Annotated in this window: 50 protein-coding genes and 1 pseudogene (1 of these 51 only partly in view); 25 read left to right on the top strand and 26 right to left on the bottom strand. The window is 32.9% G+C overall.

Annotated elements, in window-relative coordinates; translation table 11 throughout:
* The 9 genes from EJ01_RS13565 to EJ01_RS13525 all read right to left on the bottom strand — a co-directional run.
* On the bottom strand, positions 1-373 hold the 5' portion of the coding sequence (locus tag EJ01_RS13565; RefSeq protein ID WP_084689225.1) for a GNAT family N-acetyltransferase. 632 nt of this gene lie to the left of the window's left edge; 373 of the gene's 1,005 nt are visible here — the first part of the coding sequence; its start codon is at positions 371-373; its stop codon lies off the left edge, out of view.
* A 134-nt stretch (positions 374-507) separates the two neighbouring features.
* On the bottom strand, positions 508-1,440 hold the full coding sequence (locus EJ01_RS13560) for a GNAT family N-acetyltransferase (protein WP_052376200.1): 933 nt from the start codon (positions 1,438-1,440) through the stop codon (positions 508-510).
* A gap of 70 nt (positions 1,441-1,510) precedes the next feature.
* Positions 1,511-1,945 (bottom strand): sugar 3,4-ketoisomerase, encoded by a 435-nt coding sequence (locus EJ01_RS13555; RefSeq protein ID WP_048080652.1) that lies wholly within the window; start codon positions 1,943-1,945, stop codon positions 1,511-1,513.
* A gap of 115 nt (positions 1,946-2,060) precedes the next feature.
* Positions 2,061-3,191 (bottom strand): glycosyltransferase family 4 protein, encoded by a 1,131-nt coding sequence (locus EJ01_RS13550; RefSeq protein ID WP_048080653.1) that lies wholly within the window; start codon positions 3,189-3,191, stop codon positions 2,061-2,063.
* Positions 3,192-3,215: 24 nt separating this feature from the next.
* The gene (locus tag EJ01_RS13545) at positions 3,216-5,510 is read right to left on the bottom strand and encodes a DUF2206 domain-containing protein (protein WP_048080654.1); all 2,295 of its coding nucleotides are present in this window, start codon (positions 5,508-5,510) and stop codon (positions 3,216-3,218) included.
* A 1-nt stretch (position 5,511) separates the two neighbouring features.
* Positions 5,512-6,651: a glycosyltransferase family 4 protein gene (locus EJ01_RS13540; RefSeq protein WP_048080655.1), complete on the bottom strand. Its 1,140-nt coding sequence runs from the start codon at positions 6,649-6,651 to the stop codon at positions 5,512-5,514.
* Between the two features lie 82 nt (positions 6,652-6,733).
* A complete protein-coding gene (locus tag EJ01_RS13535; RefSeq protein WP_048080656.1) occupies positions 6,734-7,720 on the bottom strand; it encodes a class I SAM-dependent methyltransferase in 987 nt (328 codons plus the stop codon).
* Entirely contained in the window at positions 7,698-8,888 is a 1,191-nt protein-coding gene (locus tag EJ01_RS13530) for a DUF1972 domain-containing protein (RefSeq protein ID WP_048080657.1), read from the bottom strand. Before EJ01_RS13530 ends, EJ01_RS13535 begins: the two co-directional genes overlap by 23 nt.
* Positions 8,885-9,709, bottom strand: a complete 825-nt coding sequence (locus EJ01_RS13525; protein ID WP_245611215.1) for a glycosyltransferase family 2 protein — start codon at positions 9,707-9,709, stop codon at positions 8,885-8,887. Before EJ01_RS13525 ends, EJ01_RS13530 begins: the two co-directional genes overlap by 4 nt.
* A 682-nt stretch (positions 9,710-10,391) precedes the next feature.
* On the opposite strand from EJ01_RS13525, the gene EJ01_RS13520 reads away from it, so the two are divergent.
* Positions 10,392-11,972, top strand: coding sequence for a histidine kinase dimerization/phosphoacceptor domain -containing protein (locus tag EJ01_RS13520; protein ID WP_048080658.1), 1,581 nt, complete (start codon positions 10,392-10,394; stop codon positions 11,970-11,972).
* A gap of 33 nt (positions 11,973-12,005) precedes the next feature.
* On the opposite strand, the gene EJ01_RS13515 is transcribed toward EJ01_RS13520, so the two are convergent.
* Positions 12,006-12,578 carry a hypothetical protein gene (locus EJ01_RS13515; protein WP_048080659.1) on the bottom strand — a complete coding sequence of 191 codons (573 nt, stop codon included), beginning with the start codon at positions 12,576-12,578 and terminating at the stop codon, positions 12,006-12,008.
* A 626-nt stretch (positions 12,579-13,204) separates the two neighbouring features.
* Between EJ01_RS13515 and EJ01_RS13510 the strand changes: the two genes are divergently transcribed.
* Positions 13,205-13,771, top strand: coding sequence for a GNAT family N-acetyltransferase (locus EJ01_RS13510; protein WP_084689224.1), 567 nt, complete (start codon positions 13,205-13,207; stop codon positions 13,769-13,771).
* An 8-nt stretch (positions 13,772-13,779) separates the two neighbouring features.
* Positions 13,780-14,226, top strand: coding sequence for a GNAT family N-acetyltransferase (locus EJ01_RS13505; RefSeq protein ID WP_048081039.1), 447 nt, complete (start codon positions 13,780-13,782; stop codon positions 14,224-14,226).
* Positions 14,227-14,408: 182 nt separating this feature from the next.
* On the opposite strand, the gene EJ01_RS13500 is transcribed toward EJ01_RS13505, so the two are convergent.
* Positions 14,409-14,765 (bottom strand): hypothetical protein, encoded by a 357-nt coding sequence (locus EJ01_RS13500; protein ID WP_048080660.1) that lies wholly within the window; start codon positions 14,763-14,765, stop codon positions 14,409-14,411.
* Positions 14,766-15,197: 432 nt separating this feature from the next.
* On the opposite strand from EJ01_RS13500, the gene EJ01_RS13495 reads away from it, so the two are divergent.
* Both EJ01_RS13495 and aroC read left to right on the top strand, forming a co-directional pair.
* Positions 15,198-15,767 (top strand): DJ-1/PfpI family protein, encoded by a 570-nt coding sequence (locus EJ01_RS13495; RefSeq protein ID WP_048080661.1) that lies wholly within the window; start codon positions 15,198-15,200, stop codon positions 15,765-15,767.
* A gap of 193 nt (positions 15,768-15,960) precedes the next feature.
* Positions 15,961-17,052, top strand: a complete 1,092-nt coding sequence (aroC, locus tag EJ01_RS13490) for a chorismate synthase (RefSeq protein ID WP_048080662.1) — start codon at positions 15,961-15,963, stop codon at positions 17,050-17,052.
* Between the two features lie 107 nt (positions 17,053-17,159).
* On the opposite strand, the gene EJ01_RS13485 is transcribed toward aroC, so the two are convergent.
* The gene (locus EJ01_RS13485; protein WP_048080663.1) at positions 17,160-17,672 is read right to left on the bottom strand and encodes a hypothetical protein; all 513 of its coding nucleotides are present in this window, start codon (positions 17,670-17,672) and stop codon (positions 17,160-17,162) included.
* 223 nt (positions 17,673-17,895) lie between these two features.
* On the opposite strand from EJ01_RS13485, the gene EJ01_RS13480 reads away from it, so the two are divergent.
* From EJ01_RS13480 to EJ01_RS13450, 8 genes are all read left to right on the top strand, one after another.
* The gene (locus EJ01_RS13480; protein ID WP_048080664.1) at positions 17,896-19,431 is read left to right on the top strand and encodes an MFS transporter; all 1,536 of its coding nucleotides are present in this window, start codon (positions 17,896-17,898) and stop codon (positions 19,429-19,431) included.
* A 576-nt stretch (positions 19,432-20,007) separates the two neighbouring features.
* Complete coding sequence (locus EJ01_RS16725; protein ID WP_052376197.1) at positions 20,008-22,860, top strand: PAS domain S-box protein; 2,853 nt, start codon at positions 20,008-20,010, stop codon at positions 22,858-22,860.
* A gap of 745 nt (positions 22,861-23,605) precedes the next feature.
* Positions 23,606-24,061 carry a response regulator gene (locus EJ01_RS13465; RefSeq protein WP_048080666.1) on the top strand — a complete coding sequence of 152 codons (456 nt, stop codon included), beginning with the start codon at positions 23,606-23,608 and terminating at the stop codon, positions 24,059-24,061.
* 168 nt (positions 24,062-24,229) lie between these two features.
* Positions 24,230-24,460, top strand: coding sequence for a TSUP family transporter (locus EJ01_RS18000; protein ID WP_331275709.1), 231 nt, complete (start codon positions 24,230-24,232; stop codon positions 24,458-24,460).
* A gap of 1 nt (position 24,461) precedes the next feature.
* Positions 24,462-24,824, top strand: coding sequence for a sulfite exporter TauE/SafE family protein (locus tag EJ01_RS18035; protein WP_331275701.1), 363 nt, complete (start codon positions 24,462-24,464; stop codon positions 24,822-24,824).
* A gap of 50 nt (positions 24,825-24,874) precedes the next feature.
* The gene (locus tag EJ01_RS17870) at positions 24,875-25,060 is read left to right on the top strand and encodes a hypothetical protein (RefSeq protein WP_245611214.1); all 186 of its coding nucleotides are present in this window, start codon (positions 24,875-24,877) and stop codon (positions 25,058-25,060) included.
* 313 nt (positions 25,061-25,373) lie between these two features.
* A complete protein-coding gene (locus EJ01_RS13455) occupies positions 25,374-26,849 on the top strand; it encodes a pyridoxal-dependent decarboxylase (RefSeq protein ID WP_052376193.1) in 1,476 nt (491 codons plus the stop codon).
* Positions 26,850-27,205: 356 nt separating this feature from the next.
* Positions 27,206-28,117, top strand: coding sequence for a YrhK family protein (locus EJ01_RS13450; protein WP_052376191.1), 912 nt, complete (start codon positions 27,206-27,208; stop codon positions 28,115-28,117).
* 51 nt (positions 28,118-28,168) lie between these two features.
* Here EJ01_RS13450 and EJ01_RS13445 read toward each other — a convergent pair whose 3' ends face one another.
* Complete coding sequence (locus EJ01_RS13445; protein WP_048080667.1) at positions 28,169-29,575, bottom strand: glutamate decarboxylase; 1,407 nt, start codon at positions 29,573-29,575, stop codon at positions 28,169-28,171.
* A 272-nt stretch (positions 29,576-29,847) separates the two neighbouring features.
* Here EJ01_RS13445 and EJ01_RS13440 point away from each other — a divergent pair, with 272 nt between their 5' ends.
* Together EJ01_RS13440 and EJ01_RS13435 are read left to right on the top strand one after the other, a co-directional pair.
* Complete coding sequence (locus EJ01_RS13440) at positions 29,848-30,237, top strand: hypothetical protein (RefSeq protein WP_048080668.1); 390 nt, start codon at positions 29,848-29,850, stop codon at positions 30,235-30,237.
* A 146-nt stretch (positions 30,238-30,383) separates the two neighbouring features.
* Positions 30,384-31,151: an ion channel gene (locus EJ01_RS13435; RefSeq protein WP_048080669.1), complete on the top strand. Its 768-nt coding sequence runs from the start codon at positions 30,384-30,386 to the stop codon at positions 31,149-31,151.
* Between the two features lie 42 nt (positions 31,152-31,193).
* Here the strand turns inward: EJ01_RS13435 and EJ01_RS13430 are convergent, their stop codons facing one another.
* Entirely contained in the window at positions 31,194-31,667 is a 474-nt protein-coding gene (locus EJ01_RS13430; RefSeq protein WP_048080670.1) for a DUF308 domain-containing protein, read from the bottom strand.
* Between the two features lie 592 nt (positions 31,668-32,259).
* Here EJ01_RS13430 and EJ01_RS13425 point away from each other — a divergent pair.
* From EJ01_RS13425 to EJ01_RS13415, 3 genes are all read left to right on the top strand, one after another.
* The gene (locus EJ01_RS13425; protein WP_169740465.1) at positions 32,260-32,871 is read left to right on the top strand and encodes an ABC transporter permease; all 612 of its coding nucleotides are present in this window, start codon (positions 32,260-32,262) and stop codon (positions 32,869-32,871) included.
* Positions 32,864-33,523, top strand: a complete 660-nt coding sequence (locus tag EJ01_RS13420) for an ATP-binding cassette domain-containing protein (protein ID WP_048080672.1) — start codon at positions 32,864-32,866, stop codon at positions 33,521-33,523. Before EJ01_RS13425 ends, EJ01_RS13420 begins: the two co-directional genes overlap by 8 nt.
* A gap of 205 nt (positions 33,524-33,728) precedes the next feature.
* A complete protein-coding gene (locus tag EJ01_RS13415; RefSeq protein ID WP_048080673.1) occupies positions 33,729-34,259 on the top strand; it encodes a DUF308 domain-containing protein in 531 nt (176 codons plus the stop codon).
* A gap of 50 nt (positions 34,260-34,309) precedes the next feature.
* On the opposite strand, the gene EJ01_RS13410 is transcribed toward EJ01_RS13415, so the two are convergent.
* Positions 34,310-35,089, bottom strand: coding sequence for an MBL fold metallo-hydrolase (locus EJ01_RS13410; RefSeq protein ID WP_048080674.1), 780 nt, complete (start codon positions 35,087-35,089; stop codon positions 34,310-34,312).
* A gap of 104 nt (positions 35,090-35,193) precedes the next feature.
* Positions 35,194-36,117, bottom strand: coding sequence for a DUF2121 family protein (locus EJ01_RS13405; RefSeq protein WP_048080675.1), 924 nt, complete (start codon positions 36,115-36,117; stop codon positions 35,194-35,196).
* 485 nt (positions 36,118-36,602) lie between these two features.
* Between EJ01_RS13405 and EJ01_RS13400 the strand changes: the two genes are divergently transcribed.
* From EJ01_RS13400 to EJ01_RS13375, 6 genes are all read left to right on the top strand, one after another.
* Positions 36,603-38,699 carry a thioredoxin domain-containing protein gene (locus tag EJ01_RS13400; protein WP_048080676.1) on the top strand — a complete coding sequence of 699 codons (2,097 nt, stop codon included), beginning with the start codon at positions 36,603-36,605 and terminating at the stop codon, positions 38,697-38,699.
* A 19-nt stretch (positions 38,700-38,718) separates the two neighbouring features.
* Complete coding sequence (locus tag EJ01_RS13395) at positions 38,719-39,411, top strand: sulfite oxidase-like oxidoreductase (protein WP_245611213.1); 693 nt, start codon at positions 38,719-38,721, stop codon at positions 39,409-39,411.
* Between the two features lie 463 nt (positions 39,412-39,874).
* Positions 39,875-40,105 carry an LSM domain-containing protein gene (locus tag EJ01_RS13390; RefSeq protein ID WP_048080677.1) on the top strand — a complete coding sequence of 77 codons (231 nt, stop codon included), beginning with the start codon at positions 39,875-39,877 and terminating at the stop codon, positions 40,103-40,105.
* A gap of 242 nt (positions 40,106-40,347) precedes the next feature.
* Positions 40,348-41,388 carry a hydroxymethylglutaryl-CoA synthase gene (locus EJ01_RS13385; RefSeq protein ID WP_048080678.1) on the top strand — a complete coding sequence of 347 codons (1,041 nt, stop codon included), beginning with the start codon at positions 40,348-40,350 and terminating at the stop codon, positions 41,386-41,388.
* 193 nt (positions 41,389-41,581) lie between these two features.
* The gene (locus EJ01_RS13380; protein WP_048080679.1) at positions 41,582-42,733 is read left to right on the top strand and encodes a thiolase domain-containing protein; all 1,152 of its coding nucleotides are present in this window, start codon (positions 41,582-41,584) and stop codon (positions 42,731-42,733) included.
* A 488-nt stretch (positions 42,734-43,221) separates the two neighbouring features.
* The gene (locus tag EJ01_RS13375; protein WP_048080680.1) at positions 43,222-43,584 is read left to right on the top strand and encodes a hypothetical protein; all 363 of its coding nucleotides are present in this window, start codon (positions 43,222-43,224) and stop codon (positions 43,582-43,584) included.
* A gap of 103 nt (positions 43,585-43,687) precedes the next feature.
* On the opposite strand, the gene EJ01_RS13370 is transcribed toward EJ01_RS13375, so the two are convergent.
* The 3 genes from EJ01_RS13370 to EJ01_RS13360 form a co-directional block, all read right to left on the bottom strand.
* Entirely contained in the window at positions 43,688-44,035 is a 348-nt protein-coding gene (locus EJ01_RS13370; protein WP_052376189.1) for a rhodanese-like domain-containing protein, read from the bottom strand.
* Positions 44,036-44,060: 25 nt separating this feature from the next.
* Positions 44,061-45,542, bottom strand: a complete 1,482-nt coding sequence (locus EJ01_RS13365) for an oligosaccharide flippase family protein (RefSeq protein ID WP_048080682.1) — start codon at positions 45,540-45,542, stop codon at positions 44,061-44,063.
* Between the two features lie 379 nt (positions 45,543-45,921).
* Positions 45,922-46,206 carry an acylphosphatase gene (locus tag EJ01_RS13360; protein ID WP_245611212.1) on the bottom strand — a complete coding sequence of 95 codons (285 nt, stop codon included), beginning with the start codon at positions 46,204-46,206 and terminating at the stop codon, positions 45,922-45,924.
* A 205-nt stretch (positions 46,207-46,411) separates the two neighbouring features.
* Between EJ01_RS13360 and EJ01_RS13355 the strand changes: the two genes are divergently transcribed.
* On the top strand, positions 46,412-47,455 hold the full coding sequence (locus EJ01_RS13355; RefSeq protein WP_048080684.1) for a PQQ-dependent sugar dehydrogenase: 1,044 nt from the start codon (positions 46,412-46,414) through the stop codon (positions 47,453-47,455).
* Between the two features lie 33 nt (positions 47,456-47,488).
* On the opposite strand, the gene EJ01_RS13350 is transcribed toward EJ01_RS13355, so the two are convergent.
* From EJ01_RS13350 to EJ01_RS13325, 7 genes and pseudogenes are all read right to left on the bottom strand, one after another.
* The gene (locus EJ01_RS13350; protein WP_048080685.1) at positions 47,489-49,117 is read right to left on the bottom strand and encodes an Ig-like domain-containing protein; all 1,629 of its coding nucleotides are present in this window, start codon (positions 49,115-49,117) and stop codon (positions 47,489-47,491) included.
* 390 nt (positions 49,118-49,507) lie between these two features.
* A pseudogene (locus tag EJ01_RS18105) lies at positions 49,508-49,924 on the bottom strand (right-handed parallel beta-helix repeat-containing protein); the annotation flags it as partial.
* A gap of 454 nt (positions 49,925-50,378) precedes the next feature.
* Positions 50,379-52,121 carry an Ig-like domain-containing protein gene (locus tag EJ01_RS13345; protein ID WP_048080686.1) on the bottom strand — a complete coding sequence of 581 codons (1,743 nt, stop codon included), beginning with the start codon at positions 52,119-52,121 and terminating at the stop codon, positions 50,379-50,381.
* Positions 52,122-52,472: 351 nt separating this feature from the next.
* Positions 52,473-54,107, bottom strand: a complete 1,635-nt coding sequence (thsA, locus tag EJ01_RS13340; RefSeq protein WP_048080687.1) for a thermosome subunit alpha — start codon at positions 54,105-54,107, stop codon at positions 52,473-52,475.
* Between the two features lie 451 nt (positions 54,108-54,558).
* Positions 54,559-55,590: a transglutaminase-like domain-containing protein gene (locus EJ01_RS16715; RefSeq protein WP_052376187.1), complete on the bottom strand. Its 1,032-nt coding sequence runs from the start codon at positions 55,588-55,590 to the stop codon at positions 54,559-54,561.
* Positions 55,591-56,211: 621 nt separating this feature from the next.
* Positions 56,212-56,727, bottom strand: coding sequence for a hypothetical protein (locus tag EJ01_RS13330; protein ID WP_048080688.1), 516 nt, complete (start codon positions 56,725-56,727; stop codon positions 56,212-56,214).
* A gap of 57 nt (positions 56,728-56,784) precedes the next feature.
* Positions 56,785-57,366: a phosphatase PAP2 family protein gene (locus EJ01_RS13325; RefSeq protein ID WP_048080689.1), complete on the bottom strand. Its 582-nt coding sequence runs from the start codon at positions 57,364-57,366 to the stop codon at positions 56,785-56,787.
* Between the last annotated feature and the right edge of the window lie 305 nt (positions 57,367-57,671).

The following is a 57,671-nucleotide window of genomic DNA, read 5'->3' as shown; positions in this document are numbered from 1 at the left end:
CTTCATCAGATAAATATGAATGGTAAATATGGGGTATTGCTTTATAAAAGAGTTTTTTAAATCCCCTACCTTTTAAATACTCTTTTAATGAGTCAAATATCTGCAGCATTAAATTAATGTCCATTTTTTGATCGGTTATAATACCTCCAAAGGTCAATCCAGCATGACTAAACAGCGTATCACCACTACGATTTGCAGGCAATAAAGCAACAAGTTCCCCGTCTTTAAAGAAAATTAAAGAATGATCTTCAAATCTATCAGAATGGTATTCCATGTAGTCCCTCAAAAAAAAGAACACTCCATTTTTAGAACCCTTCACAAAATTATCCCAGAGTTCTTTTTTTTCAGGTTTATATCTCTTTATTTTAACCATTTAATCACCATTAAAGCCTCTAAATTAATATGTATGTACATTTAGTTATAAAGCAATTAAAATCCCAAAATTCAGGTTATTTAATCCTTTAAGAATTAAAATTTAAGCAATCCAGTGACAAAATCTATTTTAAATTATAAATTCAGCTCATACGAATCATATACAGTAGATCTCGCCCCAAATCTCTCTTTAAAATCAATTAAGCCTTCATTTAAATAAAAACCGTTATTTTCTGTGGATATACCAAAATCAAAGTACTTTTTTTCTGAGTACTGATTAATAAGCTTATCAAAAAGTAAACTTGGAACGTGTAGATCCATTCCCAGTTCATTAGCTTCCTGGTACTGCGCATGGATTACATTTTTATTTTCATATATTACCACCCCTCCAATCATAGTCTCATTCTGCTCAGCTGCAAAGAGTTTTATATTATCCGGAAACTTACCTGCCAGATATTCCATTTCAAGGGCAGTATGTGTAGGCATTAATCCATATTTTTTAAACAACTGTTCCTCTTTTAAAAGCATAAAAGTACTAAAATCATAGCTTCGCTTTACATTCAATCTATTGTCCTGAATTTTTTTAATATTCCGCCTTATATTCCTACTATAGGGCATCTTATGGTCCATTTCAATAGTTGATGATACTTCTCTCTTTATTAAAGTGGCTTTGTTAATAAAGAGAGCATATAAATCCTCTTCAGAAGGGTATGAGTGGCAAATATGAGGTATTGCTTTATAAAGGAGTTTTTTAAATCCCCCTTCTTTTAAATACTCTTTTAATGAGTCAAATATCTGCAGCATTAAAGAAGTTTTCATCTTTCGATTGGTTATAATGCCTCCAAAGGTCAGTCCTGCATGGCTGAACAGTGTATCACCACTACGATTTGCAGGCAATAAAGCTACAGGTTTATCATTCTTTAGGAAAATTAAAGAATGGTCTTCAAATCTATCAGAATGGTATTCCATATAATCTCGCAAAAAAAAGAATACCCCATTTTTAGAACCTTTCACGAAATTATCCCAGAGTTCTTTTTCTTTTGCTTCGTATCTTTTAACTTCAATCATTTGACCACCATTAGCAGACTGTAAGTTTAGAGTAGCTGGAAAATATTTATTTTAGTTAGCCTCTTTTTATTTATTTGGCTTCTAAATCCTCCAGTGCAGCTTCTTTAAAATTTGAGTAACTTCTAATATAATCATCCTCATTAAATGATTCAGATGCTAAAACTAAGCATACAGATCCTGAAGAAAAGTTATCCAGCTCACGCCATACCATCTTAGGTATGTAAAGACCATAATAAGATCTATTCAAATGGAAACGTTCTTTATTCTGGCCATCATCCAGTATAACATCAAAACTACCATTTGCTGCAATAATAAACTGCTCTAATCCCTTATGTGCGTGGCCCCCTCTACTTTCTCCCCCTGGAACGTCATAAAGATAATAAACCCTTTTAATTTCAAAGGGCACATGCTCAGTCTGTTCAATAAATGTCAGATTACCCCTGTTATCTTCAATTTTAGGGAGATATATTATTCTACATTCAGATATTCTCGGTTCTTTAAACATTAAACCACCTACTTTGTTTTTATTCTTTAATAATTTTAAACGCAATTTTTAACGCTTTAATCACCATATACTCTTAAATAAAATTTTAGAGCCTATACAATAAAATATACTCAATTTACCAGTAATTATAAACCTCATTATAAACTTTTAAAGTTTCCCAAGCTGTTTTTCTCCAATTAAATCTTTCAGCTCGTTTTAAACCTTTTTTGATAAGCTTTTTCATTGTCTTATCATCAGAAAGTACCATATTAATTGCAGATGCAAGTTTTTCAGGATCGTAAGGGTTGATGAGTTTTGCAGCATCTCCAACTATTTCAGGTAAAGAACTGCTGCAGGAAGTTATAACAGGAGTACCACATGCCATAGCTTCCAGAGGAGGCAGACCAAAGCCAGCATATAAACAGGGATATAAAAAAAGATCTGCGGCGTTGTAAAGACCTACCAGATCATCATCAGAAACTACTCCCGTGAAAATCACATGATCTTCCAGACCCAAAGTAGTTATAATCTGGAATATCTCTCCAGCCCTGTCCACAGCGCCTCCAACCATCACCAGTTTATGTTCTAAACCGTCTTTTCGCGCCAGGTAATATGCTTCAAGCAGGCGCGGAATATTTTTTATTGGGTGCAGACCTCCTACAGATAAAATAAATCTAGGGGGCAGCCTGTATTTTTCTCTAACTTCAGCTACCTGTCTGGAGTTTAATGGCCTGAAATTTTCGTCCTTTCCATTATATATTACTTCTATATCCTCTTCTGGAACATTGAGGTATTCCATGATATCTCTTTGGGAATTATAAGATACGGTAATTATTTTATCAGCTTTACTAATGGTTTTTTTAAGGAGCAAACGGTGCAGCATTACATCTCCCCTCTTAAAAAGATTTGGAAAGAGCAGCGGTGTCAAATCATGCACAGTGATTACCTTCCGAAACGGCTGGTTAAAAGTAAACGGTCCCAGCTCATAGGGGTCATGAACAACATCTAGATTATACTTCTTCAACTCTCGAGGTAATGTAAAGTGTCTCCAGAACATATAACTTCCCCATCCCTTTACAAATCGGTTTTTAGGGATAATAATCTCACTATTTTGACTGTAAATATCTAAATTATTCTTCAAGTAGTGTATAAGATGATAATTATTCTCATTATCCATCCTACCCAGATTTTTCACAATTTGATGGGTGTAAACGCCAATTCCACCATTATACTCGTCTATAAAGTTACTAACAATACCTATGTCCATAATTAACCTCCAGTTAAATTTGATTTATCCACGAACCGCTGATCCGTAGATATATGAACCTCCATCATCGTATATCCTGAACCGTTCACTGAGTATTTCATCAGGCGGCCGATAGCCTTCATTGATTACTATGTTAGCCCCTGCCATTTGCGATATCAAGACCTTATTTCTGGCTATATTCACGGTCCCCAAAAATATGTAGGACGTACTGTTGACCAGATCAAAATATGCAGGGATTTCCATACATGAAACCATACTGTTTAAAACACTGGCCCTATTTTTATCAGCGTAAATATCAGTACCATTATAAGAATATTTTTGTAGCCATTCGCCACTTGTTACCTCTCTTTGATCAAATTTAGGGAAATCACAGGTGGTACTAAGAGCAATAGAAGTAACATCAGCCCTATCTAAAATTTGATATGTAAAACCAGTGTCAAAAAACAGGAAAACCACCAGAAAAATAGAGATCACCGTAAATAAATTATTACGACTGATTTTTGAAAATGGTTTAAACCTTAATACTGGCCTAAATAAATGGAATACCTTTATAATTCCAATTATACAAAATGGCGCTAAAATAATTAATGACATGTGATAAAGCCGAGAAGTGTTCATCTGGCTTGAAAAGAAAGGTAAAAAGACTCCGGCCATTAGTACTATAAATGCAGCTAAACTGAGGGCTTTAAATTCTTTTTTAAATTTCATCCCGTCTTTTCCAAATAACAATGCAAGAATACCTACAGCTATGAATAACTGGCTGATCAGATAGAAATTCTTCTGCAAATTACGCAGAGGAGTAACCTGCTGCTGCATCACCAAACTTAAACCCTGAGTAGCATTCGGATCCATAAAACTGTAGAGATTACCTATTATGCTACAGCCTATGTTAACGAAACTCTGGAAAATTGTGGAGTTAGATGTGTAAATATCCCATATCAAAATAAATAATATAAATAGGGCTACAAATGGAGGGGTGATGATTATCCTGCTGTTCCCAATAATAGATCTGTACCGTTTTATTTTTGTGTTGATTTCACCCTTTTCATTGTCAACTAACTTACCCCTGGCTAAATATTTTTTAAATATATTAACTGGGTTCTTATCGATAAGATACAGGAAAATCATGCTTACTGATAAAATAAACATCATAATGTAGGCTAACCCATAATGTGCTACAACAATAGACATCCCAAAAATTATGGCTAGAACTGACCTTTTTATTACATCCATCTGCTCATTGACCATTATCATCAATACCAGAACTAACATAAGTTCAGCCACTTGCTGCCTGATTAATGATACCATTTCTGTGTAAAAAGTAAACTGTATCATAAAGAAAAATGCTGCAAAAAATGCTATACGAGGGCTGGTCTGTTTATGAAACACGTAATATAAACCTAAAGGAGTTAATGAGAAAATAAATGGATAAACAATTTTCATTATCCAGATTAATCCTGTGTTAATGAATGTGGAAAAAATAGGCACCATCATCATTACACTTAGCATGGAATTATAGTTCATAGGGAGATTTTGATCCCAGAAAGAATTTACAACGACCTGATTTGCTAAAAAGTACTCAATGTTTACATCCCAGCCCCAAATATAGTTGGTAATCAGAGATTTGTGCAGTAAAAGGGAAAATGAAATTACAAATATCCATAATGAATAATATTTAGAATTAATCTTCCCTATACCAACAAGCAATGCCATTAAACCTATTAAAAAAATCATCAGCATTGTTAAAATATTAAACTGATATACATTCATCATGTAAGCTCCTAAAACACTTAAAAATGGTATTAAAAGGGGAAATAGGACCTTTGATGTCATCAAATTTTTAACATTTACATGATTTGGCGGTGATTTTTTAATCACCATATCCTTTAAATTTCGTAAAATTAATTTGTACCTCCTGCCTTTATCTATTTTATAACAAATAAAGCACAGAATAACAATTAAAACATTAATAGTGGCGAAAATTGATACAAAGGATAGTGGTTTACTAATTCCAAAAAGGGGGTAAATTGTATTCATCAAAAATCCCACTAACATGAGGCTAGCTAGACTTAATCCAACCGTATACAAAAGGACAGGCCCATTATGTTTTATTCCGTCTAAATCCAGCAAGCGAAGTAAAAGCATGCCTGGAACAAACAAAATAAATATAAATCCAACTATATTTTTAACAATAGGAACATTTAAACCAGCGAAATCCAAAAGAAGGAATACGGAGAATACAACTTGGACCGCAATAATCAGTGAAAGAAATTCTCTAATCCTCCAATCTTTCATACGAAAAGGATTTTTTAAATACATTCTAAAATCCCCCCTCAAGAACCTGGCGGTAAATACTGTTCAACCGATTTTCCATAATTGTCCAGTTATACTTGTTCTCATAGGCTTTTCTGCCGTTATCACCCAACCTTTTCTGCAAGCTAAGATCATTTTTTAAACGAGATACTGCCCAAATTAAAGCTTCTTCATTTCCATAGGGTATTACTATCCCACATTTCTCTTTCAGTACAATATCTGCCATTGACGTATTTTCATTCACAATAATTGGAATTTTAGACGCCATGGCTTCAAAAAGCTTATTTGGGCTGGCGTATCTATTATTAGGAATATCTGGATCATAAAGTGCAATGGTAAGGTCAGCGCCCAGTGTCCCTTTAACTATTTCTTCATAGGGAACTCCATCTAAATACATGTCTATATTGTCGAATTTTTGGCTGAGCTGTATTATTTGCTGCTTATAATCTGTTTCATCACAGTGTCCCCTGATACTTAGTTTTGCACCTTCTATTTTACCAATAGCAGAAATTACAACGTCCAAACATCTTTCTTTTAGTATTTTGCCCCCAATAAAGACTTTAAATGTGTTTATATTATTATCATGATAATTTTTATCAAAATTATATTCTTCAGGGCTGTTATTTATAGTAAAAATGTTTTTGTGTATATTTCCACCTATTTGTTCAACCCTTGCTTCATCGGCCAAAATTAGAACATCTGAAAATGGCAATAAACGCTTATCCACATTTACAATAATATTTCGAAGTATGGACGGCATCATATCCCCATAAAAATCATATACATCATAAATTATAGGTTTATTTTTAATTTTAGCTGCAATCAATGAAAATAAATATGTATCAAAATTTACAGCATGGACTACATCCCATTCCGATTTAAATAGCCAGAAAACAAGGTATAAAAACCATATTGGGAAGTATAATAATGAATTAATACGGCCTATTGGAGCATTAAGTCCCAAACCTTTTACATCAACTTTTTTATCGCAGGTGAATGGCCAGCCCCTCTCCCAAATGATAACTTTAACTTCATACCCACATTTTAGCAGTGTATCTATTTCCTTTCTCAGGCGAGTATCCGGATAAGATATGACCATCAAAATTTTGGATTTTTTATTTGTTTTTCCGTTTTTAAGTTGAATCATCTAATCTACCTGTATAAAATTTCTCAGGATTTTACTGTATAAAGTGCTTAAAAAATTTTATTTTTAAAACTACAATTTATTGTTAGCTATGTTGCTTTTTCAAGATTATTTCACACTGATCTCCAATTTTAAACAAATTTAAAATTGTAGTTAATGGAATAAGGAGCATATTTAGATATAAATTATGAATTAAAATACGTCTAGATTTTTTACCCCTGAAACTTTCCCAAAAATATATAAATGAACTTATAATCTGATATCTGGGATCAGAATTGTATCTTATTTCCAAAATATCAAAATTATACTTTTTAGCATATTTTTTGAGGACACTAGTTGAAAAAAGGTACAAATGACGTGGAGTATCAAGCTGCGCCCAATATTTTCCAAATACCTTCGAAGCCAGGGAGTCACTCACTGGCACTGCTATTATAAGATGACCCCCTGGCTTTAAAATTCGATAAATTTCTTTCATAGTTTGCGAAGGATTAGGAACATGTTCAAAAACATGATTGAGGGTAATAAAATCAAAATATTCATCATTATATTTCGCTTCTTCTAACGTACAATTTGAAATATTTAAGCTATAGTTTTGGGATAATTCCTGGTTGAAATCAACTGGTTCTACCCCATGAGGTTTCATTCCAAGATATTTCATGACTAAAGGGAAATAGCCAATTCCACAACCAATATCTAGATATTTACCGTTTTCAACAACTTTTACAGTCCTGAAATAGGATGAAAACGGTGAAAGTAAAAATCTGAATACCCTTAAAAATCCCAGGTTATTATTTTTTTGAATATAATGATATAATGTTTCAATCAATGTGAAAATTTTTCTGGAGTGGGATGGACCATTTAAATCAGAGTAAATGGAATAACCTGTAGAATAATGTTTTTTAAGCTCTTCAGGACTGGGTTGATTTAAAAATGAAAGTCCACAATTCTGGCATTGATATATCTTAAATTCTCCTTCAATTTCAGGAAACATGCGATCATGATTAGTAAAGACCAATTTATGAAGCCTGGAACCACATAAATCACAGTAATCATGCTTCATCTTTTTGGTCATAATCCATCTCCCTGTGTGTGATAAATTCTTCATTGATTATCTGGAAAAGAGAAAGATAGCCCTCTGTAATCCTGTCCCATAAATAATTATTTTTTACCCTATAGTAAACGTCATCCTTGAGCTTAAGATAACTCTGCTGATGTTTATAAACTGATTTCATTTTTCTAGAGAGTTCTATTTCATTTTTAAAGTAAACTGCCGATGTTCCGCAAACTTCACGGTTAAACTGATTATCATGCGCTATAATTATATTTCTAGAAATTGCAGCCTCTAAAAGAGAAGGATTGGTTCCTCCCACTGAATGACCATGAATATATGCACAGCAGTTCTGCCGAAGCATGTCCAGAAGTTTTTGATTATAGATCGATCCTAAAAATATTACTCCAGGTTGAGTGCACTCTTCTGCTATAGCTTCAATCTCTTCTTTATAATCTTCACTTGTGAAATCTCCAACTATTACCAATGGAATAGGAATTTCAGCCTGAATAAATGCATCTATTATTGCATGAATGTTGTTTTCTGGTTCTAATCGTGCTACCACAAGATAATAATTTCCAGGGTTAATCTCAATTGAAGTATAAGTTTTAAGAAGCTTCAAGGATTCACCATTCCAGGTAACTCTCTTAGGGACATCGATCCCATAGGAAAGGTAACTGGTTTTGTCCAGATATTTCTTATCCACATAATTTTTCATTGCCTGAGCATCTACAATTATTTTATCTGCAAATACAGTTGCCATATCATGATTTATCTTTAAAAGCCATCTTTCCAGTGGATTAAACTTGCTTCTCTGCCACATAACCCCATCTATATTAACAAGAACTTGAGACCTTCTATTAAGGATCTTAGGGATGAAAAGAAACATACCCACCTCTATGCCCAAAAAATATATGAGCTGATGTTTCCTGCTTAATTTAATCAGGAAATAGATATCCGAGAGATTCTCATAAATTTTCCTTAAGAAATAATTTTTAGGCGGTTTTATAGGAAAATACTCCAGTTTGGCCCCCATATAATCATCTTTACGAGACTGCAATGGTTCATGTTCACAGCTTACAGTGACATCATAGCCATTTTTTACCAGATTTTCCGTTAATCCCTGAGCAAAAGTTTCAAAACCCCCATATTTGGCAGGAATACCACGGCAGCCTATAATTGCAATTTTCATCTTCTCACTCTTCTTGTTTTAATCCAGTAACTTAACATTCGTTTGAATATTTTAATCCCGTCATTCAATCCATTTAATTTAGGGGAATCTAATCGATTTTTATAGTTAATAGGAATTTCTAATACTCTGAAATTGTTGTTAGAAATCTTTGAAAACATTTCAACTTCTAAATCAAAACCATCTGAATCTATACCTTCCTGCAAAAGACTGTCTATTACTTTTCTTTGAAAGGCCCAGTAACCAGTACATACATCTGAAACTTTAGAAAACAGTATGCTGGCAAAAAAACTCAACAGGCGATTACCCACCAGGTTAAATCGGCTTATAGAACCTTTTTCGCGTTTGCCTAATAGGCGAGATCCTAGAACTACATCCGCTTTACCATCCATCAATGGCTTTAAAAGTTTTTGAGCATCTTCTGGATCATATGTGTTATCTGCATCCAGCATTACTATAAAATCAGATTTTACATTCTCAAAACCTCTTTTTATAGCATGTGCTTTGCCCTGTTTTCGTTCTTTAAGTACATTGGCCCCTGATTTTTTTGCAACATATGCAGTTTTATCTTTAGAATTATTGTCAACCACAATGACTTTAGATTTTGGATATCTACGGATATTTTTGACTAAGGGGCCAATGGACTGTTCTTCATTATATGCTGGAAGCAAAAAGGTCACATGTCTCATTGAATGATAATATTTCTCGTCAAAAACCCGGTTTACTGTTAGTTTATTGCTATATCTTTGAGAATAGAGTTCTATATCTTTCAAATAGTCCAATTCTTCAAACAATGTGTTTTCGTATAGGTTTTTTGAATCCAAAGTGATCCCCTTCCATTCATATCTATACGCTCGTATAAATCGTGATATGAATATCATCAAAACATTTAATACTACTCTCATCAAAATGTCCCCATGCTTTTCAGGATAGACATTCCCGCACTGTTCTGGCCAAACATTTCAATGCATCTTATAACAAATAGCAAAATCGTAAAATAGTTAGATTTTAATAGTACAGTTTATAAAGGTTAAAATTCTATATTATTTACAAATTAAAACAAAATAAACCACATAAATGGGCTAATTAGAACTTCAAATTAATTTAAAATATATTAGCCATCATAATGACTTTAAATATAGTAATATTAAAAATAGACATGTAAACGCAAGCTTTTTCACAGAGTATTGTCAAAAGTAGTGGCTTATAAAAACTGATAAATTGATTAATAGATTTAATGAACATTAGAGCATTTTAAAGATATATTAAATAGTGAAAACATATTAAACAACATATCCTCTTAATTTAAATCTTAATTTTATTTTTAATTCATATTTATGAAGAAGTAGAAATTTTTTTATGTGATGATGTGATATCTATGTTTATACTTTATTAACTATCAGTAAAAAATCAGTACAACATTGGAAAATTTAAATCCATTAAACAATTCAGTATTTACGCAAATACAGATGTTAATAATAAATTTAACAAGTGAGATGAGCATCAATGAATATAAATGTTCTTTTAATTAAGAATAATATAAATTATCCCTTTGAGGCAATTGTGGGATTTACTGATCTTCATCTTAAAGATATGCTTAATTTAGATGATTTCATTGATTTATTAGAAGTTGATGCTTCAGAATTTGATGCTGTTTTGTTTGAAATGGAATGTTATGATACTTTTGAGAAAGCAACATTAGATAGAATCTCAAAAAAGTGGAATAAACCTGCGTTGATTATTATAACACGCGCCAAAAATGAGGAAAAGGTTAAAGAATTAACTGATAATTATTTACTGGTAGAGCAGTTAACTCCCATATTACTAGAAAAATCAGTTCTCCTTGCAATTGAAAAAAAGAAAGTCGATGATTTAAATTGGAAGCTTCAAAATTACGAACAACTTATAGAAGAAGATACTGAAGAAGAAGCTAACCTTACCATTGAAGACTATTCATATCTAGAAGAATATGACAATACTATAGATTTAAACCCGAACACTGAATTTTTTAACCAGTATGATTCCACTGAATCAGAATTAAAATGGCTTGAAATTTTATTAAATGCAGTCCCTTGTGGAATCATTATTTTAGATTGCAGGGAATCACATGAATTTTTTGTAAACAGAGAATTACTCCACATGTTTGGGAATGATAATTTAGATGACTTTAATATAGAAAAAAATTTGATAAAAATAAATAATATCAATGTGCTCAACTTATACAGCCCGAATGGTGAAAAAATATCTGATGAAGAATTCCCCTCAATCAAATCCATTATAAGTGGGGAAGATATTGAGAACTTAGAACAGGTTATAAAATACGATGAATATACTGACAAAACTGTTATGATTAACTCTTCACCTGTTTTTGATAAATCAGGGAATATAATAGCCTCCATCACAGCAATATCTGACGTATCTAAGCTGAAAAATACTGAAAAAGATTTAATAAATACAATTAAAGCTAAAAATATAATTTCAGAGGAGTTTAACGATCGAATTCTAAATATTTTGCAGACCATGACTAATCTTCTGTGTGTAAACGAAGAACTGGACCAGCCGGAACAGTATAATAAATTTTATCTAAATGAAAATAAGATAAATAAAGTAGTAGGGTTAAGTTTTATTCAAAATATCCACGAACAGCTCCTGTATTATGAAGATGTTAAACAGGTAGATTTTAATGAATACGTTCAGGAGATATGTTCTAAGCTCCTCCATATTTATAATGCAGAAAGTTTCGTTGATTTAAAAATTGAAGGGCATGCACCTATGAATTTAGATATTATACTCCCATGCGGCCTCATTATTAATGATATACTCAATTACAGACTTAAATCATTCACAAAAAGTGACAAAATTAATTTAATGATTGAATCTAAATCACAGGACGGTAGAATAACTATAGAAATTGCCGACAATGGACCCCGACCTAAAGTTCCCATAGTGAAAAATTCAGATGATTTGAAGCTTACACATGCACTATTAGAACAGTTAAGCGGAATAATAAGAATTGAGACTAATAATCAACAAACTTCATTCTTTATAGAGATATTGTACTTAGATATCAATGATATTTTAAGTTAATGAAAGTAATTTGATTATTGAGTCTTTCTTTTTTTATTTAGATCTAATTGGATTTGCCTGATTTTCTAAGACTTCGCTTTTCTGAGTTTCTGCCTCAGAATTAATTGATTCATAGGTACAAAGCAATGTGCGTGAATTAGAAGTTATGTATTCCTGTCCAGTTATATCTTTAATAGCTGCACAAGCAACATTTTCTACAATACAACTTAAATATACAGAACCATCTTCCTGCACTATTAACTGAGGAAGATAAGAGTCTAATGAATCTTCTTTATCCACTATAATTTTGTGGTCATTTAATCTGTAATTCACTTTTTCAGCATATTTAATATCAGTTTCAAAATACTGGACAACAGAATCTAATATTTCTTCCGGATTATCAGAATCAATATCAATTTTATCTTTAAAGATGTTCCACAGATAATTTTTTTCTTCTTCAGAAATATCAGATTTTTTACTTGTTTGGTGTGTAATCCAAAGTTGTATTGCTTCAAGTATAGCTTTACCATACCAGCCTCTTCTAAAAGCGAATTTTATTGCTGCATTTCTACGAAAGATCAAATCAATATCTTCAGGTACCGAAATCGTAACCCTATTCATGCCCATTAATACCACCTTCAAATTAATTGACTATTTTATATTCATATATCCAACAATTGAATTAATTGTTTCATATCAAGTAATATTACTCAACTCAAGTAACAACACTTTTCACGTTTAGAAACATTGATGAATACAATCAATATTGCTGCGTATGATCTAATTTAACGTTCCAGCATATAAACATATTGTTAAATGCGTCCCCTTTTCCATATACATCTATTAAATGTTTCTAAAAGCAACAACGCATATATATGCATATACTGCCAATATTAAGGTATTACTGATTTTTTAATACTGATTCCAAACACTGTTTGCATATTAACTTATGATACTAAAATAATAAAACGGAAGTATTACCTCTAATTTGAATAATTAGATATGAATAGTCCCAGATTAAATTTTAAGAAATGTTCAAACATTTTAATAAGTTAACAAACTATTAAATTAATTATAAAAACATTCAAACAGTTATTCAATTAGATGAACTATTTAATTTTTCACAGTGACATATGTCACTATTAAATCATTTATTTCCAAACTAGTAACTGTATATGGTTGTAGAAATACTTAAATTATTAATAAATTAAAGTTCAGATTTTAACTAAAAATAAAAAGTGAATGGGTTAATAATGATAATTAAATGTGGTAAATGTACATTAAGAAAGTGGAAATCTTCAGATCTTGAAAATCTGGTTAAAAATGCTAATAATTACAATGTATCATCTACTTTAAGAGATGCATTTCCATACCCTTATACAATTGAAGACGGGAAAGAATGGATAGAATTTGCAGAAAATGAAGAATGGGGCCATAATTTTGCCATAACTATAGATGATAAAGCTGTTGGTGGCATAGGGCTTATTGTAGGCAAGGACATAGAAAGGAAATCTTCAGAAGTTGGTTACTGGTTAGGAGAAGACCACTGGGGAAAAGGTATTGCATCTTCTGCCCTAAAAGGCATTGTAAACTTTGCATTTAATAATCTTAAGCTGGAAAGGATTTTTGCAGTGCCCCTTGAACATAACACTGCATCAAGAAAAGTCCTTGAAAAGAATGATTTTGTCCTTGAGGGAATTTTAAGAAACAGTGCTTTTAAATCCTCAAAAATCATAGATTTTTGTGGTTCGGAACCTACGGTTTCCTCAACTGGAAAACTCCATAATCAAGCTTTATATGCAAGAATCAGAGAACAATAGTGTTTGTGATGACTAAAAAAGTACGTCGAATTAAATATGAAGAATTAGAAAATCTTCTATCACTTTATAAGTATTTAATCCCCGATGATCCCAAATTAAAAATAGATACTGCCTTAAAAGAACACTGGAAGGAAATACTGTCTGATCCAAGCTATTTTTATTTAGTAATTGAAGAGGACAGTATGCTTGTTTGTTCATGCAATTTAACTATTATCCAAAACTTGACAAGGTCAGCTAGACCATATGGAATAATAGAAAATGTAGTTACTCACCCTGATTACAGAAATAAAGGGCATGGTACTGCAGTTTTAAAAAAAGCCATCGAGATAGCTCAAGAAAATAACTGCTACAAAGTGGTGCTTACCACCAGCAGAAAAGATGAAAATATATTAAATTTTTATGAAAATGCAGGGTTTGACAGGGGAGAAAAAACTGCATTTATTGTGAGGATATAATCATCCAAATCACACCCCCATTTATAAAATAAACAAATTATTATCCAAAACGTTTTAAATTAAATATAAGCCAAATTAAAAAAAAATGAATTGAATAGTATATGCTAACTGGTTTTGATTGTTTTTTATAGTGCGCTAGAAATAGTTACACAGTTGTATTTTTATTTAGCGACATTAATACTTCATTCTGTACCTGTTACAGTGTCTTCAGTTCCAGTAGCTGTTCCCTCAGTTCCAGTCATGGTTCCCCCAGTGCCCGTTGCAGTTCCAGGCATAGGCATGTTACCCATCATGCCTCCAGGCATATATCCTCCCATTAGCACCATGTGCACCAGGTACATTAATCTCACCACGTATGATCCTATAAGGTATGTTAAAGGGTTCATTCCAGAATAGGTCATTCCAGGATTAGCATAACCAGTGTACTGGTTACCAGTTGCAGTTTGCGCGGCATAACCATAATTTTGTGCAGCTGCTGCCCCTGAAAATCCTACTGCAACAGCAAGGGCAAGTAAAAGAATTCCTAATTGTTTCTTCACTTTTTCACCTCCATGTCATAATGTGTAATACTAATATTATTTTATGTATTACAATCTGATCTATATCAGAAATGTGTTAAAAAGCTTTCGATTAACTAAAAAATATTTATTTCGTAGGTATTTGAACAAAAAAATAAAATTAAAGCTAATCCCTTATTTTAAATATAAATAAAAAAATATTTCGACAATTGAGGTCATAAAAAGATATGATTAAAAATATTTGATTTTTAAGAGGTTAAATAAAAATTTAAAGAATATGAAATAAAACAATGGATTTAAAAAAGGGTGTTATTTAAAACTTTAGAGCCCATATTAACATTGAACATAATGTAATTGGAAACATTAAGTATAATTTTGTTTATTTAGCCTGCAATAAAATTATATTTAATTTTAAAATATAAACAATAAATATAAAATTAAAACGGTCCAAAAATGAAAATAGCATTTATAATTTACGATGGAATGACAACACTCGACTTTGTTGGAGCTTATGACCCCCTAACACGATTAAAGACCATGGGATTTATGAGTGACTTAGAATATGATGTTTGCTCCAATAAAAACAAAATAATTTCTGTAGAAGGTTTAGAAATCACTGCAGATAAAATTCTAAATAATTTGAGTCAATATGATTTTATCGTTGTACCTGGAGGAGAAGGGGTAAAATACATTGCACAGGACAAAGAATTTATTGAATGGATAAAAACGGCACAGAATAAATCTACGATAACATCAGTGTGCGGAGGTTCTATAATTTTAGGAGTTGCAGGATTGATTAAAGATAAAAAAGCCACCACTCACCCTATGCGGATGGAAAATCTTAAAAAATTCACATCTAATGCAACAGATAAGCGGATTGTTGAAGATGAGAATATTATAACTGCAAGGGGTGTAACATCTTCAATAGATTTAGGCCTGTTTTTATGTGAAAAAATTGCAGGTGAAGAAATTAGAGTTAAAATTCAAAAGCAGATGGATTATCTAAATTATAACTATGATTAAACTATTTTAGTTTCTATTAGTTAAAATGAAGTAAACTATTGAACATAATCAAACAGCCATTTTTCAAAAATACTACCTAATACGGATTAACATTTAATAAATGTAATCCAGATAATATCTATTAATTACTTAAAAATTTAAATCTTATAACTTAATTAATTCAATCTTTAATATTTTATAAGGATGTGGATCCATGTCAGGAAATACAATAGGCAAGATATTTAAAATAACAACCTTCGGCTCAAGCCACGGCACTGCACTTGGTGCTGTTGTAGACGGCTGTCCCGCAGGGCTAGAATTATCAAAAGAGGACATGCAAAAGGAACTTGACAAGCGGCGTCCTGGAACAAGTAAAGTTACAACTTCCAGGGGCGAAACAGATGAAGTCCAGATTTTATCAGGTATCTTTGAAGGAAAAACAGATGGTACACCTATTGCAGCAGCAGTCTATAACCGAGATATGGATTCGTCAGCTTACAAAGCACTTAGAAATAAACCAAGACCAGGGCATGCAGATTATGGATGGATAAGCAAATATGGACACTATGATTATAGAGGCGGGGGTAGGGCAAGCGGAAGAACTACCATAGGACATGTAATAGGTGGTGCAGTTGCAAAAAAACTCCTTGAAAAGTTAAATATCAAAGTTATCGCCCATGTAACAAAAGTCGGCAGTATTGAAGCTCAAAAGATCAAATTAACTGAAATAGAAAAAAACATTGAAAATAATTCTGTAAGGTGTGCAGATTTAGAAGCCGCAGCAAAAATGGAAGAATTAATTCTTGATTTAAAACAAAAAGGAGATTCTGTAGGAGGAATAGTTGAAACAATAGTTTTAAATGTGCCTGCAGGTCTTGGAGAGCCTGTATTTGACAAGTTAGATGCAGATATTGCAAAGGTTTTAATGGGAATAGGATCCGTTAAAGGTGTTGAAATTGGAGCAGGATTTGAAGCTGCTGGTTTAAAAGGTTCCCAAATGAATGATGAATTTTATATGGATAACAATAAGATTAAAACTAAAACAAACAGATCTGGCGGAATATTAGGCGGAATTTCAGATGGAATGCCAATTATAACCCGAATGGCTGTAAAGCCAACACCATCAATATCCAAAGTTCAGGAAACTGTTGATCTTGAAAAAATGGACAATACAAAAATTGAAATTAGGGGAAGACATGACCCATGCATTTGCCCAAGGGTAACCTCAGTTGCTGAATCTTCCATCGCAGTTGTACTTGCAGACCATTTGATACGGGCAGGCTTTATTAATTCATGCAAATTATAATTTTGTTTTTTAAGCAAAAATTATTTTTATTCTTTTAATTAAAACCATTGACAATTAAATTTATTTTTGAGTTAAGTATGTTTACTAAAAATAAAAAAAATAAAAATTTATGAAATATTTAATGTCTGTAGAATAAGGTTATAAGCTTGTTCAGTCTGATTCAGTGCACTTGGTGGACAAATATACTCCAGTACAAGATAATTGCTGCCAGTATCTACAATTGTTACTTTTTGAGCTACATCTGACCCATAGGATCCCAACTGAGTCGCTTTAAAGTTTCCAATGTTAGCACTTCCAACTGTTGAATTTGTGGTATTCATCACTATCGTATTTGTTCCTGGAAGCTGTAAAGTCCCCTGTGATTTCTTTTGCATTTGAATAACGATATATGATGTGGGGCTTTGTCTATCAGGAATATTTGCAGTTAAAGTAATCTCAGAATACAGTGAATTATTGGTAAAATCTCCCACCACATGGTTTTGGCTCCATGACTTGGGGTACTGGAAAGATATATTACCGCTCGTGAACGTGTTATTTCCAACGGATACAGCCAGTACAATGGCAATAATCACTACCACTGCAATGATTATTCCTGCAATAATTAAATTATCACGGTTCATTTTATCACCGACTATTACCTATATATTACAAAATTAATACTTATATTTTTCCTTAAATACATAAAAAAGAGGTTTTGATCTAAACTAAAATCATTTTAATCATAAAATAAAAATTGTTGGTTTTAAACCTTTAATTGAGTCTGAAAATTGATATTAACCTTAAAGCAAAAATTTAAATTTAATAAAGTATATATTAAATTTAATAAATTGTAAAAGGATTTTTATGGCTCATAAAAACCAGAATAAATGGGGCGTAGTGATAATTGCCTGCATGGCGATCTTTATAATTGTTTTAGACTCATCAGCCATGAATGTAGCCATAAGTACCCTCGTTGTAGAATTAAATACAACGTTATCCATTATCCAATCCATAATCGCATTATATGCATTAATAATTGCATCATTTATGCTGCTTGGAAGCAAACTTCAGGATATTCTTGGTAGAAAGAAGACATTTCTTATTGGATTAATAATATATGCATGTGGAACAATCACAGCAACCCTAAGTGTAAATGCTCTTATGCTCCTTACAGGCTGGTCCATTTTAGAAGGCATCGGAGCAGCCATGATCTTACCTGCAACCACAACCATAGTCGGATCTGCTTACGAAGGTAAAGATAGAGTTACCGCTTTTGGGATATGGGGAGGAATAGCAGCAATGGGTGCTGCAATTGGACCCATTGTAGGTGGAATATTCACCACATTTGTTACTTGGAGACTTGTATTCGGTTCAGAACTGGTTTTTGTTGCCGTTATACTAATTTTCAGACATTACTTAAGTGAATCAAAACCAACGCTAACCTGGAAGGATTTAGATAAAGTAGGCGTGTTACTCTCAATAACATCCCTAATTTTAATTGTTTTGGGCATTTTATTACTTACAAGACCAGACTACTGGTCTTATGTGGCATTACTATTGATTTCAGGTTCTATTCTGTTTATATTATTTTTATTATGGCAGAGAAGAAGAATTAATAATGGGCTGGAGCCTTTATCTGACATATCTCTCCTTAAAAACCGTATATTCGGCTTAGGGAATTTAAACTCTATTATACAGCAGATACCCCTGGCAGGATTTCTTTTCATAATTCCAGTATTCATGCAGCAGGTGGCCAAAATCGATGCATTTATGACTGGTGTTGCCCTTTTACCTGCATCAATTACTATTTTAATCTTTTCACTGCTTGGTGCAAAACTATCATCGATTTTAGAATCTAAATACATCATAATGATAGGATTTATTATTTCTGCAGCAGGTGCATTCATACTGGGCAGCGTATTTAACATAAACACCCACATAATCGACATTATACCTGGAACAGTTGTATTTGGTATTGGAGTGGGCCTTTTACTTTCACAATTAACCAATTTAACCATGTCAGCTGCAAGAAGTGACCAGGAAACTGATGCCGCAGGTTTTTTAAATGCATTTAAAAATCTGGGCTATTCTGTAGGAACAGCTTTAATTGGAGTTTTACTTATACTTGGAATATTTGGCGGCCTTACATCAGGAATAGAATCAGCAGGTCTAGATGGAAACATGACAACTAAACAAATACATGACAGTCTCTTTAACTACGTGGAAAAAATGCAGACAGTTCCACCCAAAATATCTCCAGAATTAGTACCGCAGGCCACACAGATCGTTGAATCTACCATCAGCTATGCAATGAAACAAACTTTCAATGCTCTAACACTGATTTTGATCTTAGGGTTCATTATAAGTATTTTTATACCCAAAAGGAAAGAATCCAATTAAATTTTATTTATTTTTTATTTGGTTTAAAAGTTAAAATAAAGTTTATTGTTCTCTAGTATCAATCAATTTAAATCTGTTCTTATTATTTGTAATAAATACACAGATATCTCCATCTATATTTTTTTGTATATTATGAGACACTTTGTATTCATCCTCATCTTCAAACAAGTATGTAACTAATGATATAGCTTTATTCTTTAATTTAGACTTTGGGTCGTCTGTTAATTGATCTTTAGTTTCAGTTATTTTAAAACACCTCATTTAATTTATTGAAATAGTTCTTATATGATTAATTATTTTTCAATATGTTTAAATTTATGTAATTTATTTTTTGAAATGTTATTTAATGGAGGTGAATAACATAGAAAAATATAGTGATTCTTTAAAATAGCAACAATATCAATTACAAAATTAATCATTGATAACTTTCAAGATTCATGATGACATTGTCAGTATAACATAAAGCAGCTTAAGGCTTTATTTAATTAATTTAATAGTTATGACTGATTCATTAAAAATTCCACGAAAAAAAATAGTACAATAATTATAAATTTTAGTTATCACCAAAAATTATTTATGCATGCCAAGATCCTAATTGTTGAGGATGAAGCCATTACAGCACTGGATATCCAAGGATTATTAAAAGATATGGATTTTGAAGTAGTTTCAACAGCTTCAACTGGAATGGAAGCCATTCAAAAAGCAGAGGATCTTAAACCAGATTTAATACTTATGGATATAACACTTAAAGGTGAAATAGACGGTATTGAAGCTGCTAAAAAGATAACAGCTCTTTTTAATATTCCTGTTATATATTTAACTGGTTATTCAGACCAAAAAACTTTTGAAAGAATTAAATTAACACAGCCTTATGGATTTGTCAGTAAACCAATTAGTTATGATGAATTAAAATTATCTATAGAAACCGCTCTTTATAAACATAAACTTGATAAAAAATTAAAAAAAAGTGAAGAAAAATACCGTGGGTGGTTTGAAGATGATTTGACAGGAGATTTCATTGCAACACCTGAAGGAGAACTTCTTGATTGTAATCCCTCCTTTTTGGAGATGTATGGATTTAATAATGGTGAAAAAGTTATCCACTCAAATATTTCAAAATTCAATCCTGAAGGGTGGATTGATCTTATCGCTATCTTAAAGGAAGAGAAAAAAGTCAAAAATCGTCAAACATGGCTTACAAGGCCAAATGGAAAACGATTTCATGTTGTTGCTAATGTTGTTGGCATTTTTAATGATTTAGGTAAACTTGTTCAAGTTAAAGGTTATGTTTTTGATGATACTGAACGTAAAAAAGCTGAAGAAAATTTACATAAAGAAGTGGAAAGGGAAAGTTTCTTTCTTGAGCTTTACAAGAATTCACCTCAACTTACAGATAAAGAACTTTATAGTTATTCGCTAGATCATGCAGTACGTTTCACAGATAGTGCCATTGGATTTTTCCATTTAATTTCTGACGATCAGAAGACTGTCATTTTAGATACGTGGAATAATGAAACTTTTAAAACTTGCAAAACTTCATTTAAAACCCATTATCCCATCGAACAGGCAGGGAACTGGACTGACTGTATAAAAGTAAAAGGACCTGTTGTTTATAATGATTTTAAAAATTCTCCCAATAGAAAGGGATTTCCAGAGGGACATGTATCTGTTAAAAGATTTATAAGTGTTCCTGTATTTGATGGAGATAAAGCTAAGTTTATTTTTGGTGTGGGAAATAAAATTGAAGAATATGATGATCATGATGTAATCCAGATTCAATCAGTGGCTAATGAACTGTACAAGATCATTAAAAGACGGCAAGGTGAGCAGGAATTAAAAGAAGCTCGTGATAATCTAGAAAAACAAGTAAAAGAACGTACAGCAGAATTAAAAAATGCTTTTGAATCCGTTAAACGCGAAGCGTTTGCGGCATCACAAAATGCGAAGGCACTAAAAGAAAGTGAAGCTAAGTTCCGTGAATTATTCAACAAAGCACTCGATATGATAACATTATCTGAAAGTCGTAGAGATGGATTATTTGGAAATTTTATTGGAGTAAATGATGCTGCAGTTAACATATTGGGTTACACACGAGAAGAATTTTTAAATAAAACCCCTTTAGACTTATTTGCACCCACTAGTAAAGAAGAATTACCTAAATTCATGGTAAAACTTCAAAAGAAAAAATATATCACATTTGAATCAGTTACTATAACCAAAAATGGAAAGCAAATACCTGTTGAGGTTAGTGTGCATACTTTTAAACTTGGAGAAAAAATGGTAAGCCTTGCTATTGCTCGTGATATTACAGAACGTAAAAAATCAGAGGAAGAATTAAAAGAAAGTGAAGCCAAGTATCGAGAACTATTTGATAAATCAACTGATATGATTAGTTTAAGTGAAATAAATGAAGATAGTCTGCCAGGAAAATATATAGAGTTAAATGAAGTTGGATTAAAAAGATTAGGTTACACTAAAGAAGAAATACTAAATATGACTCCTGCAGATATAATAGCTCCTGATAAAAAGGTTGAAATGCCTAAAAATGCGGTAGAAATAGCTGAAAAGGGACTCAGTAGTTTTGAAATGGTTCATGTAACTAAAGAAGGTAAACAAATACCAGTAGAAGTTAACTGCCACATAATTAATTATCAAGGAAGAAAAGTTTATTTAACAGTTTCTCGAGACATTACAGAACGTAAAGATGCTGAAAATAAATTAAAATCGATGTTAAAAAAATTAGAACGTTCTAATGAGGAACTTCAAAGATTTGCTTATGTCGCTTCACATGACCTGCAAGAGCCTTTAAGGACTATTTCTAGTTTTACACAATTATTAGAGCGCCGTTATAAAGAACAATTAGATTCTGATGCTGATGAGTTTATGGGATACGTTGTAGAAGCCTCACAAAGAATGCAGCGTATGATCCTCGATTTACTTGAATATTCAAGAGTTTCAACAAAAGATGAAGAATTTAAGCTTGTTAATTCTGAGATTATACTTAATCGAGTTATTGATGGGTTGAAAAATTTAATTGAAGAGACTGGTGCTAAAATTACCCATGATCCGCTTCCAGCAGTTATGGCTGATGAGAACCAACTTTACAGGGTATTTCAAAATATTATAGCCAATGCCATCAAATTCCGAAAAGAGAATGAAACTCCAGAAATACATATTTCAGCTTATATAAATAATAATAAGAATGAATATATATTTTCTTTTTCTGACAATGGTATTGGAATCGAAACACAGTATTTTGACCGTATTTTCACTATATTCCAGAGATTACACACAGTAGAAGAATATACTGGTAGTGGAATTGGTTTGTCAATCTCTAAAAAAATTATTGAATGTCATGGTGGTCAAATGTGGGTTGAGTCAGAATTCGGTAAAGGTTCCATCTTTTATTTCACATTGCCCAAGTCATAGACTTGGGCACATCACAATCAAAGATTGTGAAAGCTTGCAAAATCTATGATTTTGCACACCCAAAAAAATTGAAAATTTTTTTGACGGCTTCCAAAGCCGTAGGCTTTGGAGGCCCGAAAATTTTTTAAATTTTCGATAGCTTCCGAAATGTTAGAAATTGCTTGCAATTTCTAAAATTCCTAGAATTGAGAATTTTAAGAAATTAAATCCTAAAAACAGATTCTAAAAATTTAATAATTGATTCAAATACATGAATGCTTAAAGCATATAATTATGTCCTAATTGCTTGACTCGAGTGTTTAAGTGAAATAAAATAAAATTTAGCACTTTATATATGAATTATATAACTTTGCAGAACATTTGTATAGTCCAATTCATTTTATCTTTTGAAAATAACTACATGTAACATTTAACCCATATGTGATGCCACATCATGCTTACTCCATTAATCTAAGAAAATAAACTCATTATAACAATGATTAATATAATAATTATAATAATTCTATGTATTCCTAGCTTTTCAATGAAAACTTAAACTTATATATCATTAATAATACTAACTAATATATCATACCAAATTTTTTCAACTTTTAAGGCTTTTAATCCCTAATTTATCCTAATTTTAACAACCAGCATTTAACAAATGTGAATTATACCAAAATACAACTCCACTTAAAAAAATGAAAAATTGTTTGAATTATGTTTTACAAAATGGACTTAATACAAAATTAATGTGGAGGTTTAAATGAGTGCCCAGGATAATGTTGAAATATTATTAATAGAAGATAATCCTGCCGATATTCGTTTAATAATGGAAATATTAGATAATTGTAAGATAACTAATATTAAAAGTGTCGATAACGGTATAACTGCTATGGATTACTTATATAATAAAAATGAATATAAAAATTGTAAAAAGCCGTCTTTAATTTTGTTAGATTCCGGATTGCCTGCAAAAAGTGGTTTAAAAATACTTAAAGAAATTAAAACAGATGATAAATTAAAATGCATTCCTGTAATTATACTTACAGGGTCCACTGACAATACGAATATAAATAAATTATACAAACAATATGCAAATGCATGTATAATCAAACCAATTGATTTAGACGATTTTAAAAAGTATATGTGTACTTTTATAGAGTTTTGGTGTAATATTGTTACATTACCTAAAATAGATGAAAAACAGCTTACAGAATAGAGATTACGTAGAGTAATATAACCTTGTAAAATTTTAAGGTTTATTACAATTATTTTTATACCTCGACTAAAAACTAGTTACCTAAACTTATTTTTGATTAAAACACTAAACTAATACCATGTTAATTAATTCAGCTTATATACTTATCCTAATAATTACTGGTGTGGGATAGGGTTTGCAACTGGACTTTGGGGTGTTGGGAGATGTTTTATACTTGCCCCTGTTCAGTTTTTGCTCTTATTATCATTAGGTATTGATCCTGATACTCCAATAAGAATTGCTTTTGGTACAAGCTTGGCTGTAATTCTTCCCACAGCAATTATCGGAACATATAGTCACTACTGTAGAAAATGCGTCCTTATAAAGCCTGCAATAATCATGGGCATAATGGGTCTTTAGGATGAATAATTGTAGTTTCCATCGCCGCCCATGTTCCCGCAGATATTCTCAGGATAATATTTGGACTATTATTAATTGTAGTTTCCATCGATTTTTAAGGTTCAAAACACCAGAAAGGCATCAAAAAAGATCTATCAGTAAATATGAATTAGTTTTATGGGGATTTATGACTGGAATAGCTTCAGGACTTCTAGGAATTGGAGGAGGAGTTGTTTTAGTACCCATCATGGTTGTAATATTGGGTTTTAAAATGATCGACGCCGTGGGAACGTCTTCACTTATGATTGTATTTACTTCAGTTGGTGGAATCATTTCGTATATTTTAAATGGATTATATGCGTCCAGTTTACCTCATACTCCGTAGGTTATATTAATCTGCTCCAGTTTGCCATACTTGCGGTTTCAAGTATCCCAATGGCCCCGGTAGGAGCTTTAGCGGCCATAAAATGCCAGAAAAACAGGTACATATTTGCAGTCCTGTTACTCTATATGGTTTTAAAAAACCTCAAAAGTTTTTTATACCCCGAATGCTTCGCATTCAAGGGGTTTAAAAATGATGGGAATATTCGATTTGCTTCATCTTCCACTTTAGTAAAATAAATTAATTTATACTAAATTTATTAATTAAAAGCAAAGTAAATTCCATCTTCAGCTGTAATCCATTAAAAACATGTAAAAATGCTTATGGTTAAAATTATTTAAGATACAAGTCGTTCCGTTACTTTTAGACATTTATTCTACAAAAAAAATTAGTTTTCAAAGATTTAGCTCAAAAACTTATAGAATAACTACCATTGTTTAATTAATGAAAATATCAAAAAAAATATTTTTTTCTTTAATAAAACTATTATTCAAATTTATTAAAGTTCTAAATTTGCAATTAAAAATTATTTTTAAAATAGGAGGATTTTAGATGTTATCAAACAAGAAAAATTTAGGTGAAATGAGTAAGTTAGAAAGGGAACATACCACAACTTACGGCAGCCGTTACTTCAGAAAAAGCGTACCTAAGTACAGAATGCCAGATAGGGGAATGCCTGCAAGGGCTGCTTACCAGATAATCCATGATGAACTGAATCTGGACGGTAACCCTGCCTTAAACTTAGCAAGTTTTGTAACCACATGGATGGAACCTGAAGCTGACATGTTAATAATGGAAAGTATGGGAAAGAACTACATCGACAACGATGAGTATCCTCAAACTCAAGTAATCCAGGACAGAGTTGTAAACATGCTTGCAAGGTTATTCAATGCCCCCAAAGACAGTGACTCCATTGGAAGCGCCACTATAGGTTCTTCAGAATCTATCATGCTCGGACTTCTGGCCCACAAGTGGACGTGGAAGAAACGAAGGGAAGCTGAAGGTAAACCAACGGACAAACCAAATATAGTAATAGGTGCAGACGTCCACACTGTATGGGAAAAGTTCGCCCTCTATTTCGACGTGGAACTCAGACTTATACCCCTCAGAAAGGACATATGCAAAATAACAGATACCAAAATCACCGAGATTATGTCTTCATTCAGTTATATAAGCGGCTTAAAAGAGGATATATACACAATAACTGCAGAAGACGTTAAAGCTGCAGTTGACGAGAATACTATAGCAGTGGGTGCAGTTATCGGGACAACATTTACAGGACAGATGGATCCTATAGAAGACATCAACAAGGCACTAATTGAAATTAAGGAGACTAAAGGATGGGATATACCCATACATGTTGATGCTGCAAGCGGGGGCTTCATACTGCCGTTTTTATACCCGGATCTCAAATGGGATTTCAGGCTGGAACAGGTTAGATCTATCAACGTATCAGGCCATAAATATGGCCTGGTTTATCCAGGTATTGGGTGGCTGCTGTTTAAAGATAAAAAAAATCTCCCTGAAGAGCTTATATTTAAAATAAATTACCTGGGAGGCCTCATGCCTAATTATTCACTTAACTTTTCCAAGGGAAGCAGCACCATAATAGCACAGTACTACAACTTCATAAGACTGGGGATGGACGGTTACAAAAAGATAATGAAAAACATGCAGGAAAATGCGCGCTACCTCGCCACCAGGTTAAACGGGTCCGGTAAATTCGAAGTCATAAATAAAAGCGTCACATTTCCAATAGTAACTGTAGAACTCAAGAACACCACATGCAGCGTGTTTCACCTTTCAGAAAAGCTCAGGCAGAAAGGGTGGATTGTACCCGCATATACTCTACCGGCAAATGCAGACGATACTGCTGTTTTGAGAATAGTGGTAAAGGAGAGCTTCAGTAAGGACATGGCAGAAATGTTCTTTGCAGATATAATGGAATCAATTGAAAAACTGGAACAGTCCGAAGAAGACAGGATAACCGACATAGATCAGAATAAAAATCCTACTTTACTTTATTAATTCAGACAGGATAGGATGACATATTGTCATCCTGATTCCATCTCAACTTCAATTTCAAAATGCCTCAGAATGATACTTTATATGAACTAATGGGATTCTAATATAGAGCAGCTATAACCTATGCAATTCCTGCTATAACCAGCAAAAAAGGGAAAAATCCAAACGGTTTGGAATTTCTTTTTCGCTTATACAGGTTTCCCATCCCCTATTATAAATAAGAAAAAATCCATAATATTAATTATAAGTTTAAATGTAAATTTTTTTTTGATTAAGAAATAGTACAACAGTTAATACTCAAATTTTATAAATTTTCCGCATGTTTTACAGATAACTGAGTAAATCAGCAGGGCACCAGAATGAAAACAGATAAAACCATTAACAAGAACAAATGTGATGTGCTTCCTGTTAACCTGCCAGAAGACTGGTCATGCCTAAATGCTAAAGGACCGGGCCCCTTCGCAACAAAGGCTACATTAAAAACCCCTGAAGGTAAAACAGTTCCCTGGGCTTCTCGCCACCGCCGCAAACACCACTTCCAACTTGATAAAAGCATAGGATCAACATGGTGGGCACCTGGTGCTATTGGATGGTGGATCGGAGTTCTTTTTTCTATTGGAGCCATTTGTTTTGCAATTGGTGCTATCCCCTTTTATTTAACAGTCGTCGGCGATACCTACGACAGTCTGACCTTTTTTATTGGTTCCATATTTTTTACATCAGCAGCTTTTTTACAGTATCTGGAGACAATAAACACACCACATAATCCTTTAAACAAAAAAGAAAAATTTCGCATTCTTGCATGGGCACCAAAACACATTGGATGGTGGGCGGTAATGGTGCAGTTTATTGGAACGGTATCATTTAATTTCAACACATTCAACGCCATGCACAGTAACCTGTCCATTAACCAGCTGAATAATCTGGTATGGATCCCAGATGCCTATGGATCAATCTGTTTCCTTGTTGCTAGTTTGCTGGCATGGATGGAAGTCAGCCACGCCCTTTTTTCATGGCACCCCCTCAGTTTTTCCTGGAATATAGCTGGACTGAACATGTTAGGTTCCATCTTCTTTGGAATTTCAGCTGTAGGCGCATTTGTTTTACCAGAAACAGGTTTGCCATTAAATGTGTTTCTGGTTGATATGGGCACATTTGCAGGAGCTGTTTGTTTCCTGGTTGCTGCCATATTATTGTTACCTGAACGTGTCCATGAAACGATTAAAGATCCACAGGTATCCTCTCAAAGTCAAAATAAAAATATTAATTAAAAAAATAACAAAAACTGTGCTGTTAAATGGTATAAAGTTTACAGCACATGCTTAGTACAGCAGAGACGGATTTTCCCGTTCCTTTACTTCTTCTTTTTTAATGGATAATTGTTTTAATCTACTGCAGGTATCTACCATATCATTAATGAGCATATCTATCATATCTCTACCAAAACTCTCTTTAATGACCATTCTTACGACTGCAATATCTTCTGCATCCTTGGGAAGGGTATATGCCGGCACGATCCATCCTTTTTCACGCAGCTTTTCCGACAGCTGGAATACATCAAAATCAACATCTTTTAACCTTGCAGTAACTAAAGGAAACATTATATCATTGTTTATAACCTCAAATCTACCAGATTCCTCCAGTTTTTTCGATAAATACTGTGCATTTTTAAGCATATTCTGTATAATTTCTCTATAACCCTTTTTTCCCAGCCTTATGAAGTTGTAGTACTGCGCCATTATAGTGCTGCTTCCCTTAGAAAAGTTAAGTGAATAATTAGGCATTGAACCCCCAAGATAGTTTATATTAAAAATCAGTTCTTCAGGTAAGTCTGTTTTATCTTTAAAGACCAGCCACCCAATACCTGGATAAACCAGACCATATTTATGGCCTGATACGTTGATAGATCTAACCTGTTCCAGCCTGAAATCCCATTCAAGATCAGGATATATAAATGGAGCTATAAATCCACCGCTGGCACCATCGACATGTATAGGTATATCCCACCCTTTAGTTTTTTTAATTTCTAGCAAACAATCGTTTATTTCCTTTATAGGATCCATCTGCCCAGTAAATGTAGTTCCTATAACTGCCCCCACAGCTATGGTATTTTCATCAACGTTTTCAGTCACGTCTTCTGCAGTTATAGTGTAAAAGTCCCTTTTTAAAGGTATCAACCTTAATTCTACATCGAAGTAACGTGCAAACTTCTCCCATACAGTGTGGACGTCTGCTCCCATTACTATATTCGGTTTATCAAAGGGTTTACCTTCAGCCTGCCTTCGCTTCTTCCACGTCCATTTATGTGCTAAAAGTCCAAGCATAATAGCCTCAGAAGACCCAATGGCACTGGTACCTATAGATTTACAATCACTAGGAGCGTTGAATAGACGAGCTAACATATTAACACATCTGTCCTGTATCTTCTCTGTCTGGGGATACTCATCGTTGTCCACATAGTTTTTATCTATACTTTCCTGTATCAGTTTGTCTGCCTCAGGTTCCATCCATGTGGTTACAAAACTTGCCAGATTTAAAGAAGGATTTCCATCCAGATTCAGTTCATCGTGGATTATCTGGTAAGCAGCCCTTGCAGGCATACCCTCTTCCGGCATTTCAAATTTAGGCACACTTTCACAGAAATATCGACTGCCGTAAGTAGTCGTGTTAACTGTATGCTCCCTCTCACTTTCACTCATCTTACGTAAATCATGTTTTTTAGATAGCATTCTAACCCTCTCCATTAACAAAATGAGAACACTCAAATAATTATTATTAATAATTATTAAGTAATTGATTGTCATTAAATCTTTGCATTTCAAGTATTATTGCCTAAAAAAAATAAAATCGATTATTATTTATGATTTAAAAACAATATATTATTACGAAAAACTTATTTAAACTATTTAAAAAAATGGACACATTATGGGCCCTCTAAAAGGAAATAACTAACTTAAAATATCTGATTTCAGGCCATATATTTAAAAAAGGAGATATTAAAATGAAAAAAATCGCAGTTGGTTTAATAGCCCTTTTGATTTTGATAACTTTTGTATCTGGATGTACAAGCAGTAACAACTCTACAGCAAATAATTCTAGTGCACAAAACAATTCAAGTATGCAAAAAAATCAAAATGTAACGCTTAAAATTAATTCAGACGGTTCATGGAACGGCAAATTGACATATAAAAACGGAACTCAAACTATAAATGGAACTGGAAATGTCACATATGATTTAGGCCAAAATCCAGGTAATGTTAGCGTCAGTGTACATAAAACTGATAAAAACAGTGGAACTATAACAGTGCAACTGTTTAAAGGTGGAAATGTTACCATCTATCAAAGCACCACTTCTAATGAAGGGACTGTATCTTTAAACTATAACTTTTAATCTTATTTTATTTTTTAAGAAAATATAAATTAACAAACCAAGATATTCACTACTACCGTTTTTAAGTACGAGTCAAGCTTACTGGTAGCGAATATTTAAATAATTTAAGGTATACTTTTAATAGTAAAGTAAAACAGGATGAAAATATGCAGCGAAATTTCAAATTAGTCTTCAATGCTTTATTATTCGTTTCCATATTCATGGATATTCTAATCCTAATTTTTCTAGCTTTGGATTTTGCCCTAAGTTTAAAACCAGTTATACTAAGCCTGGTAAACTTTGATATAATCGTTTCTTTACTTATAATTCTCCAATCTGCACAATGGATAAAAAAACAAGAGCATAAAAAGCGATACCTGGCAAAAAATTGGATTTATATCCCTGCTATGATCCCGTTTGCCTATCTTATTATCCTACTTTCCCCACATATGCATTATTTAGTTGTAATACTGCTTTTATTCAGAATTTACGCCCTATTTAAATATGCAATGAAAATTAAAGATATAATTCATATCACAGAAAAAACCAGACTGGATTATGCTACATTTGTTCTTGTAGGTACTTTTGTATTTGGTTCACTGCTTTTCTTCTGGGTTGAGTCTCCAGTAAATCCCCAGGCTTCTACCCTTGACGATGCAGCCTATTTTATGATTGTTACCATGTCCACAGTTGGTTATGGAAATATAGTCCCATATACAGGAATCGGCAGATTCATTTCTGTTATAGCAATAATTGTCGGTGTTGGATATGCTGGGTGGGTCACTGCTGCCATCGCTACGTCCCTTATAGAACAGTTGAGAGAAGAGCGGAAAACAGAGAGTGAAAAAGAAGTTAAATCCATGGAGATTATTTTAGATAAATTAGGTAAAATAGAAAAAGAACTGGAAGAATTGAAATCTCAAAAAAATAAATAAATTATTATTTCTAATTTTAACGATTAAAAAGGGAATTTGAGTTTAATCCTGGAATAACATGATTATTCCTGTGATTAAAAGCCATATCCCTATTAAAGCGCCTAAATAAAAAGGATCTGCCACTATTGATCCTATCAGGATGTATATCAAACCCAGAATTATAGGTACAATACTTACCCATTTATTTCTAATTTTAGCAAAAAATGCCATTATACCTATGATTATCAGAAATATACCTGCAATGTAAATCAGTAAAGCAACTAAGAAACTGAAGAATCCAGGATTTATAATGATACCTATACCCAAAATAAGGGCTATAATTCCCAGTATTAACTCCACAACGCCCATGGTAGTACTTGCACGGATTCCAATTACACCTGCTATCAAAAGCCCTATACCTAAAAATAGCACAGAAATTCCAAGAAGCAAACTAAAAGGGAGTATTCCTAAAAGAGGGAAAGCAATTATAATTAAACCAAGGACTATTAAGATCAATCCACTTGTTTTTGTCTGCATACGTTACCTCCAAACCTAAATTATGGTTTTAGTTCAAAAACATGAGTTTTATCAACTACAGTATTTAAATAACTAACTCACCTTAATATTACTGCAATATTTGTTTTTAATTGCTTAAATACATTTGAAGAAATGCTACGCATTTCTGAACATTCGAAAATCGTAGATTTTCGATGCCATGAACATGAAATGTTCGAAGGCATTAAAAATTTTTTAATAAAAGATTTTTAAAGTATTATTTCTTAAATTTCATTTAATAATTATAAAATTGTTTTTTGAGGTTTATAAGCCAATTAAAACCGTATTTTAGTACTTTTAATAAATATAACCCCCTAAAATCATGATTAATAAAGTTTAGGTTATTCTTTTTTATAATTGAAGCAGACATTTAAATTATAAAATATCCACAATAAAAAAATAGAGCAATATATCCTGTTTTTTAACTGCTTTTGCACCCATGAATCGCAAATTATTTTTAATACTTCCCCTAAATAATATCTAGATGAATACAGGCATCTATAGTATTTCATATAAAAATTTACGCAGAAACTGGTTTAGGAATACTTCTACCGTTTTAAGGATAGGGTTTGGCGTGCTCATCTTCGTGATTCTGGTTAGCTCCGGACTGGGAATTAGTACATTCCTTGGCCAAAATCAGGCAGCTGCTGGAAGTTCAATTTTAAATCAATCAGGCAGTAACGGCAACACCACTAACCTTTTAAACACAGTAAATGATTTTATAAACTCAAGATTAGGCATAGATATAAGTAAATCTCAATTTTTAGGCCTTGTCGAAACTATTTTAAAAAATATCATAAATTTTTTTGATTTAATGGCCAGTATAGTGTTTTTAATTGGAATTTTTGGGATCACCAATGCCATGACCGTTAACTTACTCGAAAGAAAAAGAGAAATAGGTTTGCTGAAATCACTGGGTTTTACAGAAAACCAGATCATTTTAAGTCATCTGTTAGAGGCAGGGTTATTGGGATTTATTGGGGCTTTAATAGGTATTGTAGTTGGAATTTTTGGAATAATCATTTTATCAAGTGTTATAAAAGTTATACATATCTCTATTTTAATCCCATGGTGGTTACCTGTCACAGCTTTACTTCTTACAACCTGCCTGAGCATGTTGCTGGCAGCATATACCGTATTTTATTACACTAGACAGAATGCTGTGGAGGCTTTAAGATATGAATAATGATATTTTAAAGTTTCAAGAAGTTTGGAAGACTTATGGTGCAGATAAAACTAAAATAACCGCTTTAAAAGGAATAAATTTAGAACTCAAGAAAAATTCACTAAACCTCATCTTAGGTCCATCTGGATCTGGAAAAACAACTCTATTAAATCTTTCAAGCCTGTTAGATACCCCAACAAGTGGTAAAATAATACTAAATGGCCAGGATACATCCCAATTATCCAAATCAGAGAGAAGCAAAATTCGGCGAAATAAAATTGGAACCGTCTACCAGCGGGCTAATCTGTTTCCATATCTAAACCTTTTAGAAAATACGATGCTTCCCATGATTTCAAAAGATATGACTAATGCATCTAAAGTCCTCAATAATGTGGGTATTGTTGAAATCAGCAAATTTCCAGATGAAATTTCAATTGAAAAACAGCAGAGAGTAGCACTTGCAAGATCTATGATTAACGATCCTAATTTAATAATAGCTGATGAACCAACTGGAGAACTTGATAAAGAAAGTACAGAAGCAGTAATGGATTTAATTATGCAGATAAAGAGCAAACACACTATTTTAATGCTATCAAACAATCTTAATTTAACCGAATACTGCGATGAATTATTTTTAATCAAAGACGGCCATTTACAAAAAAGCAAGAACTAGAAAAGAGTTAAAATTATTTTTTATAGAATATATTTTCATATAATACCATATATAACCCTATTTTAATATAATAATTAATTTTAACCCATATTATGTATGAAACTCATTTAAGCCCTAAATTATAAATTTTTAAATCAATAATTATTTATATTTATTAATATAATAATCTATTAGGGCTTGTTTGAAAATTAAGGGGGTAGCTTATATGGCTGAAGGAAATAATATATTATTAGGTATTTTAGCTGTAATTTTAGGTATTTTAGTTATCGCTTTCCCATTGTTCAGTGTATTTACAGTAAGTGCTCTAGCCGGATTCGCTATTATGTTGCTTGGAATTTGGCTATTGGTACAGAGTTTTGGAACATGGGGTGCAAGCAAAGCAGCAAGCATAGCTTACTTAATACTGGGAATTATAGCAATAATATGTGGAATAGGATTGTTCGGACACATACTTTTATTTAGCTTCTTAGCAAGCATCTGGCTCTACTTCGTAGGTTTCTTCCTGATAATCTCAGGTATAATGTCACTCTTTGCTAAAGAAGGAACTGCAGGTAAAGGATCTGGAGGTATGGGAATTATACTTGGTATATTATATATTATACTGGGTACATATGCATGGGATCCTTATTATTTAGCATTGTTAATTGGAATTTGGTTAATAATTGATGGAATAGCTTTATTTTTTGTCAGTCCATCAGATTTAGTGGGTATGGAAAAATCAGAAATGCCTAAGTAAAATAATTTAAAACCAAACAAGCCCTTTAAAAATAAATAAAAAATTTAAATTCATCTAAAACTATCTAAAGTCTCCTGTTTTGGCATGAACTGGTCAAGATTAATCTTCATACCGTCATAAGCAGCGAAAGTATTTACCCCAGTTTGCTCTTTAACTGAATCTGCTTCTCTTTTAGCATCATTTACCACCATTTTCATCCCAAGATGAGTCATTATAGCAAGTCTAGGTGAAACTTCATCAACAAGTTTTGCAAAATCATGTGTAGACATATGCCCTCTTATTTTTTCATTTCGGGGCCTTATAACACTTGCTATTAAAACATCAGCCCCGCTGTGATATTTATGAAGGTCTTCAAAATATTCGGTATCTGCAGTATAAGATATGGAAAAATTTTTTACCTTTAGATTAAACCCTACTGCAGTTGGATCTCCATGAATTGTCTTTGTTCCCTTTATTTTAATTTTACCTAACTTCGCCGTTTCATTAACACCTAAAATTGAAATATCAGGTTTACTTAAATGATACTTTGAGATACAGGGGCCCCATTGTTTATACCCTTCAATTACACTTTTACTTCCCACCACCGTACCCTTTTTTCGGGTCATTCCTTTAGTCATTGCCTCTATAAGGACTTCAGCATCAGTATAATGATCAGTATGAGAATGGGAAACCATGACAGCATCCAGTTTAAGGGGAGTCAGTCCAAACTGGTATGTCCTGACCAGTGCTCCAGGTCCTGGATCGATATGAATATTTTTTCCATCAATTTTATCTATTCTAAGCCCGCCAGTCATTCTACGCTGAGTAATAGTAGCGAAAGCGTCCGCCACCACTTCCTAAAAATGTTAGTTCCATTTATTCACCTTCGACATTTACTTTAAATCATTTGCATAATTAATACATAAATTTGTTTTCAATTGTGCAGAATTTTTCATTAGCTTCTACACAGAATAACATTACATGTAAGAGAGCACTTTGTCCGCCTGATGCAGAGATTTTCATTTTCAATTACAGCAACGTCGCCTATTTTGACACTTGAAGGATCATCTGTGTTCATTTCAATCAGACCGCCAGGTCCTGCTATTACATTCCATTCCATATCCAAAGCCTGGACACTTTTATCCAAAAGTATCCCTATTTTATCCCCATTTATACTTTGAACTTTACCTATTTCACCTTCATTGATTATCTTTGATGCCATTTGAATGGATTTAGCATTGGTATCCAGCTGCTGTCTCAAGCCTTCTCTCCATTTTTGAAGTTCTTTAACATCTTTAATCAAGATTTCCCTTAAATGTTTTTGAGCTTCTTTTTTATCAAGGCCGCTGTGTTTGGTAATTATATCATATTCTTTGCTTACAGATGGTGTTTTAGTTGATATTTCATCCATTACTCTCTTAAAAACGGATTCCACATTTTCTAAACTTGCTTTAGATTTCCAGTGCTTTTTAATGATTTCATTTGCCATCTGTTTTGTAACTTTATTTCCAAATACCACTATCGAGCTGGCGCCGTTTTCAATCTTTTTAATATCTGACCCTGAGAGCTCTGTAATGATGTAACCATTTGTAGTTCCATAAATTCGTTTCCTCTTGGTCTCAAATGGTGTTTTAAACCTGACCTCACCAACCACAACATCATCAATACTTCTAATTTTTCGAGCGTCGTCTGATATTTTAAGGGTTACTTCCTGTTCTTTCGCAACTTTAACCAGTTCTTCATCAGTTTGAATAGCTCCAGAATAAAGATATTCCTCAAGTTTTTCTCGTTTTTCTTTATCTCCAAAAAAACCGATTCTTCTTTTGTCTCCAGCCATTACACAACCATTACTTCCAATATATGACATTATAAGGCTCATTTAAACCACCTGATTGTTTTAAATGGTTCAGATCTATTATCAACTTTAATTTATAGATACTTTATAGATCCACATGAAATTTTGTATTTTCGAATTCTTTGATTTGCTTTATTAATCTGTATTTCAACTATATAAAACATGATTTCCTGTTAATATCATGCAAACGATTCAAAGACCAATACATTTTCAGTTAACATACATTTATGTTTTTTATTTAATTTCATGTTTGATTTTTTAATTATATTAATTTGCTTTTTGAGCCACTTGAAGATAAAAAATATATCGTTTTAATGATAAACATAATAAAAAGAAAAAAACTTCTAAACAAAAATACAGCAAAAATCAAGTTATTCTATATATTCTTTGCCAAAAAAACTCATCTAAAGTCAGGAACTTGAAATCTAAAACCATACAATACATACTATTTGTTCCAAATAATATTTTAAAAATATTTATTTTGCCCAGAATATTATCAGAGGTGCAATATGAACCCTGAAAATGAGCTTAAAAAATCGAATCACTTGATAAATGAAAAAAGCCCTTATTTAATTCAACATGCAGATAACCCTGTAGATTGGTATCCGTGGGGTGAAGAAGCTTTTGAAAAAGCAAAAAATGAGAATAAACCTGTTTTTTTATCAATTGGGTATTCAACATGCCATTGGTGTCATGTTATGGCCCATGAATCCTTTGAAGACCCCGAAATTGGCAATTTGATGAATGAAGTATTTGTTTCAATCAAAATAGATCGTGAAGAGCGGCCTGATCTGGACAATATCTATATGACAGTTTGCCAGTTAATGACCGGAACTGGAGGATGGCCGCTGACTATCATAATGACCCCTGATAAAAAGCCCTTTTTTGCAGGGACATATTTTCCAAAAATAAGTATGTATGGAAGAGTTGGCCTTAAAGACTTAATTTTAAATATTAGAGATATCTGGAATGAAAGGCCAGAGGAAGTCTTCGACTCTGCAGATCAGATAATTAAAGCGCTCAAAAAAGTGTCAGAAACCTCATCAGGAAATGAACTTAATGAGAACATACTCGACAATGCATATGAAATCCTTTCTAATAATTTTGATGAAATCAATGGTGGTTTTGGAGGTGCTCCCAAATTTCCTACAGCACATACCCTACTATTCTTGCTTAGATACTGGAAAAGGAATCAAAATGAAAGAGCACTTAATATGGTAAAAGAAACCCTTGATTTCATAAGAAACGGCGGAATTTACGACCACATAGGATTTGGTTTTCACCGCTATTCTGTAGATCAGGAGTGGCTGGTGCCTCATTTTGAAAAAATGCTCTACGATCAGGCCATACTTGCAATGGCATATACAGAAACTTTTCAGGTTACAGGGGAGGAAAAATACAGAGATACTGCACAAGAAATTTTTGAATATGTTTTAAGGGACATGCAGTCTCCAGAAGGAGGCTTTTATTCTGCTGAAGATGCAGATAGTGAAGGTGTTGAAGGTAAATTTTATATCTGGAGGAAAGATGAAATTTATAAAGTTTTAGGAGAAGAAGATGCCAAATTCGCATCCAAAATATTTAGCGTGACACCTGAAGGTAACTTCAGCGAGGAAGCATCTCAAAGAAAAACTGGTTCCAATATACTTCACCTTGAAAATTCACTTGATGAAATATCAGAGACTTTAAGAATTAAAAAGGAAGATTTAAAAAGAAAAATTGAAAAAATTAGAGAAAAGCTATTTAATGCCCGTGAAAAACGAGTACATCCACATAAAGATGATAAAATACTCACTGATTGGAATGGTTTAATGATATCTGCCCTATCAAAAGGGGCACAGGCATTTAATGATGAAAAATATCTTAAAGCTGCTGTAAAATCTGCAGATTTTATAATTGATAATCTGTATAAAAACGGTCGTCTTTTGCACCGCTTTCGAGATGGTGAAGCTGCAATAACTGCAAATTTAGATGATTACTCATTTTTTATATCTGGGCTTTTAGAACTCTATGAGGCATCTTTTAATTTAAAATACCTTAAATTAGCAATAGATTTGAACAACACATTGTTAGATCATTTCTGGGACGATGAAAATGGGGGATTTTATTTCACGCCTGATGATGGAGAAGAGATACTTGTTAGGAAAAAAGAAATTTACGATGGTGCTGTTCCATCTGGAAACTCAGTACAAATGCTTAACATGCTGAAACTTTCAAAAATCACAGAAAATGAAGAACTTAAAGATAAAGCAGTACAAATAGAAAAGGCATTTTCCCAGGATGTTGTAAGAACTCCATCTGCACATACACAGCTTATGATTGCTATCGATTTTAAGTTAGGTCCCTCTTACGAAATAGTAATTGCAGGAACCTTTCATAACAACGATACTGATATGATGTTGAACTCCATCCGAAGCATCTACATACCTAATAAGACCATCACATTAAGGCCGCCCAATGAAGATGCTTCCGAAATAATAAAGATTATTAATTCTTTAAAATTTAAAAATCAGGAAAATGAGAAGGCAACTGCATACATATGTTCAGAAAACACATGTAAAACTCCAACAACCGATTTAAACACCATGTTAAAATTTTTAAATTAGATTAGAGGAGGTTTAAATCTTGAGAGGATTATTTAATGCTGCTAAAAAGAAAATAAAAGGCCAAAAACCATTAACTGAAGAAAAAATTAATGATATACTCGCAGATAAAAATATAATTATAAGTGAAGATACAAGAAGAGAAAATCGAATCCCTCCAGGACAGCATGAAATAAAATCATGGCCAGTGCTGCATGCAGGCTCAGTTCAAAATATAGATACTTCAAAATGGAAATTCAAAATATTTGGACTAGTTGAAGAAGAAAAAGAATTAAATTATGATGAATTTATGTCTCTTCCCCAAACTAAGGTATTTTCAGATATACACTGTGTTACCACCTGGTCAAAGCTCAATAACCTGTGGGAAGGCGTAAGTTCAAATACGATTAAAGAACTCGTAGACGTCCAGAAAGAAGCCAAATATGTTATGGTTCACGCATCTGGCAATTTTACAACTAATTTATCTATTAAAGACTTTTTAGAGCCGGATGTCCTGTTTGCAACCAGACACAACGAAAATCCTATAACTTCTAAACATGGAGCGCCTGTAAGACTTGTAGTCCCAAAATTATATTTTTGGAAAGGTGCTAAGTGGGTTACTGGTATAGAATTCATGGCTGAAGACAAACCCGGATTTTGGGAGTCCAATGGATATCATATGCACGGCGATCCATGGAAAGAAGAGCGTTACAGCTGGAAAAGCGACTATATCTAAATTTAAAATTAAAGTATTCAATTAAAAAATAATAGATTAAGATTAAATAATACAAAATATATAAATAGAATTAATTATTATCAACTAATAAGTCTTACAATAATTGATTTATGTCATGTCCTAAAGATGTACAAATAATGTAATTATTTTTAATATCCTGAACTACATGTTTTTAAGATAATTCCCATTTAATCAAAACCTAAAGATAATTCATGCGCGTGTCACAGACATGAGCGTTTGATTTAAATACATCTTTTAAAAATAGTTATATAACCAGTTAATGTGTTATTTACATAAACCATTTGACTTGGTAAAGTAGTTATATCTTAAATTAGAATATAATTGCAAAGATGAACCGCTTATTCTCTAAAGAATAAACATTAAATCAGAAAATAGTTATATCAAAACTTTAAAAAATATCCAAGGCAAAATATTTACATGCTGAAAATAACGAGATGATTAAATGAGAGGCAAAATAATAGCAGCTAAATCCGAAGAAAAAAAAGAAAATCCACTTCACAGACAGCTTAAGCAATTTCAAAATAAAGATGTCAATATACTTCAGAAAGATAATGAAACCAAAGAAGGTAAACTTTTAGCTATAGATAACTATTTAAATGTTGCCATTGAAACATCGGTTGGCCTGGAATTTATAAAAGGAACTAAAATATTATACATTCAACTTTTAAACTAATTTTCATAATATTTACTTATTATTTGATAAAATTCATTGTATTTACTTAAATTTTTGGAATTTAAAGGTAATGATCATTATTTATAATTAACATTTATAGTAAACTTTATAAGTTCATTGCAAATAATAAGATATAAAATTAGTTAAATTTTCATTTGTAAATACAATTTTGTATTTTTTCAAAAATTAAAAAAATAACATGTAAACTAACAAAATAGATTACTTAACGGTAGTGATATCAAATGGCAGGAATTGTAGGATATGGTGTTAACATACCATCATATAGAATTAAAGTTGAAGAGATAGCAAAAGTTTGGGGAGATGACCCTAATGCTATTTCAAGAGGACTTATAGTACAAGAAAAATCTGTTCCAGCTCCAGATGAGGACACAGCAACCATATCAGTCGAAGCTGCAAGACATGCACTTGCTAGAGCACTGATAGACCCTCAAAAAATAGGGGCTGTTTATGTTGGATCAGAATCACACCCTTACGCTGTAAAACCTACAGCAACTATTGTAGCAGAAGCTATTGGTGCAGCTCCACATTTAACAGCTGCAGATTTAGAATTTGCATGTAAAGCAGGTACAGCAGGTATGCAAGTCTGTATGGGGCTTGTAGATTCAGAAACTGTTGAGTATGGCCTTGCTATAGGTGCAGATACCTCACAAGGTGCTCCAGGGGATGCGCTAGAATATACAGCATCCGCAGGAGGGGCAGCATACATAATTGGAAAAGAAAATACAATTGCTGACTTTGAAGGAACTTACAGTTTTACATCAGATACTCCTGACTTCTACAGAAGAGAAGGAAAACCTTATCCTCGACACGGGGGAAGATTTACAGGAGAACCAGCATACTTTAAACACGTGCTATCTGCTGCACAAGGTATGTTTGACAAAATGGGCACAGAAGCCAAAGATTACGATCACGCAGTTTTCCACCAGCCAAACGGTAAATTTTACCTGAAAGCTGCCAAAAAACTTGGATTTAACAATGAACAGGCAAAAACTGGTCTTTTAACTCCAGTAATTGGTAACACATATTCGGGAGCTACTCCATTAGGTTTAGCAGCTATACTTGATATAGCAGAACCTGGAGACCGTATATTTGCAGTTTCATACGGATCAGGTGCTGGAAGCGATGCATTCAGCATAACCGTAAATGACGCAATAGAAGAAAGACGAGAAAACGCTCCAAAAGTCGCAGATATGATTAAAAACAAAACTTATGTAGATTATGCCGTATACGCCAAATACAAAGGCAAATTAAGGATGGCATAATCCAACCGCTCGAAAATTCTAAGAATTTTCGGTGCTTACAAAAAAGAAGTTTTTGTGGCCGTAAAAAATCAGAGATTTTTTACATGCCCCGAAAATCAGTGATTTTCGAGGGCTTTTTTCAGAAAAAAGAAAATAAAATATCAAAATTTAAACTATCACAAAATAGTTCAAAAATTATTCATGGGGGAATTCCTTGAGAGACGTCGCAATTATCGGAGTTTCACAGACAAAATTTGGAGAACTCTGGGAAAAATCATTTAGAGATTTAATAGTAGAGGCCGGAATAAAAGCCATTGAAGATGCAAATGTAGAAGGAGACGAATTAGGAGCCATGTACGTTGGAAACATGTCTGCTGGTCTCTTTGTAAAGCAAGAGCACATCGCATCATTAATAGCAGACCATTCGGGGCTTGCACCAATTCCATGTGCAAGAGTAGAAGCAGCATGTGCATCTGGAGGACTCGCACTTAGAAATGGTATAATGGCTGTTGCATCAGGATATCATGATATGGTAATTTCTGCAGGTGTGGAAAAGATGACTGATGTAGTTGACCCAACTCCAGCTATTGCCACAGCTTCAGACCAGGAATGGGAAGCACAGCAAGGTGTCACTTTCCCATCACTTTACGCAATGATGGCAAGAAGACACATGTACGAATACGGAACAACAAGAGAACAGCTGGCAATGGTTTCTGTTATAAACCATAAAAACGGTGCCAAAAACCCACTCGCTCAGTTCCCAATGGAAATTTCAGTGGATGCTGTATTAAACTCAAGTATAGTCGCAGACCCACTTAGACTCCTTGACTGTTCACCAGTATCAGACGGTGCCGCTGCAGTCATTTTATGCCCTGCAGAAGACGCTAAAAAGTACACAGATACGCCAATATACGTTAAAGCTTCAGCACAAGCTTCTGGAACCATCGCACTACATGACAGGAAAAACTTAACTACCATTGACTCAACAGTACATGCATCAAGAAATGCATACAAAATGGCAGGTCTTGAGCCAAAAAATATTGACTTAGTTGAAGTTCACGACTGTTTCAGTATAAACGGGTTACTTGCAGTAGAAGACCTTGGATTTGTTGAAAAAGGAAAAGGTGGAATTGCCATTGAAGAAGGTATGACTGAAATAGACGGTGATATTCCAGTAAACCCATCTGGAGGACTCAAAGCTAGAGGCCACCCATTAGGAGCTACAGGAATTGCTCAGGCAGCCGAAATCGTATGGCAACTTAGAGGAGACGCAGGTAAAAGACAGGTAGACGGTGCCCAAATCGGTATGACCCATAACATTGGTGGAACCGGTGGAACTGCTGCAGTCCATATTTTCTCCAATTAAAAGGAATCTTTTGATTCCATTCACTTATTTTTTTTAGTAGTAAATAACTTTTATTTTTGGCAATATTAAATAAAATTTTTAAGTAAGGACTCAATAAGAATTGTGAAATTATTGCGCCTATATTTATAAAATATTTTTAAAAATAAGTTCGCTCATGCCCAGAAGGTTGTGTAAATAATATCGCTTCATTTTCGTGTGTCTGGTTAAGTAAATTACATTTTTTAAAATGAATCCCCTGTAATCAATTAAAATTACAATTTAACATAAAGTATAACTCATGCACAGGATCATAGACATGAGCGAATAAGTTTTGTTTCATATTGAGTTATAATACAAAGGTTTAAATAGAGCCAATTCATATTCAAAAAAATCAAAAAAGACATATAACAATATATTTAATCCCTATAAAGTTTAAAGCCCATAAATATATACTCTATGTTAATAATATATTAATAGAGACTTGATACTCATAAATTGCGTGGTAAACAATGGAAATACTATGGTTTTATATTGCAGTGATACTGGCTATCAGTGACGAAGTTCACAGCAAGCTCTTCTGGAATGTTTTTGCTGATTTTTATATCCTTTTATCTGGAATACTGCACAAAATTATACATTCTAATATAAGGCTGTGGATGGTTCATGAATGCATGGAAGCAGTTTTTCATTTCATAGTGCTATCCGTGTTATTTTTATCTCTAGAAATAGGTATCTTAGGTGCTCTTATCCACTTAGTGATAGACCTTTACCATGAACTGGCAGGATTAGATCTCAAATGGCTGCAGCACCGCGCACTGCACTTTACCATAGAATCACTGTTCTTTATACTGTTCTTTTCAGCATTACAGTAATATAACTAATTTATAAAATTTTTTCCATTTACTTTATTTAAATTGTTTTTTCAACCTGAAATCTTTTTTCCATCCATTCCATTTCTTATTCACTTAAAAAAAGCTATTTCTCGACTGGAAGTCTGCTTCGTTTCCATTTATCAATCCCACCTATAACATTATGGGCTTCACTGTATCCTCTTTCTTTCATCAACTCTACTGCCTTACGGCTTCTGCGTCCTGTTCTACAATAGACATAATATCTCTTATTTTTATCCATATTTTCAAGTTCGTCTTCAAAACTACCCGATTTAAAGTTTAAAAGATATGCATTTTCGATGTGCCCCCCATCATATTCTTCAGGAGTACGGACATCCAGAACCACAAAATCAGGGTCATCTCTATGCTTTTCAAGTATGGTAAACACTTCTTTAGGTTCTATTTCTTCAAATTCTTTTTTATGTGCAGACATAACAATACCTCTAATTATTTAAATTTTATAATCCCCGCAGTGCACAATAAACGTTCACTAAAGATTCCTTTATCATACCTGTGAAGAACTTGATTTCATCTGTTTTAATTCCTTTAAGAAGCCATAATACAAATATATACAATGCAAATGAAAATATTCCAGACAGTACTATATTAACTGGGCCATAGGGATTCAAGAGAATGAGCGATAGAGCCATGAAGAATGCGGCATATATTGTTTTTTTTGCAAAGTTTATGTAGAAATCGCACCTTATATAGTTCAGGGAATAGTAAACTGTAATTAAAAAGGCCGTTAGATAAAGAAGCAGCGTTATAATTGCTATACCGATAATTCCAAGGAAGTATCCAAATGTCACATCAAGAATAATATTTAATATTGCAGATATAGCCCATATATTACCAGTAATTTTTGTTTTCCTTTCCATAACTATTATTTGAGTTATAATACAATAAAGACCAAAGAACAATCCCCCAGTAGCTAGAATTGGAGTTATAAGATATCCCTGGTTAGCCAACGTTGGAGTGGATAATATATACAATAAAGGTCGAGCCAGAATAGATAATCCAATTACAGCAGGTACAGCCACTATTAAATACAATTTAATAGCATAATTTAGAAGAAATCTAGTTTCTCTGATTTTTCTTTCAGCATAAAACTGAGATAAAATAGGAAGCAGAACTGTATAAATCGGTGATGTGAGGATGGTAAGTAGCGAACTTATTGTATAACCTGCAGAGTAGTAACTAACCGAAGTTATACCAAGTACTATCCCTATTATATAACGATCACTTGCATCTAACACCCAAAAAGATGCATTACTTGGAATGGTAGGTAATCCAAATGTCAGGTACTGCCTTAAATTGTGGAACCTTGGAATTTTAAATCCAATCTGTTTAAGCACAAATGTAAACATTATTAAAGAAATTAAAGTTTGAGTTATTAAGATTCCTGTAACGGCCCCCACTACTCCCCTTCCCATTAATACAAGCAATAACGCAAAAATAACCACCATATACGCCTGTAGAGTTGTGAAAACAGCGTACTTTGTCATCTGGTTGGACGCTCTGAAATAATCAACAAAAACAAGCTGCAGCGCGGACATAATTACAGTAAGTGGAAGAATCAAACCTACCCCTACATTTCCATTAAAAAGTACATGTGAAATGGGCACTACCAAAATATACAATGCAGCAGCACCGATTATACTGGCAAATATAACTGTAAATAAAATTGAATAGAATGCTTCCTGTATTTCAGTCCTGCTTTTGGAAGCAGCTAAAAATCTTACCATGGTATAGGGCAGCCCCAATATTGCAATAGCAGGAATAATCGTAATTGTGATTTGAAACTGAGTCCATACACCATAATCTTGAATAGAAAGGTTTTGAGTTAAAATAGGCAGGAGCATAATCCCAGTTATAGTTACCAAAAAAGTTGACGTTCCAATTAGACCCATTCTCTGTAAAAACAATTTGTACTGATCCAAATTTTCACCTCATAACTCAAAAATCCTTAAAAAAATCCCTTACTTCAGGTTCAGGAAAATACTACGCATTTTTCTTCAATCCAATTAACCAAATATTACTTATGTAAAAATTATTATTAAACCGTTTGCATTACAGAATATTAACTATCCTACGGAATTAAAATATAAAAGACAATTTAAAGCCATATATAACATAACCATACAGAAAAATATTCTTTAAAGTAATAAAAACAGATAATTAATGTTTAAAAAATATAATGGATTTTTAGGATTAATTTCATAATTTAACAAAACAATCACTGCACAACAATTAACTTCTTAGAGCATTGCCATATTCTAAACGAATCTAACTTAAAAACAAAAAAAGAGATAAATTAACTTAATAACGAATTTCAAAATCACTAAACTCCCCACCGTACTCCTGCCATTTTACATCAACATCCATAACTTTAGCCCCTGAAGGCCCTTTACCAACAAAAGCAATGAGTTTATCAACATTCTCCTTATTTCCATTAAAAAGGGCTTCAACCCTACCATCAGGAAGATTACGGACCCAACCAGTTATTCCATACTTTTTAGCCTCATCTCTTGTCTTATATCTAAAATAGACTCCCTGTACTTTTCCAGTTATAAAAACATGAGCTTTAACCTGCAAAAAAATCACCTTTTTCCGTGTAAATTATCACTACTTTTCTATTTTTAATCCCCAATTAAAAAATTTAAGGTTGTACCTAATTTTTCAGATATCTAAAAGAATACACAATAACTAATCCCTTTCCTTTTTAAACACGTTTAAAACCTGTATTTTAGAATATTAAACATATTTAATAAGAACAAAATTAATAGTATTATAAGATTTGGTGTTTAATATGAAACGCAAAACTGTCATCATCATTATTTTTGTCTTTTTAATTATAATTTCGGCTTTATATTTCATTATACCAAAGCCCGCAAATCAACAGGGCTATGAAACCGAAATTTTAGTCCAAGATCTGAATACACCATGGGCAATTGATTTTCTTCCAGATGGTAAAATGATCTTTACAGAGCGTGACGGAAGGGTAAGTATCTTTGATAACGGTACCACTAAAACTGTTGGAACTATCACTGTCACCCAAATAGGTGAGTCTGGAATGCTGGGAATTGCAGTAGATCCTGAATTCAACACAAATAAATTCATATACCTATATTACACAGGTGCAAATGGAAATAGAATTTCAAGATTCACATTAAACGGGACACTGAAAAATGAAACTGTTTTAATTGATAGGATACCAAATGCACAATTCCATAACGGGGGCCGTTTAAAGTTCGGGTCCGATGGAAAACTATATGCTACCACAGGGGATGCCACTAACAATCAATCAGCCCAGGATATTAATTCTTTAGGTGGTAAAATACTGCGGGTCAATAAAGATGGTACTGTACCATCAGATAACCCCTTCAGAAACTATGTTTATGCCTACGGACTCAGAGATCCACAGGGGATAACCTGGGACCCATTAACAAAAGAAATGTACTTATCTGATCACGGAGCAACGAGAAATGATGAAATAAATATCATTACAAAGGGCGGAAACTATGGGTGGCCTATCTATCAGGGAAATGAATCAGCACAAGGTTACATCAAACCGCTTAGTGTTTATACAGACTTCACTCTTGCCCCATCAGGAATAGCTTATTATAACGGTGCTTTGTATGTTGCAGGGCTGCGTGGATCTCAATTACGTAAAATAACACTTTCAATAGAGGGAAATAGTGTGACTGGTCAAGAAGCTCTTTTTACCAGTTTAGGAAGAATTAGAGAGGTTGTGGTGCATGACGGATACATGTATATTGCCACATCAAATAGAGATGGGCGGGGAGTTCCCCAATCTGGTGATGATAAGATTATCAGAATTAAAGTTTCATGAAATTAATTAGTTAAAAAAATAAAAATCAGGAAATTAATATTTTCCTGTTTTAAACTTAAATGCATAAGTTGCTGCTAAATTGTTGCCTGCACTATCTTTTATCGCTGCTGCTGGAATGTAAACCTGATACCATGTGTATGCTGCTCTTTTACTGTTGGTTTTAATGTAAAGATGGTTTCCACTGACCCATGCAGTTATTTTATATTTGGCACATGTTTTCAGGTTTTTAATGTAAATTTTGGACCAGTTACTGCTTTTTAAAATGTTCTCACTGAGCCTTATTGAAATTGTAGCTGTTCTTGAAACTCCAGCAGCTCCATTTTTAGGAGAAGTGGCAGCCACCTTAGGAGCTGTTTTATCAATTGTGTAACTACAAATTTTATGGGCTGAAGGATTACCTGCTCTATCAACAGCATAGAATTCAAGTTTATTGGTTCCTACATTACTTATTGATATTTTTCCACTGCCTGTAAAAGTATGCCATGAGCCACTATTAATTCGGTAGTTTATTGTTGCATCCTTTTCACTTGAAATAACTACATTGATAGTGCTGTTGGATAATCCGCTATTTGGAGCCGCAGTTACTACTGGTGATACTGTATCCACAGTAAAGCTTGAAGTGAATGCAGACTCTAAACCATTGCCAACTAAATCAGTTACTGCATTTACTGGAATATTTACAGTGTAATTTCCATTAATGTAGCTTGAAATTGGAGTTATGGTTAAAACATTTCCTTTGATATTTTTAGTTACTGAAACAGCCCCTGAAGGCCCAATAATAGAAATACTATCATAAGCACTGCCGGCCTGTATTGGTTCACTGAAAGTAATAGTAATCGCTTTATCAGTGGCCTTTATTTTTGCATTATTTGAAGGATCATTAGAACTTACAGTTGGAGCTATTGTGTCCACAGTGAATGTTGAATCAAGTGCTGATGCTAAATCATTACCAACTAAATCTGTCACTGCACCTGCAGGTATATTTACGCTGTAAATACCATCAACATAGTTTGAAGTTGGTGTTAAAGTTAGAACAGTTCCACTAATGCTTTTAGTTATTGAAATAGGTCCATAAGGCCCTGTAACCGAAATGGCACCATATGTACCACCTGCTTGTATCAGCTCACTGAAAATTATTTTAATTTCTTTATTGACAATTTTTATTTTCGCTTTATTTACAGGGTCAATAGAACTTACAGTTGGAGGAACCGCATCTACAGTAACCAATGTATTCACAGTTTGACTGTTCACTGCAGCTGAAACACTGGCAACACCACTTATCACTCCACCGCTTAAAGTAGACTGTGCAATCCCATTAAATAGTGATGAAAGACTACCAATAGTTCCTAAATTTGTGTTAAAGTTTACTGTTATTCCATCAGGAACATGACCCAAATTTGGATCAATGTAATTTCCATCATTATCATGTAATAAGTCTGCAGTTATGGTTGATAGGCCATTAGCTTTAACAATAGCATGATCCTTATTAATAGTTAAAACAAGCCATTTAGAAACAGTTACACCATAAATCCTTTCTGCTGAGGGCCCATCATTTGAACCCCACCAATTATACTCAACATTAACAGAACCACTGCTGTTATATATGTCCCTGGCATTCCCTGCAATTAAATTTCCAACAATTTGACAAAAATGCACATTCATAGTACCTTCTTCATTATAAAAAGCAGCACCAACTGATGTTGCAGTGTTGCCTGATATATTACTGTTAGTTATATTCGAAATACCATGTAAATTGTAGACAGCGCCACCATAATAATTTACATTGTTACCTGTGAAATTAGTGCCATTTATAACTGAATTACCGTAGTAATTATAAATAGTACCTCCATGACCTGCAGTGGTGCCTGTAAAAGTGCCATTAGTTAGTTTTAAATCTCCACTGTTCCAGATAGCACCACCATACCAACCTGCATGGTTACTTGTGAAAATACTGTTATTTACAATTAAATTTGTATTGCTGACAACCGCACCACCACTAACACCTGCATTGTTATTAGTGAATGTAATATTCGTTAGAGTTAAGGTGTCCCCATTGTAAATAGCACCACCATAACCTGCATGGTTACCTGAAAAAGTACTGTTACCTATATTTAGAGCACCATTTAGAATGTAAATAGCACCACCATTAGTAGTTGCAGTGTTATCTGTGAAAGTGCTGTTATTTACAATTAAGTTTCCTGAACTGTAAATATAAACGGCACCTCCATTGTTTGCCTTGTTACCTGTGAAAGTACAGTCTGAAATAACTAAGTTGTGAGTATTGTAAATAGCACCACCTTCTTGATCTGCGGTGTTACCTATAAAACTACAATTGTTAATAATTAAAGTACCTTTGTTATAAAATGCAGATCCACGGCTTCCAGTACTATCTGCAAATGTTATATTCTGGACTGTAACGTTTGCCCCGCTTTGAACTGTGAATATTTGTGCTGAATCAGTACCATTAATAATGGTACCATCTCTGATTTGGCCTTTTATAGTTATATTTTTGTCAATGAGACTTTTAGAGAAAAATATATTTCGACTTATCTTAGAACATACTGTAATGGTTCACTCTTAAAAAACTAATTGATGTGAAAAAACCATAAAACACTGATTAATTAATGATATGCTAAAATTCAAATGAATTTCAAGTTATTCTCCATAATATTTCCTAGATCACATATAATACATTAATTTTACTATTTTAATTTTATATTAAAGTTAATATATTATCTAAGCAATATGATTTGCTGTGATTTTATCGAATTAAATGCTAATATAAATTAATTAGAGAGTAAAAAGACATTAATAGAGTATTTATACGAAATACATATCATTAATCAGTAATTTTAAAATTAAATTATACAAAATACTTTATTAATTTAATAAAAATAGTAAATTAAAAATAAAAAAAATGATTTTAATAACTTCTTGTTTTAAAGTTTAAAATGTATCCTGAAGCCTTGTTACCTGCGTAATCTTTCACTGCAGATTTTGGAATGTAAATTTGATACCAGCTGCGAGTATATCTAAGATAAATCATTTTAATGTAGAGAGTGTTTCCCGAAATCCACTTCTTAATTGAAACTCGTTTTCCTGTTTTGAGGTTTTTAATGTAAATTTTAGACCAGTATATGCTTGCTTTAACCTTTTTACTGAATTTAATCGCAATAGTACTTGTCCTGGAAACTCCAGTAGAACCATTCTTTGGATTTGTCGAAATTACTTTTGGCGAAATAGTGTCTATTACTTTTACTGAAGCATTTGCAGTTTGATTGTCAACTGCAGCTGAAACTTTAGAAACTCCTGCCACTGACCCTGATTTCAAAGTAGATCTTACAATTCCATTAACTGTGTATAATGGACTGTTTACAGTTCCTAAAGTTGTTTTAAAAATCACTTTAATACCATTAAGAACATGTCCATTTGCGGGATTATGGTAAACACCAGTATTATCATGGCATAGGTCTGCGGTTATAATTGATGTTTTATAATTACCAATACTAGTTGAACTTGATTTAATGGTTAAAACCAGCCATTTAGATACAGTTGCATTTACAAGTCTTTCAGTTGATGGCATTACATTTGAGCCCCACCAATTGTAATTAGCATCACATGAGATAAAGGTATTGTAAATATCACTTGAAAAATTTTTAATAAATCGATTAAAGTGCATGGTAGACTTTCCATTGTTATAGATGGCACCACCATAAACTGCAGAATTATCTGTGAAACTACTTCCACTTACATTTAAATTACCACTATTGTAAATGGCACCTCCCCAAAATGCTCTATTATTTGTGAAAATGCTACTATTAACAGCCCCAAAACCTTGGTAATTGTCAATAGCACCTCCACACGGTGCATAATTATTTGTGAAAGTACTTCCAATAACAGTCAAACGACCCAAATTCGAGATAGCACCACCACTAAATTCACTTGAAGTGTTATTTGTGAAAGTACTTCCAATAACAGTCAAACGACCCAAATTCGAGATAGCACCTACACCATAATATGCAGTATTATTTGTGAAAATGCTACTGTTAACAATCAAAGTACCATCTTCATTATAAATAGCACCATTACCATAGGTTGCGACGTTATTTGCAAATATGCATTTATTAACAGTTAAATTACCATTACTGTAAATAATACCTGCATGATAATCAGAATAAATGCCAATTTCAGTGTTATTTACTAATAAACAGTTATTAATAGTTAAATTTCCATTATTGACAATAACACCAACAATTGTGGCATTTCCGTTTGTAAATGTCAAATTCTGAATTATAACGTTATTACCGGTTGTAATGTTGAATATTCTACTTAAATGTTGAGCATCAATTACAGTACCCCTCTGACTTTGCCCAGTAATGGTCATGTTCTTATCAATAGTGATATTAGTGTTGTTTACCCCAGTATACACTCCATTTGCAATTTTAACTGTTCCACCGTTAGTTATGGTCCCTGTTGCATTTTTAATGCTTAATTTTGCTGTGCTCCATGAAAATCCGTCCCAACTATCATTTCCATGCGAACAGTTCACATAAATAATTGGTGAACTTGGAGAAACTGCATCAACAGCAGATAGAGTTATTAATATTATAAAAGATAAAAAAAATAATATTAGTAATTTATCCGTGTATTTATAAATTATTTTCATCCTAATTTTATTTATCCCCCTTCATATCATTAAAAACAATGAATAATTTATTAATAAATGAACATAATAACTCTAAATTATTATTTAAAATTTTCGATTTAATTAGGAAATTTGAAGAGGTTTATAGCCCTGTTTAAAATAATAATAGACATTATATTTAAAATAAATATCAATTAATCTATTTTATAAAATTAAAATAAACATTAAGTCAAAGATTAATAATCCCCTAACTGACAATATAAATTGATAAAACAAGTTAATTTAAAAATAGCAGTTTAAATATTGAAAATAGTTATTTTCTAGTTAATATTTAGATTGATTTAAAAAAAGAAAATAAGGTAATGATGTTTATTACATCATTGGTGGCATTCCACCAGGCATTCCGCCCATACCTTCCATACCTTCCATTTCAGCTCTACCGGCACCAGTTGATGCGATAACGTCGTCGATACGGAGGATCATTTCTGCAGCTTCTGCAGCGGACTGCATAGCCTGTTTTTTAACTCTCTGTGGTTCAACAACACCAGCACGGTACATGTCTGTTACTTCACCTTTGAAGACATCTAATCCCATGTAGAGGGATTTTTCGTGTGCTGCTCTTAAGTCTACAAGAGCGTCGATGCTGTCTAAACCTGCGTTTTCAGCGAGTGTTTTTGGAACAATTTCTAGAGCTTCTGCAAATGCAGAAACAGCTAACTGTTCTCTGCCGCTGATTGAATCAGCGTATTCTTTTAACCCTTTGGATATTGCTATTTCAGGAGCTCCTCCACCAGCAACAACCTTTTTATCTTCTACTGTGGAAGCAACTACACCAATTGCGTCGTCAACTGCTCTTTCGATTTCGTCTACAACGTGTGATGTGGAACCTCTGACCAGTAATGTAACAGCTTTTGGATCTTTACATTCTTCAACAAATATCATGTCGTCGCCGGAGATTTTTCTTTCCACTACTTTTCCAGCCTGTCCTAAGTCGTTGAAGGAGAGATCTTCGAGGTTTGTTACAACTTTAGCACCGGTTGCTTTAGCGAGTTTTTCCATGTCTGATTTTTTGACCCTTCTTACAGCGAGAATACCTGCTTTTGCGAGGTAGTGCTGTGCGAGGTCATCGATACCTTTTTGACAGAATAAAACATTTGCACCTGAGTCTTCGACTTTGTAGATCATGTCTCTGATCATCTGTTCTTCCTGTTCGATGAACGCCTGCATTTGAGCTGGGTCTGTGATCCTGATTTCTGCGTCTACTTCAGTTTCTTTAACTTCTATTGCAGAGTTGAGTAATGCGATTTTTGCATCTTCTATTTTTGATGGCATTCCAGGGTGTACTCTTTCTTTGTCTATGATTACACCTTGTACGAGTGTTGAATCGTCCACTACAGCGCCGTCTTTTTTCTCTATTTTTATGTGATCTGTGTCAACTTCACCGTCTTCTTCAACCTGTTTAACAGCACTTACGATGAGTTCTGCCAGTGGTTTTCTAGCTTTTTCGGTTCCTTTACCTGTCATTGCAGTCATTGCAACTTTTAAGAGAGTATCACGGTCATCAGCATCTATTGAAATTACGTTTAATATTTCCTGAGCTTTTTCTGCTGCCTGCCTGTAACCTGTAGCGATTACAGTTGGGTGTATGTCCTGGTCGAGTAATCCTTCTGCTTTTTTGAGTAATTCTCCAGCTATGATTACTGCTGTTGTTGTTCCGTCCCCTACTTCGTCTTCCTGGGTTTTTGCAACTTCTACAAGCATTTTAGCTGCAGGGTGTTCGATATCCATTTCTTTTAAGATTGTTACACCGTCGTTGGTTACAACGATATCTCCAAGGGAGTCTACAAGCATTTTGTCCATTCCCTTAGGACCTAAAGTAGTTCTTACAGTTTCAGCGAGTACTTTTCCTGCCATGATGTTCATTCTTTGAGCATCTCTGCCTAACAACCTGTTAGTACCTTCTGGTAAAATTAAAATTGGTTGGTTTCCACCACCTAATTGTGCCACTATATCACCTCATTTTTTTTTTAAAATGCGGCCCTCGAAATTCGTAGAATTTCGGGGCATGCGAAAAACTTTGTTTTTCACGGTTGAGGAACATTAAAAAATCGGAGATTTTTTATGCAGCGAAAAATGCAAAGCATTTTGCTCTTGCTAAGTTCCTCAAACATCGAAATCTAAGATTTCGAATGTTCAGAAAATACATAGCATACGAAAATCTAAGATTTTCGTTGTGTCAAAATTTAAAATTTTGACAATATTTTCTTCAACATGCAAAAACTAAGTTTTTGCTGTCCCGAAAATTTTTTTATTTTCGTGAACCTCAAATTTTTTTTAAAATAATTTTCAATTGTTTTGTATTTTATCAATGGGTTAGAGGTTCTATAAGTAGTTTTCGATAAAGCTCCCATTTAAATAAAATCACAATTTAAAATAAAAATAGTAAAAATTAAAATGTTTAGAAGGGTAACGATGAATAAACACCCTCCAAAATATCGTTTTTGGTGTTCCAATTACGTATTACTCCGAAATCATTGATATTATTGGATGCATCGGCATTGATCCACTTTCCATTGACAAACAACTGTGCCCATACATGGCCGCACCATCCGCTTGAGAATTTACAGTTTGCATGTACATATCTTGCTGGAATTCCTGCAGCTCTTGAAAGGGCCACTATAAGATGTGACAGGTCAACACAGTTACCAATTCTAGAATTTAATGTGCCTATTGCCCCTCTTTTTGTATTGTAATAGAATGAATAATTTACACAGTCTCTTACCCAGTTGAAAATATTGGTGGCTTTTTCTAGGGTTGTAAGTTTTTTAGTTACAGTTATCTTTTCATCATATTGGCTCAATTTTTGCCCATAACATGCATAATCCGTTAAATATTGATCATAACTTTGTTTTGCTTTTAAATAATTATTATATGATGTATTTGTCTCATTCCAGGCATTCCACGCCTCTTGATATGCAGTTTCATTTCCATTGAAATCTGTAATTTGTGGTTCACTGCCAGGTTCTGAAACAGGACCTGGATTTTCTACAAGTGCTGGTGCTGTTGGTTTTGGATTTGGGTTAGAAACAGTGACATTTTCAGTTGTAGGTGTTAAACTTTTGGCAAGCAATTTTATTTGCGCATCATTGGATTGAGCGTTTTTAGTCGCTGTCTTACACTCTTCTGGAGGAACATTCCTTACTTTATAAGTTTTATATACATATTTGTAGTAGTACCTGTACACGTACCTGTAACTGTATTTATATTTATACTTGTATTTCCACTTGCCCCTATATTTGTACCGTACTTTTACCTTTGATTTTACCGGGACCTTTAATTTGTAGTATACTTTAACTTTCTTTTTTACCGTTACTAAATAGGCTGCATTTACCTGTAAAATATTTTTATATTCGTTAGAGATGGTTTTAATATTACTATTCGATGAAAATTGATTTTCTGTTAAAGCTGCAGAAGGAAAAACGCAGATCATTATACTTAATGCAATCAGTAACGAAAAAAATGATTTTCGCTTAATTTTATCGCCTCCGTGATAGCATTGTTAAATTCATTATTTAACAAGCCACAGGACTATTATTAATAATTTTTTTTAATAATATAAATCTTTTGCTTTTATTTTTAAAAAAATAAGTTATTTAAAAGTTTATTTAAGTTTAAAATTGCCTAAAAAATTGTTTTAATACATGTAAAATTATTATTAATTTTAATTTATGTTTTTAATAAGTTATTATATGGTAAAAGATTTTTGTAAAAAATTTAGATATTTAATATTCTTCTGCATCTAAATTATAATTTTAGAGAGTCTACGGGTAACCTTAGAATCATATTTAACTCCCCATCCTTAGTTAAAATATTACTTTCTAAATATATTCATTATCCAATGAAATATGCAGCTATTACTGATTTTAATGTTTTATTAACAAGACTTTTAAAAATTAAGTTAAATTCTATTTCAGTATAAAATCTATTAAATTTGTATCGCTTAAATAAATTGAATTAAAATATTAAGAGTGCATTTGTTAAACCAATAAAATCTATGGAACGAATTCAAAAATTTAATTAAAAAAGAAGATTATTATTTATTAAAATTAATTTAATTTTCTATTTTCTGCCAAAAAGTTATTTCATTTTCTTTAAATGCTTTAAAATAACCTTTCCTTTCTAAATTTCTCAAAATACTGTTAAAATTATCAAAAGATAACTCTTTAAACCCTATATCCCTTATCTGTTCATAAAGTTCTTGAGTGGTACATTTATCCATGCTCAATAATTGATAAACCTGGGATTGAAATGAAGTCAAATCCTTTTTTGGTTTAGCTGTAAGTGCGTCAAAATATCTTTTAATTTTTTCAAGTTCTTCCAGTTCATTATTCCTTTCATCTAGAAGACCCATAAGTTCTGATATTTTCCCATCTTTTTCTTCCAAAGCCAGCTTAAGTTCATCTATTTCCTGATTCTTTTTATTAACCAGTTCTGTATCTAACTTACCTGCTTCTTTGGACTCAGTTTGACACTTTTTAAGTTCAATCTTTAATTTGCTAATTTCAAGCAGACAAGCCTTAACCAGTTGTCTCAACTGTTCACTTTCGTTATCTTTCAGTAATGGCATTTTATCATGTATAATTTATTGGAACTTATTTTTAAATTTAATGCTTTATCCGTATTTTTACGATAACATTTCATTAAACTTTATTATATCCTTTTCAATCATTAGAATTAACAAAGCGCAAAATATACCAATTAAAGCACCTGAAATTACATCAAATGGGTAATGAACTCCATTATAAATTCTTGAAAATCCAACCAGAAATGCAAATATCAGCAGAGGATAAATCAATCTACACCTTTTACCTTTAAATTTAAAGCTGTAACTCCTCCCAATTATAATTGCCCCTATAAAAGAAGCAACTGTGTGACCTGATGGCCATGAAGAGCCGCTCATATCTGTTAAAACTCGTATTCCATTAAGTGCAACATATGGCCTTGGCCTTGCAACAATATACTTTAAAATTTCTGTCAAAAAATAACCGAATACCAGGGCAACTATACAAACTAACGCGACATTTCTCCCTTTCTTCCCGCCAAATATGTACAGTAAAACACATAGTCCGATCCAAATGCTAAAATATCCCACACTTGATATCAAAGGCATTATAACATCAAAGACTTGATTCTGCATGTTGATATTAATTAAATAAAATAGTAGAATGTCTATCTGATTTAATGATGCAATTAGTTCATTTAGCATGCGTACCCTCTATATTAATTAGTAAAACAAGGAACTATACTATCTATTAATTCTTATATGATTTAAAGCTAATTCAATTAAAAAAAATAGTAATAGTAAAAGAAAACCCTCAAAAATCGTAGCCTGCGAAAATTTCATTTTCGCGGCGTCAAAAACTAAAAGTTTTGACAGCCTTCAAAAAACCTACGGTTTTTTGATTTTTGCAGCATCAAAATGAAGTTTTGCATGCTTCACTTCGCAACCGCAAAACGAAGTTTTACATGCCCCAAAAATTCGAAGAATTTTTGAGGAATTTTCGGGGCCCT

It is taken from the genome of Methanobacterium veterum, assembly GCF_000745485.1.
In the GTDB taxonomy this organism is placed as follows: Archaea; Methanobacteriota; Methanobacteria; order Methanobacteriales; family Methanobacteriaceae; genus Methanobacterium_D; species Methanobacterium_D veterum.
The sequence above is the reverse complement of the archived record's forward strand: the minus strand, read 5'-3'. Positions and strand labels throughout refer to the sequence as shown.

Bases quoted from the DNA above. Each gene is read 5' to 3' on its own strand.
- EJ01_RS13385 (WP_048080678.1), top strand. From the start codon at position 40,348: ATGGCAGGAATTGTAGGATATGGTGTTAACATACCATCATATAGAATT.
- EJ01_RS13455 (WP_052376193.1), top strand. From the start codon at position 25,374: ATGTTATCAAACAAGAAAAATTTAGGTGAAATGAGTAAGTTAGAAAGG.
- EJ01_RS13530 (WP_048080657.1), bottom strand. From the start codon at position 8,888: ATGAAAATTGCAATTATAGGCTGCCGTGGTATTCCTGCCAAATATGGG.
- EJ01_RS13465 (WP_048080666.1), top strand. From the start codon at position 23,606: ATGAGTGCCCAGGATAATGTTGAAATATTATTAATAGAAGATAATCCT.
- EJ01_RS13505 (WP_048081039.1), top strand. From the start codon at position 13,780: ATGACTAAAAAAGTACGTCGAATTAAATATGAAGAATTAGAAAATCTT.
- EJ01_RS13430 (WP_048080670.1), bottom strand. From the start codon at position 31,667: ATGCAGACAAAAACAAGTGGATTGATCTTAATAGTCCTTGGTTTAATT.
- EJ01_RS17870 (WP_245611214.1), top strand. From the start codon at position 24,875: ATGGCCCCGGTAGGAGCTTTAGCGGCCATAAAATGCCAGAAAAACAGG.
- EJ01_RS13345 (WP_048080686.1), bottom strand. From the start codon at position 52,121: ATGAAAATAATTTATAAATACACGGATAAATTACTAATATTATTTTTT.
- EJ01_RS13440 (WP_048080668.1), top strand. From the start codon at position 29,848: ATGAAAAAAATCGCAGTTGGTTTAATAGCCCTTTTGATTTTGATAACT.
- EJ01_RS13405 (WP_048080675.1), bottom strand. From the start codon at position 36,117: ATGAGCCTTATAATGTCATATATTGGAAGTAATGGTTGTGTAATGGCT.
- EJ01_RS13540 (WP_048080655.1), bottom strand. From the start codon at position 6,651: ATGATTCAACTTAAAAACGGAAAAACAAATAAAAAATCCAAAATTTTG.
- EJ01_RS13415 (WP_048080673.1), top strand. From the start codon at position 33,729: ATGGCTGAAGGAAATAATATATTATTAGGTATTTTAGCTGTAATTTTA.
- EJ01_RS13370 (WP_052376189.1), bottom strand. From the start codon at position 44,035: ATGTCTGCACATAAAAAAGAATTTGAAGAAATAGAACCTAAAGAAGTG.
- EJ01_RS13555 (WP_048080652.1), bottom strand. From the start codon at position 1,945: ATGTTTAAAGAACCGAGAATATCTGAATGTAGAATAATATATCTCCCT.
- EJ01_RS13520 (WP_048080658.1), top strand. From the start codon at position 10,392: ATGAATATAAATGTTCTTTTAATTAAGAATAATATAAATTATCCCTTT.
- EJ01_RS16725 (WP_052376197.1), top strand. From the start codon at position 20,008: ATGCATGCCAAGATCCTAATTGTTGAGGATGAAGCCATTACAGCACTG.
- aroC (WP_048080662.1), top strand. From the start codon at position 15,961: ATGTCAGGAAATACAATAGGCAAGATATTTAAAATAACAACCTTCGGC.
- EJ01_RS13480 (WP_048080664.1), top strand. From the start codon at position 17,896: ATGGCTCATAAAAACCAGAATAAATGGGGCGTAGTGATAATTGCCTGC.
- EJ01_RS13400 (WP_048080676.1), top strand. From the start codon at position 36,603: ATGAACCCTGAAAATGAGCTTAAAAAATCGAATCACTTGATAAATGAA.
- EJ01_RS13550 (WP_048080653.1), bottom strand. From the start codon at position 3,191: ATGGACATAGGTATTGTTAGTAACTTTATAGACGAGTATAATGGTGGA.
- EJ01_RS13495 (WP_048080661.1), top strand. From the start codon at position 15,198: ATGAAAATAGCATTTATAATTTACGATGGAATGACAACACTCGACTTT.
- EJ01_RS13435 (WP_048080669.1), top strand. From the start codon at position 30,384: ATGCAGCGAAATTTCAAATTAGTCTTCAATGCTTTATTATTCGTTTCC.
- EJ01_RS13535 (WP_048080656.1), bottom strand. From the start codon at position 7,720: ATGACCAAAAAGATGAAGCATGATTACTGTGATTTATGTGGTTCCAGG.
- EJ01_RS13420 (WP_048080672.1), top strand. From the start codon at position 32,864: ATGAATAATGATATTTTAAAGTTTCAAGAAGTTTGGAAGACTTATGGT.
- EJ01_RS13515 (WP_048080659.1), bottom strand. From the start codon at position 12,578: ATGGGCATGAATAGGGTTACGATTTCGGTACCTGAAGATATTGATTTG.
- EJ01_RS13560 (WP_052376200.1), bottom strand. From the start codon at position 1,440: ATGATTGAAGTTAAAAGATACGAAGCAAAAGAAAAAGAACTCTGGGAT.
- EJ01_RS13485 (WP_048080663.1), bottom strand. From the start codon at position 17,672: ATGAACCGTGATAATTTAATTATTGCAGGAATAATCATTGCAGTGGTA.
- EJ01_RS13355 (WP_048080684.1), top strand. From the start codon at position 46,412: ATGAAACGCAAAACTGTCATCATCATTATTTTTGTCTTTTTAATTATA.
- EJ01_RS13330 (WP_048080688.1), bottom strand. From the start codon at position 56,727: ATGCCATTACTGAAAGATAACGAAAGTGAACAGTTGAGACAACTGGTT.
- EJ01_RS13510 (WP_084689224.1), top strand. From the start codon at position 13,205: ATGATAATTAAATGTGGTAAATGTACATTAAGAAAGTGGAAATCTTCA.
- EJ01_RS16715 (WP_052376187.1), bottom strand. From the start codon at position 55,590: ATGATCTGCGTTTTTCCTTCTGCAGCTTTAACAGAAAATCAATTTTCA.
- EJ01_RS13350 (WP_048080685.1), bottom strand. From the start codon at position 49,117: ATGAATGTGCATTTTTGTCAAATTGTTGGAAATTTAATTGCAGGGAAT.
- EJ01_RS13450 (WP_052376191.1), top strand. From the start codon at position 27,206: ATGAAAACAGATAAAACCATTAACAAGAACAAATGTGATGTGCTTCCT.
- EJ01_RS13390 (WP_048080677.1), top strand. From the start codon at position 39,875: ATGAGAGGCAAAATAATAGCAGCTAAATCCGAAGAAAAAAAAGAAAAT.
- EJ01_RS13375 (WP_048080680.1), top strand. From the start codon at position 43,222: ATGGAAATACTATGGTTTTATATTGCAGTGATACTGGCTATCAGTGAC.
- EJ01_RS13325 (WP_048080689.1), bottom strand. From the start codon at position 57,366: ATGCTAAATGAACTAATTGCATCATTAAATCAGATAGACATTCTACTA.
- EJ01_RS13545 (WP_048080654.1), bottom strand. From the start codon at position 5,510: ATGTATTTAAAAAATCCTTTTCGTATGAAAGATTGGAGGATTAGAGAA.
- EJ01_RS18035 (WP_331275701.1), top strand. From the start codon at position 24,462: ATGAATAATTGTAGTTTCCATCGCCGCCCATGTTCCCGCAGATATTCT.
- EJ01_RS13445 (WP_048080667.1), bottom strand. From the start codon at position 29,575: ATGCTATCTAAAAAACATGATTTACGTAAGATGAGTGAAAGTGAGAGG.